The organism is Chryseobacterium sp. HR92, from assembly GCF_045689405.1.
GTDB classification, from domain to species: domain Bacteria; phylum Bacteroidota; class Bacteroidia; order Flavobacteriales; family Weeksellaceae; genus Chryseobacterium; species Chryseobacterium viscerum_A.
The window spans coordinates 142,501-200,171 of sequence record NZ_CP139139.1 but is presented as its reverse complement, the minus strand read 5'-3'; the positions used below and the strand labels follow the sequence as shown (position 1 = coordinate 200,171).

The following is a 57,671-nucleotide window of genomic DNA, read 5'->3' as shown; positions in this document are numbered from 1 at the left end:
AGAACATTGCCACCTTGCAAGACAAGTAAGAAAAAGGCTGAAAAAAGTAAAAATTGATAAAGGAGTTCGTTGTGTTTTTGCCAATGATATTCAGGATGAAGAAAGTTTGAAAATGACTGACGGAACCAATTATAAAAGATCTTTTTACGGAACAATAAGCTATATGCCTGCTATTTTCGGACTATACACCGCTTCAGAAGTGATTAATCATTTATTAAATCAGGATTAAATTTTACACTCTGTAAATGACAAATTCCAAGTATCCCAGAGCGGAAAAGCTCAAAAAAAATACTGAAATCAGTTTGCTTTTTGATAAGGGCAAATGGAGAACCAGCGGAAATCTGAGAATTATTATTCTGAAAGATAAGCCCAATCTTCCTGTAGAAGCCCCCAGATTTGGAGTCTCTGTTTCTAAAAGATATTTTAAAAGAGCTGTACACAGGAACCGCATCAAAAGATTGCTTAGAGAATGCTACCGTTTGAATAAGGATTTATTTAAACAAGCCTTCGGAGAAAAAACGATGGCTATGTTATTTTGGGCATCCCCTGAAATACCTCCGAGATTTCAGGATGTGGAGGCTCAATTTATAAAGCTTTGTGAAGCACAAAAAAAATAATTTTTCATTAGAATAAGAGATCTGTGAGGTATTTTATCTCGCAGATTATGCGAATCAGGCAGGTTTTTTATTTTCCCACAGATCATACAGATTTACACGGATGATTGTGTAGATACTTTGTTTTTTATTCTATAATAAATCACGAATAGCAAAGCTTAAAACTCGTATCCCGTATCTCGTATCCGAAACTCTGAAATTAATAGCACTCCAAATATCATATTCTTTTTGTAATTTAGGGAAAACATTAAATCTGAAAATTAATATGTTAGATAATATTCCCTATTTTTCTTATATCATCAGTGCATTTATTGGAATTGGATTGGCCGCTGCTACGGGATTTAGGGTATTTCTCCCGATGTTTATCGTAAGCCTTGCGTCTTATTTCAACTGGATTCCTATGAATGAGCATTTTGAGTGGCTTGCAGGTCTTCCTGCGTTGATTACAACAGGAATTGCTACAGTAGCCGAGATCCTGGCCTATTATATCCCTTTTATTGATCATTTGCTGGATGCGGTCTCTATTCCGATGGCGACGGTAGCAGGTTCTATATTATTTGCCAGTCAGTTTGCTGAACTGGGAACGTTTCCACAATGGGCACTGGCGTTAATTGCGGGTGGAGGTACAGCAGCCACAATCAGCTCCGGATTTGCAGGAATACGGGCAGCTTCTACGGCAACAACCGGAGGATTGGGAAATTCTGTGGTAGGAACCACGGAAACAGCCGGAGCAGGTCTTATGTCTGTTCTTGCCATGGCAGCACCGGTTATCGCAGCAATTTTTGCAATAATTATATTAATTCTTGTTATTGTTTTTGGGCGGAGAGCCTGGAAAAAATTAAGAGGAAATAAAAATAGCCCACAGAATTTATAAATAAAAAAAGGTACTGTTTAGAGCAGTACCTTTTTTATTTAATTTTTACTTCTGAAGTCCTTAATATCCTGAATTTTAGATTCAAAATATTCTTTTTTCTCAGGATTCTTTTTGATTAGTATTTCAAACGCTTTTATCGCTTTTGTATATAATTTCTGTTCAAAATAAAGATTCGCCAGCGTCTCTGTCATCAAGTGCGAGATATCGTCGTTCTTTTCTTTAACAACATAGGAACTTTCTTCTTTTAGCTGGCTGATTCTAGGATTATTCTCAATAAAGGCTTCAATAGCCTTTTCTATGATTTCAGTTTTTTCCTCCTTTACGATTTCTTCCGTTCTGTCAATCTTAAGCCAGCTTTGCCAGGTGTTGATAAAACCGGGAACATTACTGTCTAATTTCGGCTGTGTTGTTTCCTTCATAGTAACTTCCTGCATTTGCTCTACAGGTTCTTTTTTACCTTCCTTCTGCGTTTCTTCAACCTTGAGGGTAGAAATATCGGTTCCAAAGAAAGAAACATTCATCACAGGTACTTCTTCTTTTGAAATTTCTGCAGCTATTTTTTCTTCCTCAGATGATTCAACAGCGCCTGTCTCTTCTTCTACAGGCAGAGTTTCCTCCTGAACCGCTTCTATAACAGTTTTTACGGTTTCTGAAGGCTGTACCTCTTCGATTATTATTTCCGGCTTTGCTGCAGTGATTATTTCTGATGCTGGAGTTTTTACTTCAGGAGCCGGTACTTCTTTAGATTTGCTGATTAATGAATCAGGCATATTGGATTCCAAACTCATTGGCTTCCATACAGACTGAACTTCGAAAGTTTCTTCTTGTTCTTCTTCTTTTTCCTCAGCAATTTCAACTTTAGGTTCCTCTTCTAAAGGTAATTGATTCTCAGCAGTTTCTTCCTGAGCCTTCTCTTTTCTGATTTCCTCAGGTTTGTCTTCACTTGTTGACCAGAAATGGAAATTTTGGGTTTCAGCAAAGCTTATTTCATGGTCTTCAACCACTTCATGCTCTGCCTTTTCTTCCTGAGGAACAGGTTTAGCCTCCTTCATCTTTTTCTCAACTTCTTCAATCAGACGTCTCATCTCCTCTTCATGCTTATTCACATGAGGCTGGGAAACTTCAGCTGTTTCAGAAATTTCTTCGTTGTTGGCCTGGATTTTAACATCAGGCATGAATGAATCTGTTCCATGGAAACTTACTTCGGCATCGGATACTTCTAATGATGATTCTTCTTCATTATTATTTCCTTCTTCAGCAGAAATCGGACCTTCATCAACAATGGTTTCTGACGTAAAGTTTTCTCCTGCATTCTCTTCTACTTCTGCTTGTATTTCTTGCGGAGCAGGTTCTTCATCAGAAACAGATATAGTTTCGTTATCGGCTGATCCTGCTACTGCTTCAATATTTTCCTCTGGTACTAAAGGAGAAACCTCATGGAAGCTGGTATTTTCTTCTTCATCAATTTTTTCTTCTTCTTTTTCTGAAGAAATATGATCTTCCTGAATAATAGTTTCCGGTGTATAGTCTTCTTCTGATTTCTCTTCTTTTTGTTTGGAAACAGACTCTCCAACAAGTTCGGTTTTTTGGGTTACCAAAATTCCTGATTCCAGAGTAGACTCAATATCTATTGTTTCAGAATTTTGCTCATCAAGGAAGTTTTCTTCTCCTTCAAATAAAATTCTGTTTCGTTCACCATTTACATAAATATGCTTAATCTCCTGTGCAGTGGGTAAAATACATGCCGCTTCCTGCTCTTCTGTTGGTTTCCCAAGAGAAATTTCCTCTTCTCTTTTGATAGGGAAGGATTTGGTTTTCGGGATTAATTGAGCGGGTTTTTCAATTATTTTAGAAGGTTTCTTCTCTTCAACAATCTCTGATTTAGACTCTTGTTTGATCTTTCCGTTGATCAACTGATATAAAATCTTTTTATCAGTAGTATATGCTGCTGTTATAGAAAGCTCTTTCTGATAATTTTCTTTTTCGTACAGATGGACTCCATACAAGTGAAGTGCCCTGATATTTTGAATATAAGGAAAAGTATGAATCTCTTCTTTCAAAAGACCAAGGTCTTCTAACTGAATATTTTTCGGATTTTTTATTAATTCTAAAACTCTCGGATTCATCTTACCAATTCGCTACAATGTCGTTAAATATCTTATTAATAATTCTATCTGTTACCAGCTTTACCTGCTGGTCTTCGATTTGACTTAGTGATACATCGCTGTTGAAAGCTGCTTCATCGGAATAGGTTCTGTCGAAACTTGCATCCGGATGAATTTTATTTTCATAGTGTACCTTTACTGTAATCGTAAGTTTATTCTGTGCCTGCTGAATCACCCCGCCAGAAGGGTTTGTCTGGGTATTGGAACTGATTGTGGTAGGAGTAATGGAATAGTCTGTAATTTCTCCTTCTATCAGGATATCAGGATTTTCTTTTGTGCCTTTCAGGGTTGTTCTCTGAAGGAATCTGTTTTGTATTGCTGTAGAAAACTGTTGGGATAACGCAGGGTTTACAAGGGGTGCATTATTGGGAAATTCATTGATCTGAACCGTCTTTTCATCTGTAAGAGACGATCCGGTAAAACTGTAGCAAGAATTTAAAACTCCCAGCAATGCAAAAAGCATTACCGTACGCAGTGATTGTTTCAGGCTGATATTTTTAATTTTAAAATTCATTTTTAGATCCAATTTCAATAATTTCATCGTACTCAATTTGTTGAATAGCATCTTCATAAGCAAAATAGTTTGCCGTGTATAAAAATGGCAGGGTAAGAAAAATTCCTATCCCGCAGGCAATAATACCAATCTGTGCTAAAATACTTACTACTAATGAGAAAAGAAAAATTGACAGCAGATTTCCTTTGGTCATTACTTTTGAAATATTCCAGGCTTCTTTTATTTCTTTGATTCCTTTAAGACTTATTAATGGAATAATATAAAAACCCTTTAATACAAAGTAATATATCGCTGCTATTAATAAAAACATATAAGGGAATACAAAAAGCATTACCATTGGATTGGGTTCATTACCTTCTGACATTGCCCCTGATACACCCAGCACAGCAAATAAAGGAATGTAAAGCAATAAAGCACCTCCAAAAACAATTAACTGCAACATAAAGTAGGGCATGAAGTCTTTAAAATCAAAGATATCTCCGGGACTTGCCGGCTGATTTCTGCTCAGCCTTTGAAGGTATTTGTATAAATTACCCATCGCTAACAGCCCGCAGAACGGAATAATCGACATGATAAAGCACACTAAAAATGCTACAAATATATTTCCGAAATCTTTCTTTAAAAGTTCAAAACCTTTATTAATATATTCTCCGAGTTTAAAGTTGATCGGTTTAGGTGTTAAATTTACTTTCATTATTTATGTGCTAATCTTCCAGGTTATATTGTTTTATCTTTCTGTATAAAGTTCTTTGTGAGATTCCCAATTCATCTGCAGCTCTGTTTCTACGTCCCTTATGTTTCTCCAATGCTTTGATAATTAAATCCTTTTCATTGTTCTGAAGAGAAAGTGACTCCGGTCTGTTTTCTTCAACCTCGATATCTTCAATATCTTCATAGCTGTCATCAGGTGTCGAGATAATCGTGGGCGTCTGAACTACCGGTGCATCATTATTATTATTTTCAAAATACACCAAAGACCCTGAGTTGACCTGCGGCTGAGTTTCAGGGGTATAAATCCTGTTGATCAGATTTTTCTCATGATTACTCAGATCTGCCGTTCCTCTGTTCTTAATCAATTCCGAAGTTAAGGATTTTAAATCATTAATATCATTCCTCATATCGAATAGAATTTTATACATGATTTCTCTTTCACTTCCAAAATCATTCTGCTTAGGAGTATTCTGATTGTTCACCACCATTGGAAGGTGTGTTTCCATAGGAATATACTCGGCAAGTTTTTCAGCAGTGATATTTCTGTTTCTTTCCACAACAGTCATCTGCTCTACCAAGTTTCTTAATTGGCGGACGTTACCAGGGAAGGAATAGCTTTCTATGTAATGAACAGCGCTTTGCTCCAGCTCCAGTTCCGGCATTCTGTACTTTTCTGCAAAGTCTATGGCAAACTTTCTGAACAGCAAATGAATATCTCCTTTTCGTTCTCTCAAAGGCGGCATATCAATCTGAACGGTATTCAAACGGTAATATAAATCCTCACGGAATCTTCCGTCATGGATTGCTTTCATCATATTAACGTTGGTAGCAGCCACAATTCTCACATTGGTTTTCTGCACCTGTGAAGAACCCACTTTCATAAATTCACCGCTTTCCAGAACTCTTAAAAGACGAACCTGCGTCTGTAATGGCAGTTCTCCTACCTCATCCAAAAAGATCGTTCCACCATCTGCAACTTCAAAGTACCCTTTCCTTGTAGCAGTAGCTCCTGTAAAAGCTCCTTTTTCGTGTCCGAACAGTTCAGAATCTATGGTTCCTTCCGGAATTGCTCCACAGTTGACCACGATATAAGGCTGATGCTTTCTTTTGGATTCTGAATGGATAATCTTCGGAATAAACTCTTTTCCCACACCACTTTCTCCTATTACCAGCACAGAGATATCTGTAGGTGCTACCTGAATAGATTTTTCCAGTGCCCGGTTGAGTGCCGGAAAATTCCCGATAATTCCGAAACGGTTTTTTATGTTTTGTAACTCGTTGCTCATAAGTAAATTTTTGATTATTGATTTAATGTTAATCTTCTACAGCTCTTCAATCTCTTTTCTGTAGACTTTGTTAAAGTGATGAGTGTAGACATCTTTCATCGTCTGTCCTTCATCATACGTTTGCAGGGCTAACATTTTTAAATCTAAATAATCTTTGTTTCTGATCTTAGAAACTTTACTTTTAAAGTATATATTCTCGGCAAAGTTGTATTCTTTGCTTTGTTTTTCAAAATTTTCCAGGGCTTTGTCATACCTTCCCAGCTCGAAATAAGTCACTCCTAACTGGTAATGATCAAACATTCCCTTCACATAACCTCTGGTTGCCAGAAGCCTTTCTATAATCCCTGCAGCCTTTTCTTTCTGACTTAATGCACTGTAGGACATAGCTCTCACTACATCCAGATTATAGTCCCCGTTTTGAGACCTTCCTAAGTCTCCGGGATAATATTTTTTTAATTCATCTAAATCCTGAATAGCACCTTTATAGTCTCGTAAAAACTGAAACTTTGTCCAGCCCCTATAGCCAAGATGCATTTGGGGGTTTAAAGCAACTGCTTTATCAATTAAAATTTTCCAGGTTACAAAATCCCCATTTTTAAGATATGGAACGGCTTTTTCCATATAAGCGTGGGAAAAATCAGGACACAGCTCAATCGCTTTATCAAAGCCTTCCTGAGATTCTGCGAAACCTTGTAAATCTGAAGCCCAGTTGTATAACTCACACGCTTTTTTGCAGTTCTCACCCTCTACTGCATTACAGTTGACCTGTGCAATAGTATTGGTGTAAACGATAAGTAACAAAAAGCTAAGGTAATACCTCTGAAACTTTTCCATTTTCAATTTTATAGGTTAGATATTGATAATAATCTACTTTTAAACCTTATTATCTCTTTCGGCATCCAGCCATCGAGTGATTTTGTAAACTGCAGCAGCTTATTTTCTAATTCTTCATCCAGTACAGTATCTTTCAGATCTGAGCTCATGTGCTGTAATCTGAAAAGCCTGTCTTTCCTTCACAATTTACTAAAAATCTTACGGTAATATAACCGCTGATCTTCTTTTCAGAATATATATATTTTTCGCTGACCGCAATTTTTTCGCCTTTGTAGCTAAATTCTTTTGATCCCTGATAATACTGAAAGCTGAAATGTCCTCATTTTTCTGAGCCGCATTTTTTAAAATCAGCATCATCCCATGTTTTATCAAATTCGATATCACCTACAGTAGCAGGGTATTTTTTACGTTTTTCTCTGTCTGGCAAGATACCGGAGCAAAGGAAAGCATTGCAAAAAGATAAACTGCTTTGATCAACACTTAATTTTATTCCGCTGTTCTCCCTAAAAGCGTGCCTTGTGTATTATCATAAACAAAAACGTTCACAATGTCACCTATTTTCTGCCCTTCAAGCTGATCGAAGACACATACGGCATTCTGAGAGTTTCTTCCTTTCCATTGGTTTTTGTTCTTCTTGGAAATTCCTTCAATCAGAATCTGATGCATTCTTCCAACATAAGATTTCATTCTTTGTTTTGAAAGTTCACCCTGAAGTGCAATAACCTCAGCAAGGCGTCTCTGCTTCACATCAGCAGGAATATTGTCTTCCATCTTCTTGTGAGCCGGAGTTCCAGGTCTTTCTGAGTAGGCAAACATATAACCGTAGTCATATTCTACTTCTCTCATCAGGCTTAAAGTATCCTGGTGGTCTTCTTCAGATTCATTACAGAATCCAACAATCATATCCTGAGAAAAGGCTACTTCAGGAACAATCTCCTTCGCTTTTCTGATCAGATCAAGGTATTCTTCACGGGTATGCTGTCTGTTCATCGCTTCAAGCATATTATTGCTTCCACTTTGTACAGGAAGGTGAACATATTTACAGATGTTATCATGCTTTGCCATCATTTTGAATACATCCAGACTCATATCCTGCGGATTTGATGTAGAGAATCTGATTCTCAGTTCCGGAACGGCTTTAGCCACTAAATCAAGAAGCTGAGCAAAGTTTACAGCCGTTGCTTTCTGCATTTCAGAAGCTTTGGCAAAATCTTTTTTAGGCCCTCCTCCATACCAAAGATAAGAGTCTACATTTTGTCCTAAAAGGGTAATTTCTTTATATCCGTTGTTAGCAAGATCTTTACATTCATCTATAATAGAGTGCGGATCACGGCTTCTTTCTCTTCCTCTGGTAAAAGGAACAACACAGAATGTACACATGTTATCACAACCTCTGGTAATGGTAACAAATGCGGTAACTCCGTTTCCTCCTAAACGAACAGGATTAATATCTGCATAGGTTTCTTCTTTGGAAAGAATTACGTTAATCGCATCTCTTCCATCATCAGTTTCTTTTAAAAGATTCGGTAAGTCTCTATAAGCATCCGGGCCTACAACAAGATCAACCAGTTGTTCTTCTTCTAAGAATTTGGTTTTCAGTCTTTCAGCCATACACCCTAAAACCCCCACCGTCATATTCGGTTTTTCTTTTTTCAGGTTTTTAAACTGGGAAAGACGCATTCTTACGGTCTGTTCTGCTTTTTCTCGAATGGAACATGTATTTAAAAGAATCAGGTCTGCTTCTTCTACCTTCATTGTTGTATTGTATCCCTGTTCATTAAGAATGGATGCAACAATTTCAGAGTCAGAGAAATTCATCTGACAACCGTAGCTTTCTAAAAACAGTTTTTTAGAATTTTCCGGTCTTTCAGCAATGGCAAAAGCTTCGCCCTGTTTCGTTTCGTCTATATATTTTTCCTGCACGATAATCAATTTAAGGTCCGCAATTTTAAATTACGAATAAATAAGTCTGCAAAGATACAAAATATTGTGACAGAATGTCAGGATTATCTTTCAGTAAATGTTATTGAAAACTGTACCGGAAATGAAATTCTCTCAACAATAGGAATATCTTTATAAAATGCTGGTATCCAAACCTTTTTTATCCTTGCAAGAGTCCTCATAAAATCATTATTGAAATTTTTATTATCTACCTCAGGATAAATTCTAGGTTTAATAATATTCCCGTCTTTACTGATATAAAATTCAAGATTTACTTTCCCGTTAAGCTGGTAATCCTCGAAAATCATCATAAAATTATCATGAAATATTGTATGAAAAGCTTTTGCACCTTCCGGGTATTTGGTGTGTGCTACAAATTTGTTGGCATCATAACCCGGCTGATAATTGCTCATCAGATCCTTGGGATATAAAATAAATTCAGCAATAGCCCCAATTTTCCAGCCTTTTGTTTCAGCCGGTTTCCACTTTTTAAGATTTTTAAGAAGCTCCCTGGACAGATCATACGCACATTTGTTTCTTGCAATATTAGCTGTATCCGAATCTTTGATGAATTTAACTTCAGCTTTTTCTGTTACAATAATTCTCGGCTGATAAATCTCTTTTTCATCACATTCCTTAAATTTATTATTAACAAGATATTCATGGGCATCTTTATAGAAGTTGACGATTCCACCTTCATAAAAGCTTTGTTTTTCCGGGTATTCATCAAGGATCTGTGCTTTATACAGAGATACAGAAACCAGGAAGAACATAAGAAAAATATTTTTCATTATTGTGTTGAAATTATTTAATCAATATCAGCTGACATTGAAGAGAAGTTCATTTTAACTTTAATCTGCGAAGCTACAGGCTGTCCGCTACAAGACGCTGGCGTCCAGTTTTTCTTTATTCTTCTTACTACATACTGCATATCATCAAAAAAAACTTCGCTGTTCTGCACTTTGGGCATTCCTTTCACATCTACTACTTTTCCTTTAGCATCAAGTACCAAAGTAAATATAAAGTCTCCTGTAAGCGCATAGAAATCTGAATTAAGATAGGCATACATGTATTTGTTCAGAATATCTTTGTAAGCAGCAACCCCTCCTTCATAAGCAGCCGGTTTAAAATCATTACATTTCACGGCAATCTGCATAAAAGGTTCTTTAATATCTATTTTTAAAATATTTTTATTGCTATCTCTTATGAAAGAATCATCCCGTTCTTCCTGATCCTGTGCAAATGAAAAATTCACTGCACACAAAGCCAAAAATAAAAGTATTGTTCTCATAATTTTGTTTAATAATAATGAGCAAAGGTAAATATTTAGCACATTTATAAAAAAGAAAAACTTCACGCAAAGCATGAAGTTTTATATATAGATTCTGAATTTCAGATAACTTTCCGATTATTTATTTCTTCTTACAGCAGTCCTTTGATGTGTTTATAATTGGTCTTTACCGTTTCAAAAACCTCATCCATTTTACCACCAAGCATAAGTTGCGCCATGGATTTTGTCATTCCCATGATCTGATCAAATTCAATTTTAGGAGGAAGAGCAAGTGCATTGGGATTAGTGAAAATATTCAAAAGATAAGGGCCATTATGATCTAAACATTCTTTGATTGCACTTTCCACTTCTTCGGGAAGATGTACATTTTTCCCGGGATAGCCCATTGCATGAGCCACCATAGCAAAGTCCGGATTAATCATATCGGTTTCATTATCCGGCATTCCGCCAACTTCCATTTCCAGCTTAACCATTCCAAGGGTTCTGTTGTTGAAAACAATCAGTTTTATTGGTAATTTATACTGAAAAATAGTTGCCATATCTCCCAATAGCATAGACAATCCTCCGTCTCCACACATGGCAATAACCTGTTTTTCGGGATGAGATAAAGCAGCTCCGATTGCCATCGGCATAGCGTTGGCCATTGATCCATGATTAAAAGAGCCGAGCATCTTCCTTTCACCTGTTCCTGTAATAAACCGGGCTCCCCATACACAGCACATTCCGGTGTCAACAGTAAAAATAGCATCTTTTTTAGCAAGCCTGTCTAAAGTATAGGCCACATATTCCGGCTGGATAGCATTCTCTTTTCCAAAATCCTTTACATACTCCAACTGATTTTCTTTTACTTTATCATAAAATGCCAGCTGCTCATTCAGAAAATGAACATCTGTTTTTTCTTCCAGTAAAGGAAGCAATGCCTTTATCGTTTCTTTGATATCCCCCGCAAGGCCTAATTCAAGTTTTGCTCTTCTTCCTAATCTTTCCGGGCTTTCGTCTATCTGTACAATTTTATTTTTTACCGGCATGAACTTCTGGTACGGAAAATCAGTCCCCAAAAGAAGAACCAGATCTGCTTCGTGCATGGCATGATATGCTGAAGGAAATCCCAACAGTCCGGTAAGCCCCACTTCATTAGGATTATTAGGCTGAATGGCCATTTTCCCCCGGAATGAATACCCTACGGGTGCTTTTAAAAGTTTAGACAATTCTATAACTTCGGCACTCGCCTCCCCTGCTCCAACTCCACAGTATAAAGTTATTTTTTTGCTGCCATTTACTAATGTCGCCAGCTGCTTCAGTTCATCATCGGAAGGTCTTATAACAGGATTGGTTTTAAAGATTTGGGTAGAAGTAGATCCTTCTTCAGCATCCAGTTCGGAAACATCTCCCGGAAGACCTATCACAGCAACGCCTTTTTTGGAAATTGCATGTTGAATGGCAGTCTGAAGAGTTCTTTGTACCTGCTCCGGGCGGGTAATCATCTGATTATAATAACTGCAGTCATCAAACAGTTTTATTGTATTGGTCTCCTGAAAGTAATCCATTCCCATTTCATCACTGGGAATCGTGGAAGCAATCACCAGCATAGGAACATGAGATCTGTGCGCTTCATACACTCCATTGATCAAATGAACGTGACCCGGTCCACAACTTCCTGCACACACTGCCAAACCATCAAGCTCAGCCTCTGCGGCAGCGGCATAAGCTCCTACTTCTTCGTGCCTTACATGAATCCACTGGATACTGCTTTTTTTGACAGCAATATTCAGATGGTTGAGACTGTCGCCGGTTACTGCATAAATTCTTTTCACATTGGCATTTTCGAGCATTTCAACAATCTGCTCTGCTATGTTTTTGGCCATAATTATTCTGTTTTGGTGGTTGTTTTGGTGAAAAATAGTACTTGACAGGAATACTAGCGTCCCTGGCTCTATCAAATTTAGCTAATAAAGTTGGAACTCTCATCCGGTCTCAATGTTAAAACTTTGTAATTTAACTTTGATTTTTTTAATATTTAAACCTCACAGGTTTTGAAAACCTGTGAGGTTTAGCACATCAACAAACAGCCAATGAATTGATTTAAAACAAAACAGCCACCCAAAAAGGCGGCTGTTTATATAATATGCTTCAGATTTACATTACGATTTCGATCTGATTTCTCAGTAGATCTTCAAACTCATCTCTTTTACGGATCAAATGTGCTTTTCCGTCTAAGAATAGTACTTCAGCAGGTTTTAGTCTTGAGTTGAAGTTTGAACTCATTTCAAAACCATAAGCTCCGGCATTGTGGAAAGCAAGAATATCTCCTTCTCTTACCTCATTCAGTTTTCTGTCCCAGGCGAAGGTATCCGTTTCGCAGATGTTTCCTACTACTGTATAAATTCTTTCTGCTCCTTTTGGATTGGATAGGTTTTCGATCATGTGGTAAGAATCATAGAACATTGGACGGATAAGATGGTTGAATCCAGAATTCACCCCCACAAAAACAGTAGCTGTTGTCTGCTTGATCACATTAGCTTTCACCAATAAATATCCGCTTTTCCCAACTAAGAATTTTCCAGGTTCAAACCATAATTCGAATTTTTTTCCTGTAGATTTTGAGAACTCAGAAATTACTTTTTCTACTTTTTTACCTAATGTTCTCACATCAGTTTCTTCTTCACTATCCTGATAAGGGATTTTGAAACCGCTTCCCATATCCAGATATTTCAGATTCGGGAAATGTTCAGAAAGCTCCAGCATGATCTCCAAAGCCTGCAGGAATACATCCGGGTCTTTGATCTCACTTCCTGTATGCATGTGAAGTCCTTCCACATTCAGGTTTGTACTTTTCATCACTCTTTCGATGTGACGAACCTGGTGAATAGAAATACCGAATTTACTGTCGATATGCCCCGTTGAAATTTTATAGTTTCCTCCAGCAAAAATATGTGGATTGATTCTTACCAAAATAGGATACGAATTTCCGTATTTATTCCCGAACTGCTCAAGAATAGAAATGTTATCAATGTTTATATGAACTCCAAAAGTCATTGCTTCTTCTATTTCAGCAAGATCAACACAGTTGGGAGTAAACAATATCTTTTCTTTTGAAAATCCTGCCTTTAATCCAAGTTTTACTTCATTAATGGATACACAATCCAAAGAAGCGCCCAGATTCTTGACATACTTAAGGATATTGATGTTTGTCAACGCCTTCGCTGCGTAGAAGAACTTTGTATGTTTTAAAAAAGAAGATGTAAGTTTTTCGTATTGAACTTTGATGGATTCCGCATCATAAACATACACCGGGGTGCCAAACTCATTGGCAATCTTTAATAATTCTTTTGAATTCATAATTTCATTTTAACATAAAAAAAGGCAGATTCTTATAAAAAGAGCCTGCCGCATTGATTATTTTTTATGCAAGACAACTCTTTTAAATATTCCAAACCTTAGAGAACCTTACAGCTCCCTTTTTTCCAGTTTTAATTTGTTTAAAATTTTGCATTGCTTCTATTTATTTTTTGCAAAAATACTATTTATTTTTTATTATACGAAAATTGATTTGAAAAGCATCTTCTTTCAGATCAACTTGTAAAGTACTAATTCCTATATCATTTCGGCAAAGACAGGGTTTCAAAATCGCTGCGAAGCAGTGCCAGCTGCAGTTCATTATTCAGATCGGTGGAAGATAGCGGAAGGTCAATTTTTAACTTAGCCAGCTTGCTTAACGTCTGAATCTGGGTAAACAGCTCATAAAAACCAAATGAAACCACTTTCCCGTTTTCAATGATTAAAAATAATTTCTCTCCCAGTTTTCTTCCCTGTCCCAGCCATAGTTCATTCCTCTTTCTGAATTCAACTCTCTGTTTCAGTACTGAAAAATCTTTAAATTCTTCCTGAGTCCCAATAAACTGAACGGCTTTTGTTCCTTGCGTAAATGATCTGAATTTTAAAACTGGTTTTTCGGTTTTATTGAGTGTATTTTTCTCAACTACATATTTATTATTTCTAAAATAAAGCCCGAAAGGCAGAACTTCTTTCTTTTTAATATTCTTGGAATTAAGAATCAGCTTGGCAATAATGTCTGTTCCGGTAAGCTCAAAATTAATCTGTTCAACATCTTTCTGAATCTGTTCCCATTTTTTCGATTTGGAATTGAAAACTTTTTTGGAATATTTGTTGATATCCTGAACATAATCTGAGAACATAATCCGTCCCGCTTCATCCTGAAAATAAACAAAGCCTTTATCATTCGGAAGGTCCTGAGTAAGCTCTTTGATCTTGTTGATGTAGGTTTTTGCATTAGACTCATCATGTTGTTTCTGAATGATTTCGTTTTCGATATCTTTTGAAATCAGAAGTTTGAAAAGTTCTAATGTAGCTCTTGCATCACCTTCAGCCCTGTGGTGATTGGTTAAAGGAATTCCCAGAGATTTCACCAGTTTTCCCAGCGAATAACTTACCTCATCAGGAATCAGTTTCTTAGCCAAAGGAATCGTATCTAAAGTATTGGTTTTGAAGTCATACCCAAGCCTTTTGAATGACTGACGGAGCATTCTGTAATCAAAATCAATATTATGACCTACCAATGTTGTATTTTGAGTTATCTCGATAACTCTTTTGGCAATTTCATGAAATTTTGGAGCAGTTTTGACCATTTTTGGGGTAATACTGGTCAGTTTCTGCACAAAAGGAGTAATATCACTTTCAGGGTTTACCAGAGATATAAACTGGTCAGTAATTTTCTGACCATCATATCTGTAGATGGCGATATCGATAATGCATTCATTTCTATAACCTGCACCATTACTTTCTATATCTATAATTGAATACATTGAATGTGTGTTAACTGCTGTTTTGTCATTTATATTTAAAACCGAAGCTTTATTCCCCGATAAAATCCGGTTCTATTTTTTACTGTTATGTAAAGATAACCTGCTAAAATAACAAAAAATATATCAAAATATAGCAGGTTATCCTTCAAAATTATCTTCTTCTGCCTCCCAGGCCAAACATTCCGAGAATAGCTTTTGCTCCTTCTCTCATTAATGTAGAGGTAAAAGTACGGCCGGCTTTACTCTGCAATACCTGCTCAAACATTCCGGGTTCTTCTTTTACCGGTCTTGTCTTTTGAGTCGGTGCTGGATTTTGTGCAGCCTGTTCCATTCTATTGGTTAGCATTTCATAAGCAGATTCTCTGTCAACAGGCTGCTCATATTTTGCAACAAGTGCCGATTTTGAGGTCAGATCTGAGATTTCTGATCCACTCAAAACATCCATTCTTGATTCCGGAGAGATCAGATAAGTATGTACTAATGGTGTAGGTATTCCTTTTTCATCAAGAGCTGTAACAAATGCTTCACCAATTCCCAAATTCTGGATCAGGCTGGAAGCATTGTAATATTCTGTGGTAGGATAGTTTTCAACGGCTTTGGAAATCTCTTTTTTATCTTTTGCTGTAAACCCTCTTAAGGCATGCTGTATCTTCAATCCCAATTGAGAAAGCACATTTTCAGGGACATCACCAGGAATCTGAGTAATAAAATAGATCCCCACTCCTTTGGAGCGGATCAGTTTTACCATTGTTTCAATCTGTGAGAGAAGAGCTTTAGACGCTTCATCAAAAATCAGGTGAGCTTCATCTATAAATAATACCAGCTTTGGTTTGCCACTATCCCCTTCTTCAGGAAACGTCATATAAATTTCTGCAAAAAGCGAAAGCATGAACGTAGAGAAAAGCTGCGGTTTATTCTGAATGTCAGATACTCTTAAAATATTAACGACTCCTTTTCCGTCTCTTGTTTCCAGTAAATCATGAACATCAAAGCTTAATTCACCAAAGAATCCTGCCGCTCCCTGCTGCTCCAAAGCCACAATAGATCTTAAAATTGTTCCAAGAGATGCTGGCGCAATGGATCCGTAATTGGCTGCAAGCTCAGCTTTTCCTTGTGCATTATCTGTAACATACTGCAGTACTTTCTTCAAATCATTAAGATCAATCAATGGAAGCCCTTTATCATCACAGTATTTGAAAACAATAGACATGATACTTTGCTGAGTATCGTTAAGTTCAAGAATTTTACTTAGTAAAACAGGTCCGAATTCTGTAACGGTAGCTCTCAGTTTCACTCCTTCCCCTCCTGAAATACTCATCAGTTCTACCGGAAAGCTTTGTGGATTATAAGGGAGCTGTGTTTTGGCATACCTTTCTTCAATAACAGGATTCATCTGGCCTGCTTCTGCAATCCCTGAGAAATCTCCTTTGATATCAAGAACCAAAGAGGGAATTCCTGCATGAGAAAGCTGTTCTGCAAACACCTGTAATGTTTTCGTCTTACCGGTTCCCGTAGCTCCGGCAATAAGACCATGGCGGTTAATTGTTTTCAGGGGAATGGTTACGTTTACTTCTGTAACCACTTCACCATCCAGCATTCCCTTTCCTAATATAATATGCTCTCCTTTTGGAGTGTATCTAGCGTTGAGTTCTTCAATAAATTGTGTTTTGTCTGCCATTTGATCGCTTTTTTAAACTTATAAATATAGAATTTTTGAAGAATATTTAAAGATATTTTCTAATGAACTTATCTTTATTTCTTCAAAAAATAAATTTGTATCTGCATAAACAAATTTTAAACCATATGCATTAAATCCTCCACTAATATATGATTTCTGCAGAGGACATGATAAAAAACAGCATTTGCAGATTCATACTATCTAAGGCATTCTTTTTGCTGAAAAAACAACACATACTAAACATATGTTTAACAAAGTATTGAAAGAAACTATCAATGGGATTTAACATTTCATTTAGAATTTATCTAATACTTTGTATCTTTAACTCATTAAAAAAAGACCCCAATGAAAATTGAACAAATATATACGGGCTGTCTGGCTCAGGGTGCCTATTATATTGTATCAGAGAATGAAGCAGTCATTATAGATCCTTTAAGAGAAGTAAAACCTTATCTGGATCGTCTGGAAAAAGACAATGTCATTTTAAAATATATTTTTGAAACTCACTTCCATGCAGATTTTGTATCAGGGCATTTGGATTTAAGCAAGAAAACAGGTGCTCCGATTGTATACGGACCTACTGCTGCTCCTGAATTTGAAGCCATCATCGCTGAAGACAATCAGATTTTTGAGATCGGAAAAGTAAAAATAAAGGTAATGCATACTCCGGGACACACCATGGAAAGCAGTACTTACCTTTTAATAGATGAGAATGGTGTTGAAACAGCAATTTTTACGGGTGACACTTTGTTTTTAGGAGATGTCGGCAGACCCGATCTTGCGCAAAAAGCAACTAATCTTACTCAAGAAGACCTTGCGGGGATTCTATATGACAGTCTTCAGAACAAAATCATGCCATTGAATGACAGCATCACCGTTTATCCTGCTCATGGTGCAGGTTCTGCTTGCGGAAAAAATATGCAGAAGGAAACGGTAGATATTTTAGGAAACCAAAAGAAAACGAATTATGCGCTTAATCAACCCGATAAAGCCTCTTTTATCAGAGAAGTTCTTGATGGTTTAACGGCACCACCGAAATATTTCGGAATGAATGTGGCTTTAAATAAAGGAGGATATGAAAGTCTGGATGTTGTGATGGACAAAGGGCTGCAACCTGTAGCACCGGAAGATTTTGAAGCACTGGCTGAAGAAACCGGGGCATTAATTCTGGATACAAGAGGAGCTGCAGACTTCCATAAAGGATTTGTTCCCAACTCTATCAATATAGGATTGAAGGGTGATTTTGCCCCTTGGGTAGGAAACCTAATCGTGGATGTAAAGCATCCTTTATTACTGATAACAGATGAAGGAACTGAGGAGGAAGTAATTACCAGATTAAGCAGAGTAGGTTTTGATAATGTAGTGGGATATCTGAAAGGAAGTTTTGAAGCCTGGAAAAATGCAGGTAAGGAAATTGATGAGATCAAAAGAATTACCCCTGCTGAATTTGCTGAACAGTTTACAGAAGATGCAAAAGTAATTGATGTAAGAAAACTGACTGAATATTCTGCAGAGCACATTGACAATGCTTACAATAAGCCACTGGACACTATCAGTGACTGGGCCCGCACAATAGATGATTCGGAACACTTCTTCCTTCACTGTGCAGGCGGATATAGAAGCATGATCGCAGCAAGTATTCTTAACTCACACGGAATCAGAAATTTCACTGAAATAGAAGGTGGTTTCAACGGCATTAAAAAAACGGAAAAATTCCCAACTACAGACTTTGTATGCCAATCCAAAACGTTGTAAGATCATGAAAAATAAGTTTTTTGGACTTGTTTTAGCATCAGTTTTTACGCTAAGCGCCTGTAAAACAGCTCATATCGCAGAAACACCCAAAGCCAGCATCACACAAGTTGTCAACAGCTCTGATGTAACATTGGTGGATGTCAGAATTCCGGAACAGTATGCTGCAGGAACGGCAAAAAATGCCATCAACATTCCATTGGCAGAGATTCAAAACAATATAGAAAGCCTTAAGGGTAAAAAAGTTGTTGTATTCTGCAATAAAGGAGTTCAGGCAGATCAGGCTATGGAAATTCTGAAGAAAAACGGAGTGGAAGCGTATGATGGTACTAGCTGGAAGAACGTAAAAGCTATCCAGGACGAAACAAACAAAAAAGCAAACTAATAAAACCAAAATATGTCACAAAAATTTCAGGAAATCATTGATTCCGACAGGCCTGTACTGATCGATTTTTTTGCAACATGGTGCCAGCCTTGCAAAGTACAATCTTCAGTATTAAATACCGTAAAGGAAAATATCGGCGAAGGAGCCAGAATCATAAAGGTAGATGTAGATCAATATCCCGCACTGGCAGCTCAATACGGGGTGCGCGGAGTACCTACACTGGCGATTTTCAAAAAAGGAGAAATGCTATGGAAGGAAAGTGGTGTGCATGATGTGAATACCCTCACCCAACTTTTACAAGAATATGCTTAAAACTGTGATTTTTCACAGTTTTTTTTATAACTCCACACAGATCGCACGGATTTTCACAGATGTTTCTCCTTATTTTTCTTTATATAGAAATTAAAAACCTGTGAAGATCTGCGAAATCAGTGGGAAAAATCTAAAATTCAATCGAAAAAGAATCTCTGTCATTTAAAAACTGGAAATGGGTTCTGAAATCTTTCAAATCATTCATATTCAGTTCTGCAGAGACAAGATTACCCAGTTTCTGAGAAATTTCTTTTCCGTCAGCAAAGAAACAGTGGGAGCTTTCCTGATAAAACAGATCATTTCCATCTATCCCGATTCTGTTTAAGCCAAAGACAAAAGACAAATTTTCAATAGCCCGGGCTTTCAGTAGATGTTCCCATGCTCCTACCCTTTTCTCAGGCCAGTTGGCCACATACAAAATAGCATCATAGTCATCGTTATTTCTTGCAAAAACAGGAAAACGCAAATCATAACAAACCTGAAGCAAAAAGCGTATTCCTTTATACTCAACGATTACCCTGTCTTTTCCGGGTGTATACACTTTATCTTCTCCGGAAAAGGAAAACAAATGCCTTTTATCATAAAAAGATGTTGTCCCGTCCGGCTGTACAAAATACATTCTGTTGTAAAAATTTCTGTTCTCTTCTACCGGAGCACTTCCGCAGAATGCTGTATTTTTCTCTTTTGAGATCTTTTTCAAAAACTCCAGTGATTCATTATTTCTATCCGAAACCTCAGAAGCATCCATACAGAAGCCTGTTGAAAACATTTCAGGAAGAAGAAACAGATCTGCTTCCACATTCTGAAGTTCTTTTTCTATGAGTTTAAAATTTTCAGCTTTATTTTTCCAGATGATATCTAAATTAAGCCCTACAACTTTCATCTTTTATTCTTTTTAAATTATTCTAAATGTGATGTATAAAAATACAGCTTTTATCATACAAATAAAGAATTAAACGGCCGAAAAAATAGTTTTACGCTCCAAAATGAGGTTATATTTCATAATAATTTATTAAAGTCTTTCATTTTTATAATAAGGGCTCTCTTTCGGTTTCATTTTTGATAGAGATATTTTTTATACTATCCTTAAAAATTTAAAATTTATGAAGAAATTGTTTTTTATGGTGACGATTTTCTTTTTTGGGGCTATGGCTAACGCTCAGGCCTGGACAGGAAAAGGAGATCAGAAAGTACAACTGGGGCTGAGTGCCTGGGGATATGGAACCGGAGTAACAGGAACTTATGACTATGGGCTCAACAAACTTATTTCAGTGGGAGCCGGAATCAATGGCTATTTTGACAATTATAAAAACAACGATAAGGATAATCGTGTTTTTGTTTTCGGGAGATTGAACTTCCATTTACAGGAAGCACTGAACCTGCCTTCAAAATGGGATATCTACCCTGGGGTAGACCTTGGAGTACTCGGAAGAGACTTCGGAGTTGGTGCTCATATTGGAGCCAGATATTTCTTCACAGAGAAAATAGGAGTCTTTGCAGAGGTAGGTAATAATGGCAGTCTTGGGGTTTCTTTCAATTTATAATCAAATCGTCTTTAAATATGACAAAGCTTCTCGTTTCGGGGAGCTTTTTTATTTGGCATAGTTTTGATAATTGTTACCTTTGCAAATTAAAATCTAAAATTTATTAATGGAAATAGCAATCAAACTTTTTCAGTTCATTCTGAGCATCTCTATACTTGTGCTTCTTCATGAGCTTGGGCATTTTTTACCGGCAATATGGTTCAAGACCAGAGCAGAGAAGTTTTTCCTGTTTTTTGATCCTTACTTCTCCATATTCTCCATGAAGAAAATCAACGGAAAATGGCAGTACAAATTTTTATCAAAGAACCTGCCGGATTCTGAAGTAATAGAGGTGAACGGAAAGAAGGAAGAAGTTCCTATCGATATATCAAAATTACCGGAAAACGACTGGAGAAAACACCCTGAACAAACCAAATACGGAATCGGATGGCTTCCTTTCGGAGGATATGTGAAAATTGCCGGAATGGTAGACGAAAGTATGGATACTGCCCAAATGAAAAAACCGGCAGAACCATGGGAATTCAGATCGAAACCAGCTTGGCAGAGACTTATTATTATGTTGGGAGGGGTTACTGTTAACTTTTTCCTTGCGTGGTTAATCTACAGCTGTTTATCTTTCTTCAATGGAGAAACGTATACGGATATTACAAAATTCAACAATGGTATTGAAGCTTCTTCTGCAGGAAAGAAAATGGGGTTCCAGAATGGTGACAAAATCATCAGCGTAGACGGAAAACCTGCGGAGAGACTTGAAAATACATCAATCAATATTCTTTTAGGAGATCATGTTACCGTAAACAGAAACGGCCAGGAAGTTACTTTCCCGGTAAATGCTGACGGTGTTGCAGATGTTCTTAAGCAGCGAGAAGCGAAATTATACATTACTCCAAGGGTTTCTATGGTCATTGATTCATTGGCAACTCCTTCTTCACAGGCATCTGGTCTTGCAAAAGGAGATAAAATTGTAGGAATCAATGGTAAGAAAGCCGCATTCTTTGATGAAGTAAGCACTCTTTTAAGTGAAAATAAAGGAAAAACGATTACCGTGGATGTTGAAAGAAACGGAGCTTTACAGACATTACCGGCGGTTTCTGTTGATAAAAACGGAAAACTGGGTGTAGCAATTGATACAAAAAGCATTTCAAAAGCTATCGTAACGAATAAAAAATATTCTTTTGGAGAGGCTATTCCAAGAGGATTTACAAGAACTATTGAAGCATTAACTACTCAGGTTAAGCAGTTCAAAATCATGTTCAACTCTAAAGTTCAGGGATATAAAAATGTAGGAGGGCCTATTGCGATTGTAAAGAATATGCCTGTAGATAAAGATGCAGACGGAAGCTTTAAGATCAACTGGATTGCTTTCTGGAGCTTTACAGCGATGTTCTCCGTATGGTTGGCATTCCTGAATCTTATTCCTATTCCGGGACTTGATGGCGGACACGTTTTATTTACATTATATGAAATTATTGTAGGAAAACCGGTCCCTCAGAAAGTATTGGAAAATGCACAGATGATCGGAGTTATCTTCCTGTTAGGATTGATGTTACTGATCTTCGGAAGCGACATCTTCAAGGTATTTACTGGGAAATTATAATTTTTTTAATTTTTTTCTTAAAAATATTTGTAGGGTATAAATATTCGTCCTATATTTGCACCACTTAAAACAAAGGACATTCCTCCTTAGCTCAGTTGGTTAGAGCATCTGACTGTTAATCAGAGGGTCGCTGGTTCGAGCCCAGCAGGAGGAGCAAAAAGACTTACAGAAATGTAGGTCTTTTTTTATGCCCTACTATGAACAATTTTGCATTAATGTCCTATAACACACAGATTAGTGTGAAGATTAGAATATATTCGCCTCTGTAATTTAAATTTAACGCAAAGGCTTAATATCCGATGTTTAATTTTTAAGGGAGCAAAGATGAAAATCAACTTTGTTGATTCTTTCTAAGCATGCGAATGTTCACTCAACTTTATCAGCGACTCGCCATCTTAGCCTCCTTAACAATGAGATGAATGAATATAATCTTTGCGTTTTACCACTATTAAGACCTACACTTTTAAAAAATATTTTCAAATTACCTTCAGTTTTTATGAAATATTCATCTGTTTCATTGAATTTTATCAGTATTTAAAGCATTTTTCCTGTAACTATTTTGTTAATAATCCGACTATTCTTTTTCAGAGTAATACAGATTGAGAAATTTTCAGCAAATGAATACTTCTCTACAATGACAAAGAAGAATAAAACCAACATATAGTATTGTATAAATACCCAATTGTACCATGAAGAAAACTATTATTTCGTTATTAACAGCATTTTCTATTATCGGGATTTCAGCACAGGAAAAGTCATATTTCTTATCAAGTCCCTCACTGAGCCCGGATGGCAAGACGGCTTATTTCTCTTATGACGGCGATATCTGGAAAGCAGGTTCCAATGGCGGCAATGCTTCAAGAATTACAGCCCTGGACGGAGAAGAAATCAATCCACGTCTTTCGCCGGATGGTAAATGGCTTGCATTCAGCTCTAACCAATATGGAAATTATGATGTATATGTGATGCCTGCTGAAGGAGGAACTATCAAGCAGTTGACGTTCCACACCGGAAGAGACGAAATGGAAAGCTGGGCATGGGACAGTAAAACCATTTACTTTACTTCCAGCAGAAATAATAATTTTGGCAGTTTTAAAACTACAATTGAAGGAAAAACACCACAAAAGCTTTTCAACAATTATTTCAACAACACCAATGGACTTGTAGAAACACCGGCGGGAGAATATCTTTTCACCAGTTCTTCAGAAAGCGCCCATCAGGTGCAGCGTAAGCGTTATAAAGGAGAAAATAATCCTGATATTTTAGGATACAATCCCAAAAGCAATTCTTTCAAACAATACACCAACTATGAAGGAAAAGATTTCAACCCAAGTGTAGATAAAAATGGTATTATTTACTTTATTTCTGACGAGAATAATGGAGAATATAATCTTTATAAACTAGAAAATGGTAAAAAGACTTCTTTAACCCAATTTGATACTTCTATTAAAAAGCCTTTTGTTTCAGCAGACGGATCCAAAGTCATTTTTGAAAAGGATTATCAGCTTTATATTTATGATATCGCTTCAAAAAACACAAAACCCCTGAACATCAGTCTGAATACCAACAAAACGCTGGAAAAAGAACAAAACTTCAATGTGGAAAATAATATTTCTTATTATGATGTATCTCCGGATGGTAAGAAAATGGCCTTTATAAGCCGTGGTGTTCTGTTTGTTTCGGATATTGAAGGAAAATTTGCACAACAGGTTTCTGACGGGAAAGAACGTGCCATGGAAGTAAAATGGCTGAAAGACAACCGTACTCTGCTTTACAGCCAGACTTACAACGGATACCAAAACTGGTTTACTATTCCTGCGGACGGAAAAGGCCAGATCAAACAATTAACGGAAGATTTACGCAATAACCGCAATATAACACTCAACAGCGATCTTTCAAAAGCGGTTTACTTAAGCGGCCGTGATGAAGTAAGATTGCTGGATTTAAAAAGTTTTAAGTCTACAACCATCGTAAAAGACGAAATCTGGGCATTCCAAAACTCAAGACCTTCTTTTTCGCCAAACAATGAATACGTCCTGTTCTCTGCAAAAAGAAACTTTGAACTGGATATTTTCATCTATAACATTAAAAAAGGACAGACGCTCAATCTTACCAATACAGGTGTTTCAGAGGAAGATCCTGTATGGTCTCCAAACGGCAGGTATATTTATTTCGCGAGCGACAGAACCAATCCGTCTTATCCTTTAGGTATGCAGAAATCTAACATTTACCGTATGGCTTTAGACTGGTTTGATGAACCTTTTAAATCTGAAAAATTCGATAAACTCTTCACAGAAGAAAAGAAGGAAACAAAATCTTCTGATAAAGCGAAAGATAAAGACAAGAAGGACAAAAAAGAAGACGACAAGGATAAAGAGAAAAAGGAAGAACAAGAACCGGTAATCAAAGAACTGAAAGTAAATCCTGAAGATACTCTGGACAGAATCGAGCTGGTCACCGACCGATATGGATATCAGGATGATCCAGCCGTTTTCTCTGATGACAAAAAAGAAATTTTATTATTCAACTCTAATCAGGACAATGGAAAAAGACAGCTGTACAAAAAGGTATTCACAGATTTTGAGCCTGCCAAATCCGAAAAAGTTTTCGATAAAGCAGCTTATTACCTTACTAAAAATGAGAAAACCCTATTTGCACTGATAGATGGTAATATTTATAAAACAACTGTTGCAGCATTAAAACCTGAGAAAATAAATATTCAATATAGTTTTGATAAAGACCTGGCATCAGAATTCACTCAGATGTTTGCTGAAGCATGGACTGGTGTGGAAGAAAACTTCTATGATGAAAAGTTCCATGGGATTGACTGGAAGGCAAAAAAGGAACAGTATGCCAAATATCTTCCGTATGTACACAACAGAAATGACCTGAGAATTTTATTAAATGATCTTTTAGGCGAGCTTAATTCTTCACACACCGGATTTTCTTCTACCGGAAAAGAAGAAACAATGTACCTGAACTATTTTACCAATGAAACAGGAATTATTTTCAAAAAAGATCAGCCTTACACCGTAGAAAGTATTGTAAGAAAATCTCCGGCCTTCCGTTCCGGAGTTGATATTAAATCTGGAGATCAATTGATTTCTGTAAACGGAAAAAAAATTGATCTAAACGAAAATATTGAAACGTATTTTACAAGCCCCAAAAAACAGGATGAACTTGTTCTTACGTTCGATCGTGATGGTAAAAATGTAACCACCAAAGTACACCCTATTTCAAACGGAGAATTAAAAGGATTGCTTTATGATGATTGGATCTACAACAATCATCAGCGTGTTGATAAGCTTAGTAACAACCGTATCGCTTATTCATGCATGAAAAATATGTCAACTGATGAACTGGACCGCTTCCTACTGGATATGGTAGAACAGGAAAACAGAAAAGACGCTGTAATTCTTGATCTGCGTTACAATACAGGTGGAAATGTTCATGATAAGGTATTAAATTTCCTTTCTCAGAAGCCTTATTTACAATGGAAATATCGTGAAGGAAAAATGACAACACAGCCTAACTTTGCTCCTTCCGGAAAACCTATTGTTCTTCTGATTAATGAAGCTTCACTAAGTGATGCAGAGATGACTGCTGCCGGATTTAAAGCACTGAAACTGGGTAAAATTATTGGCCAGGATACCTATCGCTGGATTATTTTCACTTCAGCCAAAGGTTTGGTAGACGGATCTTCTTATAGATTACCTTCATGGGGAACGTATACTCTAGATGGGCAAAATCTTGAAAAAACAGGTGTGAAACCTGACATTTATGTTAAAAACACCTTTATGGACCGTCTTCAAGACAATGATCCTCAGCTGGAGCGGGCTGTTCAGGAAATACTTAAAGATTTAAAGAGGTAAAGTTCAGAATCACAATAAATTAGAAAGGCTTACAATAATGTAGGTCTTTTTTTATACCTTTTTTTGCTGAACCATATAATCCTCTGATTAATTATTTTGATAAACTTCTGGTTTTGGCCTAAATAAAGGGGTGCAAGATAAAAATGATCTATTGACAGAGGTTTTATACAAGCTTCATCATGCTATTTCTTGTATTTCTTTGAAGATATTTAGAATTCAACAAAAAATAATCAAAATATTTCTTATTGAATTTCAATACATTTAGTTAAAAATCACTTTGAATAATGGAGAAAACTTGACTGATATTAATATTCCTATTATATTTGCACCACTTAAAACAAAGGACATTCCTCCTTAGCTCAGTTGGTTAGAGCATCTGACTGTTAATCAGAGGGTCGCTGGTTCGAGCCCAGCAGGAGGAGCAAAAAGACTTACAGAAATGTAAGTCTTTTTTATTTTCTGTTTACTCCGGTTTTCATTTTAGTCAAAATTGTTGCTTCATTTATTTAAAAACGATAATACATTTAATAAAAATATTAATACTATTTAAATTTATAACTAAATTTGAGCATTATTTAAAATTCAATAACAATTTAAACTGATATGATCAATAATTCGATAAGAACACGTTCTTTCATGTTGTTATGTACAGTAATAATTGTTTTTGCTTTTCCTCAGAATAGTCTGAAAGAAAAAAACGCTTCCTTTGATACATTTTGTCAAACAGTCAAAAAAAACGAAAAAAAGCGATCTTCAGAGCAAATCATCCGTATTGGTGACTCTCTGTATAAAGCATCTTCAGATAATTGGCAGCAGGTCAGTTCGTCATTTGTAACCATTCAGGGCTATGAAATGCAGAACAACTGGAACAAGGCTTTAAAAGTAGCTTTAAGAGCAGATTCTATAGCTCAGAAAAAAAGTCTTATTTTATTAAAGCCCAGAACAACAGCTGTATTAGGTTCTTTATACAGTAATTTAGGATTGTACAATAAGAGCATTGATTATCTTTCTAAAGCTGAACAATTAGCTAATCATTTGAATAAAGAGGAAGCCCTCGTCAATAAATCATTAATTTATCAGCGTATTTCGGCTGTTTACCAAAAACAGAAGGATTACGAGAAGGCACTCACTTTTAATTTAAAAGCGCTCAACATTATTGAGAATTTAAAAAAGGAATTCCCATCCAATGATTATGCAGCTACTCGGATACCGGTTTTGCTTAATCTGGGAGTAAATTACCATAACCTTGGGCAATATGAGCTGTCAAAGAAATATTACCGCAAAGGATTCAACTCAATTATAGGTTCTGAAAACAATTTTTATCTGTCTTACTTTTATATTAAATATGCTGCTAATGAAATCAAATTAAAAAATGCAGACTCAGCCTTATTTTATATAGACAAATCTAAAGTTTTAGCGAGTAAGTTTGAAGATAAAACACTTCAATTTGAGATTGATTCAAGACTTTCTGAATATTATTTTCTTAAGAATGACCTAAAAAAATCGGACAGCATTAAAAATAAGCTTTTAGAACACTATAAAGACAAGACTCAATCCGAGATGCTGGCCATACAGGATATCATTCACACCAATGAAAGAAAAATTGTCGGCGAAAGCAGAAATACGTCTATTTTTATTATTATTTCAGCAATACTGGCTATCATTTCTTTATTGCTGTATTTCTTTCATCAACACCAAAAAAAGAAAATCAAAATTCACTTTGAAAATATTATACAGGATTTTCAAAATGGAAAATTGCTTGAATCTAAACCCTCTCAAAAGAAAGAAGATAATACAGCCGGTAAAAAAACTCAGTTACCGGAAAAAAAGATTGAAGAACTGCTTCAAAGACTTGACACTTTTGAAAAGAAAAACGAGTTTACCACAAAGAATCTTACCATTTCAAATATGGCTTCTTTGTTTAAAACAAATACAAAATATATCAGTTACATTTTGCAAGAGTACAGAGGAATGAATTTTAATGATTATCTAAATCATGTAAGGATCAAATTTGTCATCCAGAAAATGATTAATCATCCGGAATATCTTAACTACAAAATAGATTATCTTGCAGAGGTTTCCGGCTATTCATCACACAGCCGTTTTGCTCAAATGTTTAAAAAAGAGATAAAATTGTCTCCATCTGAGTTCATTTTGCAGCTAAGCAAGAAAAACAAATAAAACACTATAAATCAATATCTTAACTACGCTTAATACTTGTTACTTTTCTGAATAGTAACAGGCTTTTCCTTGTTCTGCTATCCTTCTGTTCCTAAATTTGCAAATATAAATCACGGAACAATCACATGTAATTTCCCTCCACATATGAGAAGAAAATTTCTTCATGTTCCATAATACATTCTATGATGATGAAGTTTACAATTTTTTATTTCGCAGTTTTTCCCCGTTCCTGCATTTCTGTATATCCAACGATAGCGATTCTAAAAACAAATTGATGGAAAACACAAAAACACATATTTAATTAGCAATTCAAAATTTTCCCGATTGCTTATAAAAAGGCTTTATAGCCGAATAATATCTCCTTTAATTCAAAAACATTTACGACATGAAAAAGAGCTTTTACATTGTATTTATTATTCTTTCGAAAATTTTTCATTCTCAGGTAGGGATTAATACTCCTAATCCTCAGGGTATCTTTAATGTAGATGGAGGCAAAGATAATGCTACAACAGGTTTACCAACAACTGCCCAACAAGCTAATGATTTTGTTGTAACTGCTACCGGAAGTGTAGGAATAGGAACTACAGTTCCTAACAGCTCATCTATATTGGATATCTCTTCTGCAGATAAAGGATTATTACCTCCCAGACTAGAGCTTGCTGCAGCCAATCTTGCTTTGCCTTTATCTTCTCATGTCCAGGGTATGGTAGTTTATAATACAGCGACATCCGGAACGCAACCCAACAATGTTTCACCAGGCTTATATATTAATGATGGAACAAAATGGGATAGAATGTCCACTTCTATACAAACCTACTCTTCATTTTATGGTTCAATCAATTATGGAGATATTAATGGTTTTACAGGTACTGTTAATTTACCTACCACAGGGTTTATTGTTTCATCATCTAAAACGGATGTTACAGGAGGTGATGACTTATTGGTAACCCACAATTTGAATTTATCCGGACCTCAGAATATCACGGTTACTATATTATCTAATGTGTCAGGAAATAACTATTCACAATACAACAGAGACAATGACTGGTATCAACCTGTAATTCACGACATTACTCCTAATTCTTTCAAAGTTTATGTCGAAGAAAACTCAGGCACAGCACAAAATGTGAGCATGATGATTCAGCTAACAAATTATTAATACAACCCCTAGCCTACAACACAGGCAAAAGACTTACAGAAATGTAGGTCTTTTTTTGTATATATTTTAAACCAAAATAACAACCGTCGGCTTGGTAACATCGCATCTCTTCACATTCTATTAATACCCTGATTATTATCCTTTAAGCATTAAAATTTCTCGTTTAATTTTAATAATCACATATATAATTTTCCCTACATTTGCCGTTTTATAGGGGATACTAAAAATATTTTATTTTTTTACCTATTTTTTTTAATAAACTGCATACTTTTTGTTTATGCTAATTGCCTGAAGAAACGAATGATGTTAAACAATAACTCCAAAAAACACTATCTTTTATTTTTTTTCCTGATCCTCTCCAGTTCCTTATGCGCTCAAAACCGGGCCAGCGGCAGGGTGGTTGACGAAAAAAACAATAAAGAGCTCACTAAGGTTGATATTTTTATCAACAATAGCAAAACACCTTCCCTGACGACAACTTCAGGCAGCTTCATCGTTCAGTCAGACAGTATTATCCATCAGCTAAAATTTTCCAGAAAAAGTTATACTACAGAAACGCTTGATATTACCCCTGAAAATGCCGAAAATATTTTCGTACAACTTTCACAGGCTAAAGTAAGTGACATCCAGGAAATTGTCCTTCAAAGCGGCAAAACTAAATACAAGAATAAAAAAGAAAACCCTGCTTACGCTATCATGCAAAAAGTATGGGCACAAAAAAGAAATAATGGGTTAGAAAAATTTGATACCTACTCGTATAAAGAATACGAAAAAACCCAATTTGACCTCAACAATCTGGATAGTGCCTTCATGAAGAAAAAGATTTTCAATAAACTGGATTTCATTTTCGATTATGCTGATTCTACAGCAAGTGGAAGACTGGGTCTTCCCATCTTTTTGAATGAAGCAGTATATGAAAATTTTGGTAAAAACAGGCCAGATAAGGACAGCAAAAGAACATTAGTTGCTCAAAAAACATCAGGTTTTCAGGACAACCAGGTGATTACTGTTTCAGCTAAAAATCTCTATCGGGATATCAACATCTACGACAATACCTTAAATTATTTTGATATCGGATTCCAAAGCCCTGTGGGAACAGATGGATTCAGCACTTACGACTATAGTCTTATGGATACCATTACTATTCGTGGTGAGAAAGCCTTTCAGATCAGATATCAGCCCAAGAGAAAAGATATCCTTGCCTTTCAGGGAAACCTTTATATAGATACGGATACCTATGCCGTTTTAGGGGCAACATTAAAGTCAACCCAGAAAATCAATGTAAATTTCGTCAACAGTGTCTATACTCAGGTGGAGTACGACAATCCTGATGAAACAACTTTTCTTCCTAAAAAACTGATTACAGAATTTGAAATGAGCCCTTTTTCAAAAAAGAAAGGTGCTAAAAGTATTATAGCCAAAAGATCGGTAGATTATTCCGAATATCAGTTTAATAAGCCTCTTGATCCAAAAGTATTCAAACGTACGGAAGAGGAATATGAAGACAAGTTCACCAATAAAGACGATGCATATTGGACTAAAGCCAGACCTGACACTTTATCAAAAGCAGAACAGGGCGTTTACAACATGCTTGATCAGCTTCAGCAGACCCCAAAATTCAACCGAATGGTAAAACTGTTTGAGACCCTTGGTTCAAGGTATTACAATGCCTTTAAAGGAATAGATATCGGTCCTATTTTCTCTATTTATGGAAGAAATGAAGTGGAAGGAGACAGAATAAGATTAGGAGCAAGAACCTATTTCGGCTTGAATGATACCTGGAGAGCTCAGTTTTATACAGCTTATGGGTTCAAAGATCAGCAGTTTAAATATGGCGTGGAAGCAAGATATATGTTCAATAAGCTCAACCGTTTTATGATTGGAGCAGGAACCAGCAGAGATATTGTTCAGCTTGGGGGGCAGCTTACATCCGGTGATGGTGTTACCCCACAATCTTCATCTTCCAGCACCTTTTTTGCAAGAGGAGAGAACATTTCTTTAAGCTCTGTAAACAAAACAAGTGTTTTTGCAGCTATTGAACCCTGGAAAAACTTCCAGATAAGAGTGGATGGAGTGATGCAGAGCATTAAATCTGCCATTCCCGAGAAATTCAACCTTATGTATCACAAAGATGGGCAGCTGAGACAAACAGTTAATGATTCTCACGTTACCATCAGCTTAATTGCAAAACCGGGAGCTAAGTTCTCACAAACCGGAATTGACCGTTACCAGGCCAGAAACCTTGCACCAACCATTGTTTTAAGATATACCAGAGGTATTGAAGGGTTATTTAATGCTGACTTCAATTATGATAAGCTTCAATTCATGCTTTATAAACCATTTTTAATTGGAAGCATGGGTAAATTGGTTGTGAATTTTGAGGCAGGAAAGAATTTCAACACTGTTCCATTGGCATTGCAGAACATCATTCCGGCCAACCTGTCCTATGGTTTGGTACCTAATACATTCTCTCAGCTTAACTATTATGAGTTTGTTACGGATGCTTATACTACACTTCAACTGGAACACCATTTTAACGGCAAAATCCTTTCTTACATTCCTTTGATTAAAAAACTGAAACTCAGAGAAGTTGCATTCATCAGAGGAGCTTACGGAACGTTAAGTGATGCTTCCAAGGCAATCAACGTAGAAGGTTTTAAATATTCCGCGCCAAGTGAACATATTTATTATGAATACGGATTCGGGATTGAAAATATAGGAATCGGGAACCTTAGAATCTTCAGAGTAGATTTCAACTGGAGGGGAAACTATCTTGACAGACCGGATATTTCAAAATTTGGGGTTAAAGCAGGATTCCAGGTAGGATTCTAGACAAAATATAATATAAAACAGGATCGGCGGCTTCTTTGAAGCCGCCGATCTTTTATTTTAGTTTTATAAAAAAGTCAAAGATGATAATTAAAAGCACTCACATGGCTCTTCTACATCAAGCAGGCAACGCATTTTCTGCTCCTTTGTCATTCCGCACCAGATATCACATGATGTAATGGGTTTTGGTGGACATAATGCTAAAGCCGCTCCTCCATTGATTTCTTTAAGGTTTTCCTTCGTTAATTTTTTCAAATTTTTCATGATTATATTTAGTTTTATTTGTTGCCTACTCTCTCTGCTTTTCGGCTTCCGCAATGATTTTTTATTTAATTACGGACAAATATATAAATATTTCACAAAGAAATGAATACTATAAAGAACGGACAATAACTGAATAAAAAAAAACCTCAGCAAATGCTGAGGTTTTAATTTTTATAAAACGCTTACAAAATTATGCGTTTGGCTCTACAGATACGAAAGATCTGTTGTTTGCTTTCTTTCTGAAAACTACTTTACCATCTACTAATGCAAACAAAGTGTGATCTTTACCGATTCCCACGTTATCACCTGGGTGGTGCTGAGTACCTCTTTGTCTAACAATAATATTTCCGGCAATAGCTGCTTGTCCTCCGAAAATCTTCACACCTAATCTTTTAGAGTGAGACTCTCTACCGTTCTTGGAACTACCGACTCCTTTCTTGTGTGCCATTTTATTACTGGATTATTTATTAAGTGCTTTAAATTGATCGATATTCTTAATGATAGCAGCATCTACTTCTTCATGAGTAAGAATATTCTTTTCTAATTCCACTTTAACTGCTTTACCTAAAGTAATTAAAGTTTCTCTGTTCTCTTTAGACTGAGACAAGTTGTTTTTCTTTAAGTGATAGTTCAACTCGTGATCTTCACTAAAGTTAACAGTTGCGTTGTCTGAAAGAACTTCACCTTTCACAGTTTCTTTTTTAGCAGCAGCTTTTTTAGCTCCACCTTCAAAACCAGTAATACCAGTGATTACGATTTGAGTTAAAGATTGTCTGTGACCGTTTTTCACTTTGTAACCTTTTCTTCTTTTCTTTTTGAAAACGATTACTTTATCAGCTTTTACGTGGTCAAGGATCTCTGCTTCCACAGTGATTCCGTTTACAGCTGGGGCGCCTACAGTGATTGCACCGTTTACAGTAAGAAGAACTTTATCGAAAGAAACTTTTCCTCCTTTATCTCCTTTTAAACGGTTTACAAACAACTTCTGGTCTTGCTCAACTTTGTATTGAAGCCCTGCTATTTCTACAATTGCAAACATTGTTTATAAATTTTTAGTTATTTCGAGGTGCAAATATACATATAAATTTCTAATTAGCTTACAATCAAAGCAATGTTTTTTTAATTAAAATCCTATTCACTATATTTTGAATAATTTTTTTTAATAATGTACTCACACTTAAGAGATAATTTCATACCTTCGTTTTACCAAATTGAATTTATATATGAAAAGAAACTTTAATCTCTGCTTACTAGCAGGCGCCATTGCTGTAACTTCATTGACAGCATGTAGTGATGACCAAATGGACAACAATGTTCAACCTCAGCCAGAAGCACTTAGTGCAAAAATTGATCAGCCAGGAGATCTTGAAAAAATCTGCTCTTATGTAGATAACAACTGGAGCTCTAATTCAGTTTTATTGACCGGACTTCAAAATTCCACAGACACCAACTTTATGAACGGTCAGATGACTAAAATTGCAAGTATGTGGGGAAGAAGCAATCCTACTCTGAGATTTGTAAATGATCCATCCAATTACAATTCAACGTACAATGCAATTTCCTATTCTACCGGAAAAATCTATTATGGATACGCTATCTATTATGATGCGAAATCAAAAGGAGGCGATATTGTGAATGCAATGATCCTTGCTCACGAATATGGACATCAGCTGCAGTATATCTTTGGACTTCCATCTGTAAACGAAAACACAGCCAGACCTAACGAGCTTGAAGCTGACGGTTTTGCAGGATACTATTTGAGAAGACCTAACGGATACAATAAAACAAGCTTCCCGGAAATTGCAGCAGCTTATGAGTTTGCCCAAAGTATCGGAGATTATCAGACTACCAATCCCGGACATCACGGAACACCTGCACAGAGAAGATCAGCAGTGCGTTTAGGATTCCTTTTGGGGCAGTATGACCTTAACGCTTCCAATTTCGATTATAATTTCTTCTATTATTATCAGGGAGTATTAAACGGAACTTACAAGATGGCTAAAAACACAGTAAATCCTGAAATTGACGCCTACATGAGTCAATACATAGATGAACTGAGAAAAATTCAGTCAGGAGAAATTTCCGCAGAAGAATTTAAACATCTTCAATAAACAAGAACATTCATTTTTAGCATATTTAAGAAAGGAGGCGGGCAGTATGTTCCGCCCCTTTTTTGTTTTTAAAGTTTTTATGTTCTATAAAATCAATTTGTTTGTATTTTTGAAAAAATAACAAAAAGAACCTCCAAGCAATCTATAATGAACAGAGATCTCTATATTGATTTCGCCAAAGGGCTGGCTACACTTTCTATCATATTTATCCATACTGCTTTCTGGTCTGGCCAGTTTTATATTCCTGCAGAAATAAGAGTCTTCTCACTCGTTTTTGACGTTGCCCTTTTTTATGCCCTAAGTGGGATTACTTCCGGAACCAATATTGAAAAAACGTTGTACCGCCTGCTAAAACTGCAGATTACATATATGATATTTGTGACTTTCCTGTTCTTTTTAGATTATTTCTTTAAAATTTTCGGACTGAGTTTCTTTTCTATGGAATGGCTCCAAAGTTTTTATTCCACATTTGGATCAAAATATTCTACCACCAGCATTTCAGCAACTCCTCAATGGGAAAATCTGGGCAACTGGTATCTTCACCAATATACCAATGCTGACACTTTTCCTGTGGTGATGGGAAGCTTCTGGTATCTTAAAGTTTATTATGTACTAACTGTTTTTGGTGTCCTTATCTTAAGGTTCTTCCCGAAACATATCAATTGGTTTATCGGGCTTTGTATAGGTTTAACCTTATTATTTAACATCTTCCCGGAATATTATCCAACCGGACAGGTGGGATATGTAGCTTTTTATCTTGCTGTTTTTTTAATTGGAAACAAAATGCGTGGGAAAAAGATTCCGGCCAAAGCAATCCCTGTCTTGTATGCACTTGTGGGAGTTGCTCTTGTATGGATGTTCTGGTACTATGGAGGAGAAATTTTCTATAAAATCAATAAAAACAAATTTCCGCCTAAAATCCCTTATATCATCTGGGCGCTATTCTCTCTGGTAACTCTATTTGTTCTTTATAACCGATTAAAGATTACAAAAGAAAACTTTATCACCCACATCGGAAAGAATGCTATTTTCTTCTACTTTGCCCAGGGAATCAGTTCTTCTTTGGTCTATTTCCTGGTTGTCCCGTTAAAAGAAAATATGCCGTGGTGGATATTAATGATCATTATTTATGGCATTAATATCATTTTAGCCTTCATTATTTCTGCAGGATTGAAAAAAGTGGATGCATCAGGCTGGAAGATTCTGGAATTCTTAAGAAGAAAGACCGCATCTTAAGACTTTAGCGATCAAATTGAAATAAAGTCACATTTCTTATCTCAATTTGTTTAAATTTACAAAAATTTTACAACATGTTTAAGTTGAAACTACCCACCGATCCAAGGTGGGCAAATATTGCAGAAGGAAACATCGGAGAAATTTTAACAGATCATGCCTGGTGTGAGCAAAAAGCAGCTACCAATGCCATAGGCCTGATAACAATGCTTCCGGAATATCCTGAGATTGTGACAGAACTTCTTGCCATTGCACAGGAAGAACTGGATCATTTCAATCAGGTCCATGAGATCATTAAAAAAAGAGGATATACCTTTGGAAGAGCAAGAAAAGATGATTATGTGAATGAACTGGCGAAATTTATCGTTCAGGGAACAAGAGAGAACCTCATCGTAGACAAAATGCTTTTTGCCGCTATGATTGAAGCCAGAAGCTGCGAAAGATTCAAGGTTCTTACCGAAAACATCAAAGACGAAGAACTTAAAGTTTTCTATAAAGAATTGATGATTTCTGAAGCTAATCATTATACTACATTCATTGGATTTGCAAGACAGCTTGGAGATCCGGAGAAAGTAAACAAACGTTGGGAAGAATGGCTGGAATATGAAGCCAGTATCATAAAATCTTATGGAAACAAAGAAACTATTCACGGTTAAATTAAAATAGAAACAGTAAAGAATACACATTGAAGAAGCCAAGCTTTGAAAATATTGCCAATTTATTCCTGAAAAACTTTTTCCAGGGATTGGTTATCATTGGTCCTATCGGGCTTACTATTTTTGTAATCTGGTATATTGTAAGTGCAATTGACAATCTTGTTCCTTCGCTGGCCAAGCAGATCCCGGGGCTTGTATTCGTATCCATCATTCTGTTTACTGCTATTTTAGGGTACCTAGGAAATAAATTCGTAGTCGGAAGATTCTTTTTCGATACGATGGACAGCTTGCTGGAGAAAACTCCGGGAGTAAAACATATCTACACTCCTACAAAAGACGTAATGTCTTCATTCGTAGGTGACAAGAAAAAATTCAACGATCCTGTATGGGTAAAAACGAATGAAAATCCGGAAATCTGGAGAATTGGTTTTTTAACTCAAAAAGAAATGTCGGACGTTGACAAGCATAATTACGTTGCGGTATATCTTCCCCACTCGTACGCCATCTCGGGCTGGGTAATTGTTACTGAAGAAAAAAACATCAAACCTGTAGTGGGAATGACAGCAGCTTCTGCAATGAAGTTTGCAGTGAGCGGCGGTGTAGCCGGATTCCATTCTGATGAAAATATATTTAAGGCTCCGGAATAATCACTCTTTCCGGCTTATCTATACATTGATGAATTTTGAAAAATTATTTTCAAGCACATTTTCTTTACAAACAATTTAAAACATAATTTAACTCATGAATTTACCGTACGCGGAACCTTTCCGCATTAAAATGGTGGAAGAAATCTATCAATCCACCAGAGAAGAAAGAGAGCAATGGCTTAAAGAAGCTAATTATAACCTTTTCAATTTAAGATCTTCACATGTTTATATTGACCTGCTTACCGATTCAGGAACCGGAGCAATGTCTGATAAACAATGGTCTGCTTTGATGACCGGAGATGAAAGCTATGCAGGATCCCGCTCTTTTGAACAATTACAGAAAACTGTTGAAAAAATTACAGGATTCAAATATTTATTACCTACACACCAGGGAAGAGCTGCTGAAAACGTTCTTTTCTCAGTATTGGTAAAGGAAGGTGATGTAGTTCCGGGGAACTCTCATTTTGACACTACAAAAGGACATATCGAAATCAGAAAGGCACATGCTATCGACTGTACAATAGATGAAGCTTTTGACATTAATGATCTTCACCCTTTCAAGGGAAATATCAACCTTGAAAAGCTGGAAGAAGTTTATAAAAGCCACCCTAAAGAAAACATTCCTTTCTGCTTAATTACCATTACATGTAACTCTTCAGGAGGGCAGCCTGTATCTTTAGAAAATATGAAGGCTGTAAAAGCACTTTCTGACCAATATGGAATTCCTGTATTCTTTGATTCAGCGAGATTTGCAGAGAATGCTTACTTCATCAAAAAAAGAGAAGCAGGACAGGAAAACAGAAGCATCAAAGAAATCTGTAAGGAAATTTTCTCTTACGGAGATGGAATGACGATGAGTTCCAAAAAAGACGGCTTAGTAAACATCGGTGGATTCATTGCTCTGAATAATGAAGAGGTTTTCAGAAAAGCATCTAACTTTACCATTATCTATGAAGGATTTATTACCTATGGAGGAATGGCCGGAAGAGATATGGCTGCATTGGCAGTAGGTCTTGATGAAGCGACTGAGTTTGCTTATCTTGAAAGCAGAATCTCTCAGGTTGAATATCTGGGGAATAAACTGATCGAATACGGAATCCCTGTTCAGAAACCTATCGGAGGACATGCTGTATTCATCGACTCTTTAAACTTCCTTCCGAATGTTTCCCGTGAAGAATATCCGGCACAGACATTAGGCCTTGAAATTTATAAGGAAGCAGGTATCAGAACCGTAGAAATCGGGACATTATTGGCAGACAGAGATCCTGCTACAAGGGAAAACCGTTATCCGAAATTAGAATTGGTACGTCTGGCAATTCCTAGAAGAACTTACACCAATAACCATATGGATTATATTGCTGCTGCTATCAAGAACGTTTATGAAAGACGTGAAGAAATAGCAAAAGGATACAAGATCACCTGGGAACCGGAAATCTTAAGACACTTTACTGTTCAGCTTGAAAAAGCTTAATCATAAAACCGGAATTTTTTCCGGTTTTTTTATGCGTTACATAAACAATCTTATTCTTTATATATCCTTCAGTCCATTTCCACTTAACAATCTTTAAACCATTTCATTATTACGATAAATATCTTTTATAAATAACCATAAATTAATCATATTTATTTATTATAAATTATCTACCATCATTTTCTTTTTATCTTTTATAAAACAAAAATCAAATTGACTCATTTTTTGAAATAGTGAAGGTTTTTAATTTTAATTTTGTATTTATCTAAAGAAGATTAAAAAAATACTCAAAAAACCAACCTGAAAAATACTTTATTCCGAAAATGAAGAAAATTACTGTCGTGGGTGCCGGTATCTCTGGCTTAACCATGGCGAATTACTTAGAAAAACATAAGATTGATTATCACATTTACGAAAGGAGAAAAAAGAAAGATCTGGCAGGACATGGCTTTCTCATTCCAGAAGAAGGGATGGAATACCTTTATCAGATCCTTGATTCCGATCTTCTTCTTCGGCATGGAAATTTTCTAAAAAAATATATACAGTACTCCCATACGGGGAAAATGCTGGCAGAAAAGGAGTTGAACAATGTTTTCGCAATTTCGAGACATTCATTAATTGATCTTCTGACTCAAAATATTTCTCCTGAAAAAATAACCTACGAACAAACCATAATTCCCGATGACAGACAGAATGGAAAACTGAAACTTTTGGACGGAACGGATATTGACTCAGACATTGCTGTTATCTCCGATGGTTCTAAAAGCCGTATCAGAAATTACCTTTTTAAAGATGAAACCATAAATCTGGCAAGAGAAAGTGAAGTAGTTAATATCATTCAGGATAAAGAAATTGCAGATTCTATTGAAAATGACTTTATAAAATTCCATCATGAAGAGGGAGGCCTGACATTTGGAATTCTTAAACTTTCCACTGATACTATTCTTTGGTATTCACAATTTGATAATGAGAAATACACGATCAATGAGTGTTCAGCAGAGAACCTAAGGAAATACATGCTTGAAGTTTTTCAAAACTGGCATCCTTTAGTCCCATCAATTATACAGAAATCAGACTATAAAAACGTACATTTATGGCGTGTGTATGAGTTGGAAAAACTGAATCCGTTTTATAAGGATAATATTGTATTCATAGGAGATGCAGCCCATCCGCTGATTCCTTTTACGAGCCAGGGAGTAACTTCTGCACTGAAAGATTCTTTTACATTAACGAAGTACTTAGTTGAAGAAAAAAATAAAGCAGAAGCATTCAGCAAGTATGAAGCAGACAGAAAACCTGAAATTGAAATTCATATCAACAACGGAAGAATATTACTCAACCAGTTCCTGCTTCCACTCAGCCAACAAACAGAAAACATTTTACCCATATCTTATAAATAAATATGTTCAGCAATAACGATATCAATTTTGAAGCCCTGAAAAGAAAAGCCTATAACGGAAGATGGGCAACCCTGGAAGAAGGAATCATTCCTCTTACGGCAGCAGATCCTGATTTCAGGACAGCCCATGAAATAGAACAGGGAATCATCGAATACCTTAAAGACGGCTATCTAAGCTATGGGCCGTTTTCCGGTCTTCCTGAATTCAAAAAAAGTGTTGCAGATCATTTCAATAAGGAGAAACACGGAACTTTTTCTCCTGAAAATGTTTTGGCAGTCAACAGCGCTGCTCAGGGAATGTTCCTGATTGCTTCTTATGTTCTGAATCCGGGAGATGAAACCATTATTCTGGATCCTGTAGATTTTCTTTTCAAAAAATCAGTAGAAACAGCAGGAGGAAAAGTGATGCTTTGCCCTGTAAATACTATAACAGGAGACATTGATTTTGAAAAACTGGTTTCTTTAATTAATCCCAAAACCAAACTTATAAGCATCTGCAATCCGCATAATCCCCTGGGAAAGGTATATTCTAAAGAAGTATTAATAAAAATAGCAGAGATTGCTTCAGCTCACGATCTTTGGGTGATGAGCGATGAAATCTGGAGTGATATTATTTATGACAACAAAGATTTTCATACCTATTCTTCCGTTTCTGAGAAAGCAAAGAGAAAAAGCTTTACCGTTTATGGGTTTTCAAAGTCATTTGGAATAGCAGGATTGAGAATCGGGGCAGTATTGTGTAATGATCAGGATATCCTTGAAGATTTTACTGAGAAATCCAATTTCAATTCAACAATAGAAGGTGTTTCTACTTTGTCACAGATTGCCGGAAGTGTAGCTCTGGAGAAAGCAAAGCCCTGGTATAAAGATTTTTTAGCACATTTACAGAGCAACAGGAATCTTGCTTTTGAACTATTAAGCCGTTCAGAAGTTGTAAACCCTAATCTGCCTGAAGCTACTTTTGTCCTGTTTCCAAAGATTGAAAACGGAATGTCCAGCGATCAATTTGCCCAACACGTCTTAAAACAGGGAAAGGTTGCCATCGTTCCGGGGTCAGAAAGATGGTTCGGAAAAGGAGCGGAAGGACATATCAGAATTTGCTTCTCCACATCACAGGAAATTTTAGAAGAAGGAATTAACAGAATCATTACCAGCTTTTAACATTAAAATTTTTCATTAAATTTAGATATTAAGTTATTATTTTACCGAATTTAATGCAAATCAATATTAAATTAAGAAATTCATACTAAATATTTAACTTTACTATTGATTTAAAAATAAATATTGATAATTTTGATTAAATCACCACCCAAAATTATCTATATGAAAATAAAATACATCAGCGTTATTTTTCTTGGAGTTTCCACGCTATCCTATGCCCAGCAAATAAAGGACACCTTGAAAGAATCTAAGATAGACGAAGTAGCCATCACCGGAAGCCGGAATAAAAAAAGAACAGTAGTAAATACGCCTGTTCCAATTGATATCATTGACATCAAGCAGGTAAGTCAGTCAACAGGGCAAGTAGAAATCAACCAGCTTTTACAGTTTTCTGCACCTTCTTTCAATTCCAACAAACAATCAGGGTCTGACGGTGCTGATGCAGTAGATCCTGCCACTTTAAGAGGTTTAGGGCCTGATCAGACCCTCCTTTTGTTAAATGGAAAAAGATATCACCAATCTTCACTGATCAACCTTTTCGGAACCAAAGGAAGAGGGAATACGGGATACGACATGAATACCATTCCCATTGGTGCCATAAAAAGAGTGGAGGTCCTTCGTGACGGCGCTTCAGCTCAATATGGCTCTGATGCTATCGCGGGGGTAATCAATGTCATTCTTAATGACCGCGATAAAGGTTTTGAAGGAAATGCTTTTTATGGAATGAATCTTTTCAAAAGTCCCGGAAATAATGATGTGGTTTCTGATCATAAAGTGGACGGAACAACCTTTGATTTCAGTGGAAATTTAGGAACTAAAATAGGTTCAAAAGGAGGTTTTGGAAACTTTACGGTAGAATTTATCAACAAAGATTATGCGATACGAAATGCAAATCCTGATATTTACAATGATCCGCTGGCACCAAGACAGCGTTTCGGGGATGCAAAAGCTCAGAACATTTACTTTTTCGGGAATATTGAGCTTCCTCTATCTGATGGTCTGAAATTCTATTCCCGTCAGGGCTTTTCCCACAGAAACACCAAAGCCTACGCCTGGACCAGATCAGCAGATGCAGACGGAAATATTCCTGAAGTTTACCCTACAGGATTTAATCCTATTGAAAATACAAGCATTACAGATTTCACGTTTGACAACGGCCTGAAATTCAAGGTTGCAGGATGGGACGTAGATTTTTATAATGCTTTTGGCAACAACAGATTTACCTATCAGATTGACAATACAATTAATGCCACTTTGGGGGTCAAATCGCCTACAAGCTTTAATGCCGGAGGACATTCGTTATTACAGAATACAACCGGTTTTAATGCGGTGAAACAGTTCAAAGTACTGGAAGGACTTAATATCGCTTTCGGATCGGAATTCAGGTATGAAAAATTCGATATCATCAAAGGAGAAGAAGCTTCTTATGCCATGTATGATGTAAACGGCAATCTTGTGACTGCCAGCACTCCCCAAAACTTACTGGTCACCAACCCTTTAAGTGGGAATGTAAGACCAGGTGGTTCTCAGGGATTTCCGGGATATTCTACAGATATTGGCAAAAGCAGAAATAACTTTGCAGCATATGTAGATACTGAGCTTGATGTTACAAAAAACTGGATGGTAAGTGTTGCCGGAAGATTTGAAAATTATAATGATTTCGGAAGTACTTTAAATGGAAAATTCGCGACAAGATATGCAATCACTCCGCAGTTTGCCTTCCGTGGTTCCGTTTCCACAGGGTTCAGAGCACCTTCTCTGGCTCAGAAATACTACAGCCAGCAGTTTACCAACTTTCAGGGCGGTCAATTGGTTACTATTCAGCTTGCTTCTAACGACAGCAAAATTGCAGGCAGCCTTGGGATTCCTCAATTGAAACAGGAAACATCGGTGAATGGAAGTGCCGGATTTACGTTCAATACAGGAAAATTCACAGCAACAGTGGATGGATATTATATTCAGGTAAAAAACAGGATTGTTCTTACCGGATATTTCGCACAGGCAGACCTGCCGGCAGATGTTCAGGCAGACAATCCATTTATTGACCAGGTACAATTTTTCTCCAATGCTATAGACACCAAAACAAAAGGAGTAGATCTTATTTTAAGTTATACTGAAAACCTTGGTTCCGGGAAACTGACTGTTACCTTAGCCGGAAACTATAATGATATGGAAATCACAAAAGTAAATACTTCAGAACAGCTGGCAGGGAAAGAAGATATTTATCTGAGTAAGAGAGAAAAGGCTTTTATCCTTGCTTCTGCTCCAAAAACAAAAGTCAATTTAAACCTCAATTATAAGATCAACAAATTCAATGCGAACCTGCAGTTGGTAAGGTTTGACAAAGCAACACTGATTGGGTATGATGGCACAGAACAGATCTACAATCCAAAAGTAACTACCGATATTTCTTTCGGCTACGAGTTTTGCAAGAATCTGAATCTGACACTGGGTAGTAAAAACTTATTCAACAGATATCCTACGCTGCAAACCACTCAGGTAACCAGCGGGAATACAGAATCCGGAGGTATTTTTGATCCTGTACAGATGGGATTTGCCGGAAGACAGGCTTTTGCCAGACTTAACTTTAAGTTTTAAGAGAATAAAAAGAAACTGTATCAAAGGTTTCACCTTTGTCATTCTGACGAAGGAAGAATCTCATTTATAAACCAATAACATAAGATTCTTCACTACATTTCATTTCGTTCAGAATGACATTTTGATACAGTTTTTTCTATTTTTTTGAAATTTTATAAAGCTTACCACTGTCGGTTACCGCATAAAGATTTCCGTCCATTCCGTTCAGCACATCACGGAAGCGTTCTTTCTGATCTGCAAGAAGACGTTCTTCACCTACCACTTTATTATCTTTCATTACAATTCTGTCAATATGCTCACCACTTAAACATCCGATAATCAGGTTTCCTTTCCATTCCTCGATATTTCCTGTATAAAAAGTAATTCCGCTTGGTGAAATCACAGGATCCCAGTAGTAAACAGGCTGTTCAGTTCCTTCTCTTTGGGTGATTCCCTCTCCTACTTTGTCTCCAGAATATTCAATTCCATATGTCACATCACCCCATCCATAATTTTTTCCAGGCTGGATCAGATTAATTTCATCTCCGCCTCTCGGCCCCATCTCCACATCCCATAAATTACCATTAGGATCAATGGCCATTCCTTGAGGATTTCGGACACCATAAGCATAGATTTCAGGCTTATATCCAGACTTTCCGATAAAAGGATTTCCCGGAGCCGGTTTTCCGTCTTTTGTGATTTTTAGAATCTTTCCAAGATAATTATCCGTTTTCTGAGCATATACACGGGTTACCTTATCTGATCTTTCTCCTGTACTGACAAATAAATTCCCATCTTTATCAAAAGCAAGACGGCTTCCATAGTGTTTATCTCCGTCGTAAGAAGGTTCTGCACGGAAAATAACTTTCACTTCTGAAATATTTTTGAGATCTGCGGACAGCTTCCCTTTTGCCACGGAAGTTAAATTTCCTTTTCCAAACGGTTCTGAAAAACTGAAATAAATAATATTATTAGCTTTAAAATCAGGATCAAGAGCTACATCAAGCATTCCACCCTGACCTTTTGAATCCACTTTTGGAAAACCTTCTATTTTTGAAACCTGCTTTCCATCTGATGAAACAACATTCATGTGGCCATTCTTGTCTGTGATCAGAAATTTTCCGTCAGGTAAATTGATAATCCCCCAGGGTCTTCCCAAATCTTTATTCAGTATCTCTACATTATAGGCCGTTGTACTTTTTACTGCCTTGATTCTTGTCTGCCCTTTAAATGCCGGTTGGTAGTCAGAATTAGGCTTCTCTGTCTCTACACTTCCATCATTTCCCGTCTTCTGAGCATTCGCATGATTTTCTTTACACGATGATAAAATAAGAAAAAGGCTCAGGACAGGGATATAAAATTGATTGATTTTCATAACATTAGAATTGGTGATTGTACAATGAATGGAAAAATAATGCCATAAAGTTTGTGTGTTTCATTTTTTATTCTACATTTGTAGAGCAAATTATAACATTGTAGAATGAAAGAGATTAAATTAACAGATTCTGAAAAAATTCTCATGGAAATTCTTTGGGAGAAGAAAAAGATTTTCATGAAGGATATTCTGGAAGCTTACCCTGATCCTAAACCTGCTGCAACTACTATTGCCACCTTGCTTAAAAGAATGCAGAACAAGGACCTGGTAGGGTATCAAGTGTATGGAAATTCCCGTGAATACTATCCAAAAATAGAAAAAGGGGAATATTTCAAGGAAGAAATGTCTTCCATGATTGATCGTTTTTTCAACAGCTCGGTAACACAGTTTGCCTCCTTTTTTACATCGAATACCAAGCTCAGTCAAAAGCAGCTGAAAGAACTCCGCGATATCATAGATGAACATATAAAAGAATAGATATGGCAGCCATTATTCTGAAAATAATCCTGTGCTCTTCTATTTTCATTGCCGTTTATTATCTCTTCCTGGAAAAAGAAAGAATGTACAGATTCAACAGATGGTATTTACTAAGTGCCATATTGCTTTCTTATATCATTCCATTTATCAACATTACCATACAAAGACCTGAAGCGGAGACCAAACCACAAATGATAATTGAAGAAACGGCTCAGCAAATGGTTTTTATTCAGCCGGAACAGGAAAGCTTTAACTGGATGAATATGATATGGGCCGCATATACTATAATCACACTTTTTCTGCTCATAAAAAGTCTTTTTGCTCTTTTATCTGTGAGAAGAATCCGGGGAGAAAAAAAAGCTTATGAACATTACAATATCGTATTAACGGATGAAAGCCTTTCTCCTTTCAGTTTCTGGAATACAATATATATGGGGAAAAACTACATGGAAAATAATAGAATTGACCAAAGGATATTCCTGCATGAAAAGGCTCATATTGATCAGAAACACAGTGTAGATTTAGTAATTCTCAATATTTTAAAGATTTTTACATGGTTCAATCCTGTTTTATTCTTATACAAAAAAGCAGTAATCACAAATCATGAATTTTTAGCAGATGAAGCGGTTCTGAAAAAGAATTATAGTATTAAAGAATACCAAAACCTTATTCTTGAAGAAATTCTTAGCCGCCAAAATCCTCCTCTTACTCATTCATTTAATTTTAATAACACCAAAAAAAGATTTATTATGATGAAAACAAAAAAATCGAAATTCATTCTGTTAAAGAAAACAGCTGGAATCACAATATTGATTGCAGCAGCAGCATTCCTTTCTGAAAGAACTTATGCAGGTAATCCAGCGAGTGTTCAAATGTCTGAAAAAATAACAGAAGCCTCTGTTCAGACTAATGGTCAGGATTCCTACCAGGAATTTAAAGATATACTGGCTAAGTATGCTGATCTGCTGAATCATGGGAAATATGCAGAGTTTGCAAAAAAGGTTACTGAAAGTGATAAAAAGAGGTTGGGAGAACTCTATCCTTTACTTAATGAAAGCCAGAAAAATGAACAGAAGATTACATTCTTTGCTCTGCCTGAATTGAAAAAAAGAATTCCAACAGAGAATGAGCTGAAAGCATTTTTAAATAAAAATGATTACGCAATCTGGATTGATGCAAAAAAAATTGAAAATAGTGACTTAAAAAACTATAAAAAAACAGATTTTTCAAATGTCTATATCAGTAAAGTCTATCCGAATGCAAGAACAGCAAAAAATCCTCAGCTATATCAGGTTAGCTTAATGACTCATCCTTACTTTGCAAAAACTAAAGAAGAGGGAAAATCCTCAATGATGATGGGCTTTAAAAGATCAGAGCTGAAAAAAACTCAGGATACCATCACTCCACGAGAAAATAATACAATTAACAGCGAAGGTAAAAACACAAACTTACAGGAAGACAAAACCTTTGTGAGTGCTGAATATCCAAACGGGATGAAAGACCTCAGAACAAAAATAGGCAAAACCATGGATGTAAGTACTCTGAACCCAATGAACGGAACAATAAAAGCAATGGCCTATGTTCATATAGATGAAACAGGGAAAACAACCAACGTGACTGCCTCCGGTGACAATGATGTGTTCAATAAGGAGTTCCTTAAAACAATGACCGCCATAAGCAACGAAACAGTCTGGAAACCCGCCACGAAAGATGGGAAAGCCATCGCTTCGGTACTGAAAATCCCCGCAACAATGACTTTTACCAAACCTTAATAATGAAAAGCGCTAAAAAATAGCGCTTTTATTATTTCAATTATTCTTGTTTAGACTGTTAAAATTTTATTATCAAAATATTCATCTTCAAAACATTATCCTGTCTAATAATTTCTTTCGTATTTTTGTTGTATACATTCTTTTCTATGGATTTTAAGCTTCAATCAGAATATAAACCTACCGGAGATCAGCCCCAAGCTATTGAAAAACTTACTGAAGGTATAGAGATCGGTGAGAAATATCAAACCCTTCTCGGGGTTACCGGCTCCGGAAAAACCTTTACGGTTGCTAATGTTGTAAAAAATGTTCAGCGTCCCACTTTAGTTCTGGCACACAATAAGACTCTTGCGGCGCAGCTCTTTATGGAGTTTAAAGAGTTTTTCCCGGAAAATGCTGTGGAATACTTTGTCAGTTACTATGATTACTACCAGCCTGAGGCCTATATTGCCACAACAGGAACTTATATTGAAAAAGACCTGAGCATCAATGAAGAAGTTGAAAAACTACGTCTTTCTGCAACCGCCAGCCTGCTTTCAGGAAGAAGGGATGTTTTGATTGTGGCATCTGTTTCCTGTATCTATGGTATTGGAAATCCTACAGAATTTCATAAATCTTTAATTTCCATTGCTATTGGTGAGAAAGTGACAAGAACAGCACTTCTTCATTCACTAGTTAATGCATTATATGCCAGAACATTAAATGAATTTCAAAGAGGAACATTCCGTGTAAAAGGAGATGTAATTGATGTTTTCCCTGCTTATACTGATAATGCTATCAGAATTCAGTTTTTTGGGGATGAAATTGAAAAGATCCAAAGCTTTGACCCTGTTACTGGGAATGTAGAGGATAATTTTGATCAGATACAAATTTACCCTGCCAATCTTTTTGTAACATCAAAGGAGACCTTAAACGGTGCTATTAAAGACATTCAGGATGATATGGTAAAACAGGTTGATTTCTTTAGCTCTATTGGAAAACCATTAGAAGCAAAACGACTTCAGGAAAGAACCGAACTGGATCTTGAAATGATTAAAGAACTAGGTTATTGTTCAGGAATTGAGAACTATTCGAGATATCTTGACGGCCGCCTTCCGGGAACAAGACCTTTCTGCTTGATTGATTATTTCCCTAAAGACTTTTTAATGGTTATTGATGAAAGCCATGTAACGGTTCCACAGGTTCATGCCATGTATGGTGGTGACCGAAGCAGAAAAGAGGCATTGGTGGAATATGGTTTCAGACTTCCGGCTGCGATGGACAACAGACCTTTAAAATTTGAAGAATTTGAAGCTATACAGAATCAGGTAATCTATGTGTCTGCGACTCCTGCAGATTATGAACTTGAGAGAACCGGAGGAGCTTATATAGAGCAGATCATCCGTCCAACAGGACTTCTTGACCCGATTATTGAGGTAAGACCTACCATCAATCAGATTGATGATTTGATGGAGGAAATCCATAAAAGATCTGATGCTGATGAGAGAGTATTGGTAACCACTTTAACGAAGAAAATGGCGGAAGAGCTTACGAAATACTTTACCAAATTCGGAATCAGAACAAGATATATTCACTCTGATGTTGAAACGCTGGAACGTATTCAGATTATGCAGGACCTTCGTCTAGGGCTTTTTGATGTGCTTATCGGAGTTAATTTATTACGAGAAGGATTAGATTTACCGGAGGTTTCGTTGGTTGCTATTCTGGATGCTGATAAAGAAGGAATGCTGAGAAGCAGAAGATCAATGATTCAAACCGTGGGACGTGCCGCAAGGAATGTGAATGGAAAAGCCATCATGTATGCCGATAAAATCACAAAATCTATGCAGGCTACCCTGGATGAAACTGAATACCGCCGTGCCAAACAAATGCAGTACAATGAGGATCATGGCCTGAAGCCAAAAGCATTAAATAAAAAGATTTCGGAAAATCTTGTCGGAAGAAGCAAAGACTTCCCTGATGAAAAATATACCCAAAAGGAAATCCTTCAGAAAGTTGCTGAGACAAAAGCAACCTATGCAAGTGAAGATATAGAGAAAATGATCACCCAGAAGCAGAAAGAAATGGAAGCTGCTGCGAAAAATCTTGACTTTATAAAAGCGGCCAAGCTGAGAGATGAAATTGCGGCATTGAAAGCTTAATAAAACTGATTTATAAAAAGTTTCGGCGGCATCTTTGATGCCGCCGAAACTTTATTCTTAGATTGAAATATTTTAATTTTTACAATCCGTTTCTTACTGCTGCCCTGATGGGAGTCAAAAGATCCATCAGACCATTTAATTTGATTTCGTAAACTGTTGAAAGCTGCATTCCCAGTTTTCCCTTTGGCATTCCGTTTTTGTTGAACCATTCCAGGTAGCTGATGGGAAGATCAATCAGAACCGTTCCTTCGTACTTACCGAACGGCATTTTCATGACACAGATTTCTTTTAATATTTCGGGATTGAGTCCTTCCACTTTTATATAATTAAATTAATTTTTCTTTAATATCATCCTGTCCGGGCAGTTCTAGATCCGGAGGAGCATATTCATCCGAAAATTCATTCCTGTACACCTGAACCAGAAGAAGCGTCAGTGAGATCAGAATAGGCCCGAAAATAAGCCCCATGAAGCCAAAAAGATTCATTCCCATGATAATCCCAAATACCGTATTCAAAGGATGGATGTTTTCCAGTTTCTTTAAAAGGGTAAAACGAAGAAGATTATCAGTAAGACCTACCACAACAACACAATAGATCGCTAAGCCGACCCCCTGTACTGTATTTCCTTCAGCAATCATAAAGATACACACCGGAACATACACAATAGCAGTTCCTACAACGGGAATCACTGAAGCCGCAGCCGTTAATGCAAAAAGTAATACAGCGCCCGGTGCCCCAAAAATAAGATATCCTATAAGAGCTACGATCCCCTGTCCTACTGCTACAACTGGAATCCCGATAGCATTGGCCATAATCAGTTTTCTCATTTTATCGCCGATTAAAGAAATGTTAGCTCTCTTAAGTGGTGCAGAAGAAGTAAGGATCTTTTCGAAGAGCCTTGGCTTTTCCAGCATAAAATAGAGAATAAAATACATGGACATCACTACGGTAAGGGTATTGAACGTTCCACTGACTGCAGAAGTAGAAAATTTTCCTACATTATCTTTCAGTTTCGCCATGTTTTCTTTGCTCAGAATATCAAATCCTGTTTTAGAAAATATGTAAGAATGTATTTTATCCAGGAAAATATTGAACTTGGCCATATAAGCCTGTGCATTCCCCAGTTTATCAATAATCAGATCGGCAATAAAATAGATAGGAAGAATAAGGACAATAAGGCTCGCAAACATTAATGCAAATGCGGCAAGTGAAGGTCTCCATTTTTTTTCTTCCTGCAGATAAAAGTTATATTTTCTGCAGACCACATAAATGGTGATGGCCCCCAAAACTGAAGGAATAAACAATGCCAGATTAAAACAAATCAGACCCGCTAATACCACAATAATGGCCAGCAAAGACATCTGCTTTATCGCAACATTGCTTATTTGTTTGTCCTTATTCATCATGCATTTTTATTTATTTACTGTACATGATTTGTCTTGGTTTTCCTAAGAAAGCACAATAAGTAGAGTACATTACAATCATAATAAACGGAGCGGTTAAGATCACTCCAATTCCGCAAAGAATAACCCCCGCAATAGAGATCAGGAATCCTAAAAATCCGGTTAATAAGAAAATTCCGTAGTTTTCTTTAGCAATATTGAAAGATTTCCCTAAAGCCTCAGTAGCTGAAGCATTTTCAAATAACAGAATAGGGTACCCTAATAAAAGGAAAGGATATACAAAAATAATAGGCAGTACACATAATGCAAGAGCAACTGATGAAATAATTCCAGACAGAAGGCTATAAATCAATATATTCACAAAATTCTGTCGGTATCCAATGAATAGATCAGAAAACTCAATAGGACTTTTCGTATTATATTTATTCACCATGTAGATCAATCCTACATACAAAGGAGATAATAAAAGTCCGAAAAGACTGGAAGCTCCCATATATAAAGGAAGTCCCGGAGCGCTCCAATAATTAAAGTCACCTCCTGAAGATTTCATATCTTCTACAATGGAAGCAGAATCAAATCCGGTAAGCATCTGAATAACAGACCCTCCAACCAGATAAATAATCATTGCTACGATTCCGTAACCGAAAACACCTTTATACATTTCAAAGGCATGAGAAATAATCGATCCCGTATCTCTGTTAGGTACAGAGCCCTGCTGATCAAATTCGTTAAATTCAGACATAGTTTAAATATTTAATGATTTTACCAAATTTAGTTTTTTTTAGTAAAAAATCATATTAAACACGAATGAATTTTAACTTTTCTCTGAAAAAACGGTTTTATAAAGCGAATAAATCATTGCATTCCAAAAAGGAAATGTGAAAAGTCCACCTATCAAAAACAGAACAAAACCTAAATACTTAAATAGAAAAGCAACGATTACACAGACCATTATTTCCACGAAGTACATTTTAAGAGCTTTAAAGTTCAGAGAAATGGCCTCGAATATCCTTTTATTCGTAAAAAACATCAATGGAGCCACAAATATTGTTACTGCAACCCAAATTATAGCCAATACAACGGTAGGAATTGTAAACCGGTAAATAAAGAACCAGAAAAGAAAATATCCTAGATATTTAAAAAAGTTGAGCCCATTGTACCCTGCAAACAGATCCCCGATCACAATATTTTCTTTAAGATCAATTTTTCTGAAGATCTGGAACATCCCCAGATTCAATGGATACAAAAACGCTGTAGTTCCCCAGATGGCCAGTGTAAACATCTGATAATTTTCGGTAACCGTTATCTCTTCCATTTTTTTCAGATACACCTTAGTGCCTTGCAAAAAGGCTTCCTCCAATTCTTTATTGTAAGAGAAAACATCATATTTTGCCCCAAAAAGCATAACAGCCGTAAGCAGTATTCCAAAAAAGATGATGGAAAACATCAACTGAAAAACCAGTGTTTTATTCCAATAAAAAAAAGCCTGCTTCAATATAAAATCTAGTCCCGGTTTCTGAGGATATTTGTTCTGCATCATAAAAAATTTATGCAAAAGTAAACATCAATAATTATTTTTGCAGAATGTTTTCAGTGAATCATCAAAAATTTATGGAAATGGATGAGCTTTCTCTTCAGAAGGTTCCCTATTTTTTCGTAATCGACTTTCTCTCGGAGAGTGTCGAAATATACCAGGAACATGAGATTGAAAAATCAGGTTTAATTATTGATTTTCAAGAGTTTTCAAACAGAAAAGAAACACACGCGTTAGATAAAAAAGTAATCTGGAAATCATTTCCGGAAACGTTGGAAAGCTTTAAAATCGGATTTGATAAAGTTCAGAAAAATATTCGTTTGGGAAACTCTTATTTAGTAAACTATACTAGAAAAACGAAGATAGAGACAAATTTAACCTTAGAAGAAATTTTTTATCATTCAAATGCAAAGTATAAAGTTTTTTATAAAGATTTTTTTGTATTTTTTTCTCCTGAAACTTTTGTGAAGATCATTAACGGTAAAATTCTCACCTATCCCATGAAAGGCACTATTGATGCTTCTATTGAAAATGCTGCGGAAATACTGAAGAATGATAAAAAGGAAAAAGCAGAACATTATACCGTAGTAGATCTGCTCCGGAATGATCTGAGCATGGTGGCTGATGAGGTAAAAGTGGACCAGTTTCAGCATATTGATTTCATCAAAACCCAGCAAAAGGATCTGTATGCAATGAGTTCCGAAATTTCAGGAATAATAAAACCTGAATTTGATGGAAAAGTAGGAAGTATTATGCAGAAACTTCTTCCTGCAGGCTCTATTTTAGGAGCTCCCAAGCCTAAAACACTGGAAATAATTCTGGATGCAGAAGGTTATGAAAGAGGATATTACACGGGCGTTTGCGGCTGGTTTGACGGCCAAAATGTTGATAGCTGTGTAATGATCCGTTTTATAGAAAAAGAAGGAAACCAGCTTTATTTTAAAAGCGGAGGCGGTATAACGCACATGAGTAAGTTAGAAGACGAATATCAGGAAATGAAAAATAAAATCTATGTCCCAATTCATTGAAAGCATTAAAGTAGAAGATCAGGAGATTTTTCTATTGGATCTACACCAGAAGCGTGTCAATCAAACATTTTCCCATTTCGGGAAAGAAGACTCCATTGATCTGGCCAAGATCTATAAAAATCTGCAGCATGATGAGGATGGTCTTTTCAAACTAAGAATATCTTATGATCTCGACAAAAGAATCAGGACACAGATGATTCCTTATGCCATTCCTGAGATTCAGAATTTCAAGCTGGTAGAAAACAACAGTTTTGATTATTCATTCAAGTTTGAAGACCGTAAAGAGTTGGATAAAATGAAGATGAAATCCAAAGCAGAAGAAATCATCATCGTTAAAAATAATCATATCACCGATACTTCTTTTTCCAATCTTTTATTTTTAAAAGGGAAAGATTGGTTTACTCCTGCCACTTATCTATTAAACGGGGTACAAAGACAGCATCTTTTAAAGCATAAAAAGATAAAAGAAGCGGAGATCACTTTACAAAATATAAAGCAATTCACCCATTTCCAGATCATTAATGCATTGAATGATTTTGATGATATGTTTATCTATCCTATCGACAGAATTATCAATCTGCCGGGGAATGAAGAATATCTTGATCTTTAGGATTATTTCATAAATTCAAAGTACGACTTCAGTACATCTGCACTATTCTTCCCGTGAGTATTTACTTCCAGGATTTTTGGCTGTGCATCAGGTTTGAAGAAGTTCTCAAGAACTCTGTCAAGCGTAATTTCATCCTCTACTCTTATATAGGAGAAGCCAAAGTGCTTGGCAAGAGATTCGGCATTCTTACGGTGTTTTGTGGCAATAAATTCGTCTAATGTATTCGGGTTGGCATTTCCAGGCCCCGGAATGATTTTAAAGATATTTCCTTCACCATTATTGAAGATCATAATTCTTACAAACGGCGGAATATATTGATTCCAAAGTCCATTAATATCGTAAAAGAAGCTTAAATCTCCCGTGATCAGCAAAGTAGGGTTTTCATTTTTAATAGCAAATCCCATTGCAGTAGAAGTAGACCCGTCAATACCACTAGTTCCTCTGTTACAGTATATTTTTCGCTTTCCAAAATCAAACAGCTGTGCATATCTGATCCCGGAGGAGTTGCTGAAATGAATATTATAATTTTCAGGAATCGTCTGTGAAGCTTTATTGAAGAAATAAAAGTCTGAGAAATCAATCGTATTTAAAAACTGCTCATGTTTAGCATCTTTTTTATCTCTTAAAACGTCCCAAAGGTTAAAATAAGGCCTAGGCTCCAGATTGATAAATTTCAACAATTTTGAAAAGAAAACCTCAGGCTTAACTTCAATTTTTTCTGTCAGTGAAAAATAAGTATCCGGCTGCCATACTTCATCCAGATGCCAGTGCTGCTTTGGGCGGGCACTTCTCAGGAACTGTTTTACTTTCTTGGAAACGACATTCTGCCCTACTGTAATCAATAGGTCAGGAGCATATGTTTTATAGTCTTCTTCTGTAAAATTAAAAATATAACGGTCTATATGTTTGAAAAACTTCTCGTGATGCAGGTTTGAATTGGCTTCACTTAAAACAATAACAGAATGATTTTTTACCAGTTGTGTCAATTGATTTTCCAATTCGGGACTGTAGTCCCTTGTTCCCACCAAAAGCATAATTCTTTGTGAGGTATGCCATTCTGCAATCAGATTTGAAGGAATTTCATATTCTTTGTGCTTGATTGTTTTTTCTACGGTAGGAAAAGTAGGAAGTTCCGAAACAAGCTCATACAAAGGCTCTTCTAAAGGAATATTAATATGCACCGGTCCCTGCTTTTCAAAGCAAAGTTCGATGGCTTTTTTAATGGTATCGAAATTAATATCTTCTGCATGTTCCTTACTGTCTTCCAAAAGCTGGAAGTCACCATAGGAATGCTGATGAAAAACATCCTTCTGTCTTATCGTCTGCCCATCAAACAGATCAACAAAATCAGTCGGTCTATCGGCAGTAAGCACTAATAATGGAATATTCTGATAAAAAGCTTCAGTAACGGCAGGATAATAGTTCACAACTGCAGATCCGCTGGTACAGGTAATTGCTACCGGCTTTTTTTCGCTTTTTGCCATTCCCATTGCTACAAAAGCAGCACTTCTTTCGTCTACAATACTGAAACAGTTAAAACTATCTACCTCCGAAAAATGAATGGCCAAAGGAGCATTTCTTGACCCCGGAGAAATTACGATATCAGCAATTCCGTACTGTTGAAGAAGATGTGCAAGTATTTGGATACTTCTCTTAGAAGAATATTTTTTCATACAGCAAATTTAACTTATAAATAATGATTTTAAAATCATTTAATTTAAAAAAAATGTAATTTTGCTATTCGTAAATTTCTAAAAATGGATAAAATACCTAGTGTAGACCTGCGTGATTTCCTTTCGGACAACCCGGAACGCAAACAGAAATTTGTAAATGAAATCGGAAAAGCTTATGAAGAAATTGGTTTTGTAGCCTTAAAAGGCCACTTTCTTGATGACAACCTAGTGGATGATTTGTATGGAGAGGTTAAAAACTTTTTTGAACAGCCAGTGGAAACGAAACAGAAGTATGAGATTCCAGGTATTGGCGGCCAGAGAGGTTATGTAGGATTCGGTAAAGAAACTGCAAAAGGTTTCAAAAAAGGAGACTTAAAAGAATTTTGGCATTTCGGGCAATATTTGTCTGATGATTCAAAATACAAAACTGAGTATCCAGACAATGTAATCGTTGACGAACTTCCAAAATTTAACGAAGTAGGTAAAGAGGCATTCCAGATGCTTGAGAAAACAGGACAGTATGTTCTAAGAGCTTTAGCATTACACCTTGGGTTAAATGAATTTTATTTTGATGACAAGATCGCAGAAGGAAATTCTATTTTAAGACCTATTCACTATCCGCCAATCATTGAAGAACCGGATGATGCTGTAAGAGCTGCTGCTCATGGGGATATCAACCTTATTACTCTTTTAATGGGAGCACAGGGTAAAGGTCTTCAGGTTCAGAATCACAACGGAGAATGGATTGATGCTATCGCAGAGCCGGATGAGTTGATGATCAATGTTGGAGATATGCTTTCAAGACATACCAACAACAAATTGAAATCTACCATCCACAGAGTGGTAAACCCACCAAGAGAAATGTGGAGTACTTCAAGATATTCAATTCCTTTCTTTATGCATCCTATCAGTGCAATGTCTTTAAATGCACTTGAAAATTGTGTAGACGAAAACAATCCAAAACTCTACGAAGATACAACTGCCGGAGAATTCCTGCATGAAAGATTGATCGAGCTGGGATTGATTAAAAAATAAAAAGAAACGGCTGCCTTGAATTAGAGGCAGCCGTTTTTATTATATTACATTTCGATTAAACAGGAAACGCGTGTACATAACATTGTACAACTATTCATTCTGTAACAACCATTATTTTGATCATTAAGTTCTTGGCAAGGGTCATCAGGAGAATCTCTAAGGTCATAACATTTGTTATTCCCTCCTGAAATACTTTTCAATTCATTTCTCTCAATTTTCTTTAAATTTTTCATAGTTATAGTTTTAATTTTTCCTACTCTGTAAGCTTTTCGGATAACGCTTGCCTAAATTAGCAATATTTACGGAATAAAATAAATAATTTTTAATTAATAACTATTATGATAGCCAATTAATGAATACAAATAGATTTTATCCTGTTATACAATAAAATTCCGGACACGGAGTTGGTTGTGTAAAAATTCCCCACGGACAGATACAGGTATAAGAATCACCGCCACCTCCAGGGTTTCCTCCACCTCCCGGATTTCCACCATAAGGTACACATTTCCCACCTGAGCAGATTTCTCCAGCAGAACAGCCTCCTTCACCAGGTCCTCCACCCTCAAAACAAAATGCCGGGAAGTCTACTCCAGCAACAATACTTCTTTTGTCATCTCTTGACAGTCTTTTTAGATTTTTCATAGTTATGATTTTTGGTATTTCCTACTCTATAAGCTTTTCGGATAACGCTTACTTAAAAATAATATTTATTTCATTAATAATCAAACATTTAAATCAAATTAAG

Annotated in this window: 50 protein-coding genes and 2 tRNA genes (1 of these 52 running past the window's edge); 28 read left to right on the top strand and 24 right to left on the bottom strand. The window is 36.3% G+C overall.

Features of this window, described 5'->3' with window-relative positions:
• From SFA27_RS00930 to SFA27_RS00920, 3 genes are all read left to right on the top strand, one after another.
• Positions 1-229, top strand: the 3' portion of a protein-coding gene (locus tag SFA27_RS00930; RefSeq protein ID WP_407295529.1) for a ThiF family adenylyltransferase. The gene continues 497 nt to the left of window position 1, outside the view; only the last 229 of its 726 coding nucleotides appear in the window; its start codon lies beyond the left edge, outside the window; the stop codon is at positions 227-229.
• Positions 230-245: 16 nt separating this feature from the next.
• Positions 246-617: a ribonuclease P protein component gene (rnpA, locus tag SFA27_RS00925; protein ID WP_047377263.1), complete on the top strand. Its 372-nt coding sequence runs from the start codon at positions 246-248 to the stop codon at positions 615-617.
• Between the two features lie 262 nt (positions 618-879).
• Complete coding sequence (locus SFA27_RS00920; RefSeq protein ID WP_047377262.1) at positions 880-1,488, top strand: DUF4126 domain-containing protein; 609 nt, start codon at positions 880-882, stop codon at positions 1,486-1,488.
• Positions 1,489-1,526: 38 nt separating this feature from the next.
• On the opposite strand, the gene SFA27_RS00915 is transcribed toward SFA27_RS00920, so the two are convergent.
• The 12 genes from SFA27_RS00915 to SFA27_RS00860 all read right to left on the bottom strand — a co-directional run bounded on the left by SFA27_RS00915 (position 1,527) and on the right by SFA27_RS00860 (position 16,731).
• On the bottom strand, positions 1,527-3,614 hold the full coding sequence (locus tag SFA27_RS00915; RefSeq protein WP_407295526.1) for a hypothetical protein: 2,088 nt from the start codon (positions 3,612-3,614) through the stop codon (positions 1,527-1,529).
• A gap of 1 nt (position 3,615) precedes the next feature.
• Positions 3,616-4,167 (bottom strand): LptE family protein, encoded by a 552-nt coding sequence (locus SFA27_RS00910; RefSeq protein ID WP_407295524.1) that lies wholly within the window; start codon positions 4,165-4,167, stop codon positions 3,616-3,618.
• Positions 4,157-4,861, bottom strand: a complete 705-nt coding sequence (locus SFA27_RS00905) for a DUF4013 domain-containing protein (RefSeq protein ID WP_047377261.1) — start codon at positions 4,859-4,861, stop codon at positions 4,157-4,159. The genes SFA27_RS00910 and SFA27_RS00905 overlap by 11 nt, the downstream gene beginning before the upstream one ends.
• 10 nt (positions 4,862-4,871) lie before the next feature.
• Positions 4,872-6,164 (bottom strand): sigma-54-dependent Fis family transcriptional regulator, encoded by a 1,293-nt coding sequence (locus SFA27_RS00900; protein WP_047377260.1) that lies wholly within the window; start codon positions 6,162-6,164, stop codon positions 4,872-4,874.
• A 36-nt stretch (positions 6,165-6,200) separates the two neighbouring features.
• Positions 6,201-6,998, bottom strand: coding sequence for a tetratricopeptide repeat protein (locus SFA27_RS00895; protein WP_407295521.1), 798 nt, complete (start codon positions 6,996-6,998; stop codon positions 6,201-6,203).
• A 486-nt stretch (positions 6,999-7,484) separates the two neighbouring features.
• Positions 7,485-8,921, bottom strand: coding sequence for a tRNA (N6-isopentenyl adenosine(37)-C2)-methylthiotransferase MiaB (gene miaB / locus SFA27_RS00890; protein ID WP_047424859.1), 1,437 nt, complete (start codon positions 8,919-8,921; stop codon positions 7,485-7,487).
• 83 nt (positions 8,922-9,004) lie between these two features.
• On the bottom strand, positions 9,005-9,730 hold the full coding sequence (locus tag SFA27_RS00885; protein WP_407295519.1) for an energy transducer TonB: 726 nt from the start codon (positions 9,728-9,730) through the stop codon (positions 9,005-9,007).
• Between the two features lie 17 nt (positions 9,731-9,747).
• Complete coding sequence (locus SFA27_RS00880) at positions 9,748-10,230, bottom strand: hypothetical protein (RefSeq protein ID WP_407295516.1); 483 nt, start codon at positions 10,228-10,230, stop codon at positions 9,748-9,750.
• A 131-nt stretch (positions 10,231-10,361) separates the two neighbouring features.
• Complete coding sequence (locus SFA27_RS00875) at positions 10,362-12,095, bottom strand: pyruvate oxidase (RefSeq protein WP_047377256.1); 1,734 nt, start codon at positions 12,093-12,095, stop codon at positions 10,362-10,364.
• A 271-nt stretch (positions 12,096-12,366) separates the two neighbouring features.
• Positions 12,367-13,569 carry a diaminopimelate decarboxylase gene (lysA, locus tag SFA27_RS00870; RefSeq protein ID WP_175627301.1) on the bottom strand — a complete coding sequence of 401 codons (1,203 nt, stop codon included), beginning with the start codon at positions 13,567-13,569 and terminating at the stop codon, positions 12,367-12,369.
• A gap of 260 nt (positions 13,570-13,829) precedes the next feature.
• The gene (locus tag SFA27_RS00865) at positions 13,830-15,053 is read right to left on the bottom strand and encodes a PolC-type DNA polymerase III (protein WP_407295513.1); all 1,224 of its coding nucleotides are present in this window, start codon (positions 15,051-15,053) and stop codon (positions 13,830-13,832) included.
• Between the two features lie 151 nt (positions 15,054-15,204).
• Entirely contained in the window at positions 15,205-16,731 is a 1,527-nt protein-coding gene (locus SFA27_RS00860) for a helicase HerA-like domain-containing protein (RefSeq protein WP_047377253.1), read from the bottom strand.
• Between the two features lie 345 nt (positions 16,732-17,076).
• Between SFA27_RS00860 and SFA27_RS00855 the strand changes: the two genes are divergently transcribed.
• The 3 genes from SFA27_RS00855 to SFA27_RS00845 are packed head-to-tail and all read left to right on the top strand — an operon-like array spanning position 17,077 to position 19,180.
• Positions 17,077-18,486, top strand: a complete 1,410-nt coding sequence (locus SFA27_RS00855; protein ID WP_047377252.1) for a rhodanese-like domain-containing protein — start codon at positions 17,077-17,079, stop codon at positions 18,484-18,486.
• 4 nt (positions 18,487-18,490) lie between these two features.
• A complete protein-coding gene (locus SFA27_RS00850) occupies positions 18,491-18,868 on the top strand; it encodes a rhodanese-like domain-containing protein (protein ID WP_052184708.1) in 378 nt (125 codons plus the stop codon).
• Positions 18,869-18,880: 12 nt separating this feature from the next.
• Positions 18,881-19,180, top strand: a complete 300-nt coding sequence (locus tag SFA27_RS00845; RefSeq protein WP_047377250.1) for a thioredoxin family protein — start codon at positions 18,881-18,883, stop codon at positions 19,178-19,180.
• 130 nt (positions 19,181-19,310) lie between these two features.
• Here the strand turns inward: SFA27_RS00845 and SFA27_RS00840 are convergent, their stop codons facing one another.
• Positions 19,311-20,063, bottom strand: coding sequence for a nitrilase-related carbon-nitrogen hydrolase (locus SFA27_RS00840; RefSeq protein WP_407295510.1), 753 nt, complete (start codon positions 20,061-20,063; stop codon positions 19,311-19,313).
• 220 nt (positions 20,064-20,283) lie between these two features.
• Here SFA27_RS00840 and SFA27_RS00835 point away from each other — a divergent pair, with 220 nt between their 5' ends.
• The 8 genes from SFA27_RS00835 (at position 20,284) to SFA27_RS00800 (ending at position 32,365) form a co-directional block, all read left to right on the top strand.
• Positions 20,284-20,724, top strand: coding sequence for a DUF6646 family protein (locus tag SFA27_RS00835; RefSeq protein WP_047377248.1), 441 nt, complete (start codon positions 20,284-20,286; stop codon positions 20,722-20,724).
• Between the two features lie 106 nt (positions 20,725-20,830).
• Positions 20,831-22,321 (top strand): RIP metalloprotease RseP, encoded by a 1,491-nt coding sequence (gene rseP / locus SFA27_RS00830; RefSeq protein ID WP_407295507.1) that lies wholly within the window; start codon positions 20,831-20,833, stop codon positions 22,319-22,321.
• A gap of 80 nt (positions 22,322-22,401) precedes the next feature.
• Positions 22,402-22,475 (top strand) — tRNA-Asn (locus SFA27_RS00825).
• 535 nt (positions 22,476-23,010) lie between these two features.
• Complete coding sequence (locus tag SFA27_RS00820; RefSeq protein WP_407295504.1) at positions 23,011-26,193, top strand: S41 family peptidase; 3,183 nt, start codon at positions 23,011-23,013, stop codon at positions 26,191-26,193.
• 348 nt (positions 26,194-26,541) lie between these two features.
• Positions 26,542-26,615: transfer RNA gene (locus tag SFA27_RS00815), tRNA-Asn, on the top strand.
• A gap of 214 nt (positions 26,616-26,829) precedes the next feature.
• The gene (locus tag SFA27_RS00810) at positions 26,830-28,374 is read left to right on the top strand and encodes a helix-turn-helix domain-containing protein (RefSeq protein WP_407295502.1); all 1,545 of its coding nucleotides are present in this window, start codon (positions 26,830-26,832) and stop codon (positions 28,372-28,374) included.
• Positions 28,375-28,759: 385 nt separating this feature from the next.
• Complete coding sequence (locus SFA27_RS00805) at positions 28,760-29,533, top strand: hypothetical protein (protein WP_407295499.1); 774 nt, start codon at positions 28,760-28,762, stop codon at positions 29,531-29,533.
• 396 nt (positions 29,534-29,929) lie between these two features.
• Positions 29,930-32,365, top strand: coding sequence for a DUF5686 family protein (locus SFA27_RS00800; RefSeq protein WP_407295497.1), 2,436 nt, complete (start codon positions 29,930-29,932; stop codon positions 32,363-32,365).
• An 87-nt stretch (positions 32,366-32,452) separates the two neighbouring features.
• Here the strand turns inward: SFA27_RS00800 and SFA27_RS00795 are convergent, their stop codons facing one another.
• The 3 genes from SFA27_RS00795 to rplU all read right to left on the bottom strand — a co-directional run bounded on the left by SFA27_RS00795 (position 32,453) and on the right by rplU (position 33,665).
• Positions 32,453-32,626 carry a bacteriocin-like protein gene (locus tag SFA27_RS00795; RefSeq protein ID WP_156118420.1) on the bottom strand — a complete coding sequence of 58 codons (174 nt, stop codon included), beginning with the start codon at positions 32,624-32,626 and terminating at the stop codon, positions 32,453-32,455.
• Positions 32,627-32,816: 190 nt separating this feature from the next.
• Entirely contained in the window at positions 32,817-33,074 is a 258-nt protein-coding gene (gene rpmA, locus SFA27_RS00790) for a 50S ribosomal protein L27 (RefSeq protein WP_027372929.1), read from the bottom strand.
• Positions 33,075-33,086: 12 nt separating this feature from the next.
• The gene (gene rplU, locus SFA27_RS00785; RefSeq protein ID WP_081995486.1) at positions 33,087-33,665 is read right to left on the bottom strand and encodes a 50S ribosomal protein L21; all 579 of its coding nucleotides are present in this window, start codon (positions 33,663-33,665) and stop codon (positions 33,087-33,089) included.
• A gap of 184 nt (positions 33,666-33,849) precedes the next feature.
• Between rplU and SFA27_RS00780 the strand changes: the two genes are divergently transcribed.
• The 8 genes from SFA27_RS00780 to SFA27_RS00745 all read left to right on the top strand — a co-directional run bounded on the left by SFA27_RS00780 (position 33,850) and on the right by SFA27_RS00745 (position 43,902).
• Positions 33,850-34,737 carry a metalloprotease gene (locus SFA27_RS00780; RefSeq protein ID WP_407295493.1) on the top strand — a complete coding sequence of 296 codons (888 nt, stop codon included), beginning with the start codon at positions 33,850-33,852 and terminating at the stop codon, positions 34,735-34,737.
• Positions 34,738-34,884: 147 nt separating this feature from the next.
• On the top strand, positions 34,885-35,973 hold the full coding sequence (locus SFA27_RS00775) for an acyltransferase family protein (protein ID WP_407295490.1): 1,089 nt from the start codon (positions 34,885-34,887) through the stop codon (positions 35,971-35,973).
• Between the two features lie 74 nt (positions 35,974-36,047).
• Positions 36,048-36,626: a tRNA-(ms[2]io[6]A)-hydroxylase gene (locus tag SFA27_RS00770; RefSeq protein ID WP_047377241.1), complete on the top strand. Its 579-nt coding sequence runs from the start codon at positions 36,048-36,050 to the stop codon at positions 36,624-36,626.
• A gap of 29 nt (positions 36,627-36,655) precedes the next feature.
• The gene (locus SFA27_RS00765; RefSeq protein ID WP_047377240.1) at positions 36,656-37,273 is read left to right on the top strand and encodes a DUF502 domain-containing protein; all 618 of its coding nucleotides are present in this window, start codon (positions 36,656-36,658) and stop codon (positions 37,271-37,273) included.
• A gap of 94 nt (positions 37,274-37,367) precedes the next feature.
• Positions 37,368-38,744: a tryptophanase gene (locus tag SFA27_RS00760; RefSeq protein ID WP_047377239.1), complete on the top strand. Its 1,377-nt coding sequence runs from the start codon at positions 37,368-37,370 to the stop codon at positions 38,742-38,744.
• A gap of 323 nt (positions 38,745-39,067) precedes the next feature.
• On the top strand, positions 39,068-40,144 hold the full coding sequence (locus SFA27_RS00755) for an FAD-dependent monooxygenase (RefSeq protein ID WP_264519322.1): 1,077 nt from the start codon (positions 39,068-39,070) through the stop codon (positions 40,142-40,144).
• A 2-nt stretch (positions 40,145-40,146) separates the two neighbouring features.
• The gene (locus SFA27_RS00750) at positions 40,147-41,304 is read left to right on the top strand and encodes a pyridoxal phosphate-dependent aminotransferase (RefSeq protein ID WP_407295487.1); all 1,158 of its coding nucleotides are present in this window, start codon (positions 40,147-40,149) and stop codon (positions 41,302-41,304) included.
• A 162-nt stretch (positions 41,305-41,466) separates the two neighbouring features.
• Complete coding sequence (locus SFA27_RS00745) at positions 41,467-43,902, top strand: TonB-dependent receptor plug domain-containing protein (protein WP_407295485.1); 2,436 nt, start codon at positions 41,467-41,469, stop codon at positions 43,900-43,902.
• A gap of 136 nt (positions 43,903-44,038) precedes the next feature.
• On the opposite strand, the gene SFA27_RS00740 is transcribed toward SFA27_RS00745, so the two are convergent.
• Entirely contained in the window at positions 44,039-45,256 is a 1,218-nt protein-coding gene (locus SFA27_RS00740) for a PQQ-dependent sugar dehydrogenase (protein WP_047377235.1), read from the bottom strand.
• 105 nt (positions 45,257-45,361) lie between these two features.
• Here SFA27_RS00740 and SFA27_RS00735 point away from each other — a divergent pair, with 105 nt between their 5' ends.
• From SFA27_RS00735 to uvrB, 3 genes are all read left to right on the top strand, one after another.
• A complete protein-coding gene (locus SFA27_RS00735) occupies positions 45,362-45,733 on the top strand; it encodes a BlaI/MecI/CopY family transcriptional regulator (RefSeq protein WP_407295482.1) in 372 nt (123 codons plus the stop codon).
• 2 nt (positions 45,734-45,735) lie between these two features.
• A complete protein-coding gene (locus tag SFA27_RS00730; RefSeq protein WP_407295479.1) occupies positions 45,736-47,505 on the top strand; it encodes a M56 family metallopeptidase in 1,770 nt (589 codons plus the stop codon).
• Positions 47,506-47,651: 146 nt separating this feature from the next.
• The gene (gene uvrB, locus SFA27_RS00725; RefSeq protein ID WP_047377232.1) at positions 47,652-49,643 is read left to right on the top strand and encodes an excinuclease ABC subunit UvrB; all 1,992 of its coding nucleotides are present in this window, start codon (positions 47,652-47,654) and stop codon (positions 49,641-49,643) included.
• Between the two features lie 79 nt (positions 49,644-49,722).
• Here uvrB and SFA27_RS00720 read toward each other — a convergent pair whose 3' ends face one another.
• From SFA27_RS00720 to SFA27_RS00705, 4 genes are all read right to left on the bottom strand, one after another.
• Complete coding sequence (locus SFA27_RS00720; protein WP_407295476.1) at positions 49,723-49,959, bottom strand: DUF3820 family protein; 237 nt, start codon at positions 49,957-49,959, stop codon at positions 49,723-49,725.
• A 10-nt stretch (positions 49,960-49,969) separates the two neighbouring features.
• Positions 49,970-51,049 (bottom strand): AI-2E family transporter, encoded by a 1,080-nt coding sequence (locus SFA27_RS00715; RefSeq protein WP_047377230.1) that lies wholly within the window; start codon positions 51,047-51,049, stop codon positions 49,970-49,972.
• 10 nt (positions 51,050-51,059) lie between these two features.
• Positions 51,060-51,788, bottom strand: a complete 729-nt coding sequence (locus SFA27_RS00710; protein ID WP_047377229.1) for a beta-carotene 15,15'-monooxygenase — start codon at positions 51,786-51,788, stop codon at positions 51,060-51,062.
• Between the two features lie 72 nt (positions 51,789-51,860).
• The gene (locus tag SFA27_RS00705) at positions 51,861-52,583 is read right to left on the bottom strand and encodes a hypothetical protein (protein WP_407295474.1); all 723 of its coding nucleotides are present in this window, start codon (positions 52,581-52,583) and stop codon (positions 51,861-51,863) included.
• Between the two features lie 47 nt (positions 52,584-52,630).
• On the opposite strand from SFA27_RS00705, the gene SFA27_RS00700 reads away from it, so the two are divergent.
• Together SFA27_RS00700 and SFA27_RS00695 are read left to right on the top strand one after the other, a co-directional pair.
• Entirely contained in the window at positions 52,631-53,608 is a 978-nt protein-coding gene (locus SFA27_RS00700) for an aminodeoxychorismate synthase component I (RefSeq protein ID WP_407295471.1), read from the top strand.
• Entirely contained in the window at positions 53,592-54,218 is a 627-nt protein-coding gene (locus SFA27_RS00695) for an aminotransferase class IV (protein ID WP_047377226.1), read from the top strand. Before SFA27_RS00700 ends, SFA27_RS00695 begins: the two co-directional genes overlap by 17 nt.
• A 2-nt stretch (positions 54,219-54,220) precedes the next feature.
• On the opposite strand, the gene menD is transcribed toward SFA27_RS00695, so the two are convergent.
• The gene (gene menD / locus SFA27_RS00690) at positions 54,221-55,891 is read right to left on the bottom strand and encodes a 2-succinyl-5-enolpyruvyl-6-hydroxy-3-cyclohexene-1-carboxylic-acid synthase (RefSeq protein ID WP_407295469.1); all 1,671 of its coding nucleotides are present in this window, start codon (positions 55,889-55,891) and stop codon (positions 54,221-54,223) included.
• A gap of 84 nt (positions 55,892-55,975) precedes the next feature.
• Between menD and SFA27_RS00685 the strand changes: the two genes are divergently transcribed.
• Positions 55,976-56,926 (top strand): isopenicillin N synthase family oxygenase, encoded by a 951-nt coding sequence (locus tag SFA27_RS00685; RefSeq protein ID WP_047377224.1) that lies wholly within the window; start codon positions 55,976-55,978, stop codon positions 56,924-56,926.
• 44 nt (positions 56,927-56,970) lie between these two features.
• Here SFA27_RS00685 and SFA27_RS00680 read toward each other — a convergent pair whose 3' ends face one another.
• A complete protein-coding gene (locus SFA27_RS00680; RefSeq protein ID WP_407295465.1) occupies positions 56,971-57,159 on the bottom strand; it encodes a bacteriocin-like protein in 189 nt (62 codons plus the stop codon).
• A gap of 136 nt (positions 57,160-57,295) precedes the next feature.
• A complete protein-coding gene (locus tag SFA27_RS00675; protein ID WP_047377223.1) occupies positions 57,296-57,568 on the bottom strand; it encodes a hypothetical protein in 273 nt (90 codons plus the stop codon).
• Positions 57,569-57,671: the final 103 nt, after the last annotated feature.

Excerpts from the sequence above, each read along its gene's own strand:
- SFA27_RS00910 (WP_407295524.1), bottom strand. The coding sequence starts at position 4,167 with ATGAATTTTAAAATTAAAAATATCAGCCTGAAACAATCACTGCGTACG.
- uvrB (WP_047377232.1), top strand. The coding sequence starts at position 47,652 with ATGGATTTTAAGCTTCAATCAGAATATAAACCTACCGGAGATCAGCCC.
- SFA27_RS00920 (WP_047377262.1), top strand. The coding sequence starts at position 880 with ATGTTAGATAATATTCCCTATTTTTCTTATATCATCAGTGCATTTATT.
- SFA27_RS00805 (WP_407295499.1), top strand. The coding sequence starts at position 28,760 with ATGAAAAAGAGCTTTTACATTGTATTTATTATTCTTTCGAAAATTTTT.
- menD (WP_407295469.1), bottom strand. The coding sequence starts at position 55,891 with ATGAAAAAATATTCTTCTAAGAGAAGTATCCAAATACTTGCACATCTT.
- SFA27_RS00850 (WP_052184708.1), top strand. The coding sequence starts at position 18,491 with ATGAAAAATAAGTTTTTTGGACTTGTTTTAGCATCAGTTTTTACGCTA.
- SFA27_RS00750 (WP_407295487.1), top strand. The coding sequence starts at position 40,147 with ATGTTCAGCAATAACGATATCAATTTTGAAGCCCTGAAAAGAAAAGCC.
- rseP (WP_407295507.1), top strand. The coding sequence starts at position 20,831 with ATGGAAATAGCAATCAAACTTTTTCAGTTCATTCTGAGCATCTCTATA.
- SFA27_RS00780 (WP_407295493.1), top strand. The coding sequence starts at position 33,850 with ATGAAAAGAAACTTTAATCTCTGCTTACTAGCAGGCGCCATTGCTGTA.
- SFA27_RS00860 (WP_047377253.1), bottom strand. The coding sequence starts at position 16,731 with ATGGCAGACAAAACACAATTTATTGAAGAACTCAACGCTAGATACACT.
- SFA27_RS00880 (WP_407295516.1), bottom strand. The coding sequence starts at position 10,230 with ATGAGAACAATACTTTTATTTTTGGCTTTGTGTGCAGTGAATTTTTCA.
- SFA27_RS00775 (WP_407295490.1), top strand. The coding sequence starts at position 34,885 with ATGAACAGAGATCTCTATATTGATTTCGCCAAAGGGCTGGCTACACTT.
- SFA27_RS00760 (WP_047377239.1), top strand. The coding sequence starts at position 37,368 with ATGAATTTACCGTACGCGGAACCTTTCCGCATTAAAATGGTGGAAGAA.
- SFA27_RS00915 (WP_407295526.1), bottom strand. The coding sequence starts at position 3,614 with ATGAATCCGAGAGTTTTAGAATTAATAAAAAATCCGAAAAATATTCAG.
- SFA27_RS00810 (WP_407295502.1), top strand. The coding sequence starts at position 26,830 with ATGTTGTTATGTACAGTAATAATTGTTTTTGCTTTTCCTCAGAATAGT.
- SFA27_RS00730 (WP_407295479.1), top strand. The coding sequence starts at position 45,736 with ATGGCAGCCATTATTCTGAAAATAATCCTGTGCTCTTCTATTTTCATT.
- SFA27_RS00770 (WP_047377241.1), top strand. The coding sequence starts at position 36,048 with ATGTTTAAGTTGAAACTACCCACCGATCCAAGGTGGGCAAATATTGCA.
- SFA27_RS00855 (WP_047377252.1), top strand. The coding sequence starts at position 17,077 with ATGAAAATTGAACAAATATATACGGGCTGTCTGGCTCAGGGTGCCTAT.
- SFA27_RS00845 (WP_047377250.1), top strand. The coding sequence starts at position 18,881 with ATGTCACAAAAATTTCAGGAAATCATTGATTCCGACAGGCCTGTACTG.
- SFA27_RS00905 (WP_047377261.1), bottom strand. The coding sequence starts at position 4,861 with ATGAAAGTAAATTTAACACCTAAACCGATCAACTTTAAACTCGGAGAA.
- SFA27_RS00685 (WP_047377224.1), top strand. The coding sequence starts at position 55,976 with ATGGATAAAATACCTAGTGTAGACCTGCGTGATTTCCTTTCGGACAAC.
- SFA27_RS00735 (WP_407295482.1), top strand. The coding sequence starts at position 45,362 with ATGAAAGAGATTAAATTAACAGATTCTGAAAAAATTCTCATGGAAATT.
- rplU (WP_081995486.1), bottom strand. The coding sequence starts at position 33,665 with ATGTTTGCAATTGTAGAAATAGCAGGGCTTCAATACAAAGTTGAGCAA.
- SFA27_RS00820 (WP_407295504.1), top strand. The coding sequence starts at position 23,011 with ATGAAGAAAACTATTATTTCGTTATTAACAGCATTTTCTATTATCGGG.
- rpmA (WP_027372929.1), bottom strand. The coding sequence starts at position 33,074 with ATGGCACACAAGAAAGGAGTCGGTAGTTCCAAGAACGGTAGAGAGTCT.
- SFA27_RS00675 (WP_047377223.1), bottom strand. The coding sequence starts at position 57,568 with ATGAAAAATCTAAAAAGACTGTCAAGAGATGACAAAAGAAGTATTGTT.
- rnpA (WP_047377263.1), top strand. The coding sequence starts at position 246 with ATGACAAATTCCAAGTATCCCAGAGCGGAAAAGCTCAAAAAAAATACT.
- SFA27_RS00885 (WP_407295519.1), bottom strand. The coding sequence starts at position 9,730 with ATGAAAAATATTTTTCTTATGTTCTTCCTGGTTTCTGTATCTCTGTAT.
- lysA (WP_175627301.1), bottom strand. The coding sequence starts at position 13,569 with ATGAATTCAAAAGAATTATTAAAGATTGCCAATGAGTTTGGCACCCCG.
- SFA27_RS00835 (WP_047377248.1), top strand. The coding sequence starts at position 20,284 with ATGAAGAAATTGTTTTTTATGGTGACGATTTTCTTTTTTGGGGCTATG.
- SFA27_RS00840 (WP_407295510.1), bottom strand. The coding sequence starts at position 20,063 with ATGAAAGTTGTAGGGCTTAATTTAGATATCATCTGGAAAAATAAAGCT.
- SFA27_RS00875 (WP_047377256.1), bottom strand. The coding sequence starts at position 12,095 with ATGGCCAAAAACATAGCAGAGCAGATTGTTGAAATGCTCGAAAATGCC.
- SFA27_RS00895 (WP_407295521.1), bottom strand. The coding sequence starts at position 6,998 with ATGGAAAAGTTTCAGAGGTATTACCTTAGCTTTTTGTTACTTATCGTT.
- SFA27_RS00795 (WP_156118420.1), bottom strand. The coding sequence starts at position 32,626 with ATGAAAAATTTGAAAAAATTAACGAAGGAAAACCTTAAAGAAATCAAT.
- SFA27_RS00900 (WP_047377260.1), bottom strand. The coding sequence starts at position 6,164 with ATGAGCAACGAGTTACAAAACATAAAAAACCGTTTCGGAATTATCGGG.
- SFA27_RS00705 (WP_407295474.1), bottom strand. The coding sequence starts at position 52,583 with ATGCAGAACAAATATCCTCAGAAACCGGGACTAGATTTTATATTGAAG.
- SFA27_RS00710 (WP_047377229.1), bottom strand. The coding sequence starts at position 51,788 with ATGTCTGAATTTAACGAATTTGATCAGCAGGGCTCTGTACCTAACAGA.
- SFA27_RS00695 (WP_047377226.1), top strand. The coding sequence starts at position 53,592 with ATGTCCCAATTCATTGAAAGCATTAAAGTAGAAGATCAGGAGATTTTT.
- SFA27_RS00745 (WP_407295485.1), top strand. The coding sequence starts at position 41,467 with ATGAAAATAAAATACATCAGCGTTATTTTTCTTGGAGTTTCCACGCTA.
- SFA27_RS00680 (WP_407295465.1), bottom strand. The coding sequence starts at position 57,159 with ATGAAAAATTTAAAGAAAATTGAGAGAAATGAATTGAAAAGTATTTCA.
- SFA27_RS00755 (WP_264519322.1), top strand. The coding sequence starts at position 39,068 with ATGAAGAAAATTACTGTCGTGGGTGCCGGTATCTCTGGCTTAACCATG.
- SFA27_RS00715 (WP_047377230.1), bottom strand. The coding sequence starts at position 51,049 with ATGATGAATAAGGACAAACAAATAAGCAATGTTGCGATAAAGCAGATG.
- SFA27_RS00865 (WP_407295513.1), bottom strand. The coding sequence starts at position 15,053 with ATGTATTCAATTATAGATATAGAAAGTAATGGTGCAGGTTATAGAAAT.
- SFA27_RS00700 (WP_407295471.1), top strand. The coding sequence starts at position 52,631 with ATGTTTTCAGTGAATCATCAAAAATTTATGGAAATGGATGAGCTTTCT.
- SFA27_RS00740 (WP_047377235.1), bottom strand. The coding sequence starts at position 45,256 with ATGAAAATCAATCAATTTTATATCCCTGTCCTGAGCCTTTTTCTTATT.